Source organism: Spiroplasma endosymbiont of Sarcophaga variegata, assembly GCF_965178695.1.
Classification (GTDB): Bacteria; Bacillota_I; Bacilli_A; order Mycoplasmatales; family Mycoplasmataceae; genus Spiroplasma; species Spiroplasma poulsonii.
The window spans coordinates 230,686-288,356 of record NZ_CBCXVU010000002.1; the positions used below are offsets into that span (position 1 = coordinate 230,686).

A 57,671-nucleotide genomic window follows, 5' to 3' on the forward strand; every position below is an offset into this window, starting at 1 on the left:
ATCTCTAAATTTTTGATCAATTTCATTTAAACGTTTTTGTTTTTTAATTAAGTCTGCTTGTTGTTTTATTTTTTCATAAAATTCTAAAAATTGATCATCTGTTAAGCTATTTATTAATTCTGTAATTATTTTTTTCATCATTTATTTACCTCTATATATTAAAAATATACCTAATTTTAGGTATATTTTATAAATATCAAGAGTTTTCGACAAAATTAAAGTCATAATGCATTAAATAACCATTTTCATTACCATAATATTGGGGAATTGTTCGCACAATGTCAAATCCATGCTTAAGATATAACTTTTGGGCGGCTAAATTATGTTCATTTACTTCTAAAAAAATACTATGAAAAGGAAAATGTGCTAATATATAAGTTAACATTTTAGTACCCCATCCTTGTTGGTGGTGTGTTTTTTTAACGGTAAGTTTAATAATTTCTAAATCATCACCACTATGCATTAAAATAAAAGAGCCCACTAAATTATTATTAATAACCAATTTATAAACAAGATAATTCGGATTATTAATAATTTGAATTAAATTACGATATTTATAATAATGCTGCGGGTAATTTTCTTGCTCTAACAAAAACAATAATAACCCATCAGTATTATTAACTGCTTTAATTTCGAACATTATCCGAAAGCTTTCTTAATATAACGTGGTTCTAAAGCGAAAATATCATCTACCAAGTGAAAATGGTTCTTTAAAAGTTGATAATTTTGGACGGGGTCAATTTCTTGTAAATCACTACGAAATTGATAACCTGGAAATTGTTTACTAATTTCGAGACAAGTTTCATAATCAACAACTTGACTAGGAATAATTTCTTGCCCATTACTAATTACAGCAAAGTAGCGTTGTCCACCGCGCGCATCTAACATTGAAACAACACTGTCAAATCCTGCTTGATATAATAAAGTATTAATAACCGATACTTTAACATCGGGATTAATTATTTTAATGGTTTTAACAATTGTCATTGGAATTCGAAGCCCAGTATAACTCCCTGGTCCTGTTGTTAAATAAAAATGATTAACATCTTTTAACTGAAAGTGATATGTTGCTAATAACTTATTAATCGCTGGTAACGTTTCTTCAGTGTGACGCCGCGCATTATTTTGATGAACATGGCCAAGAACTTGCTCATCTTGTTCTAATATTAAAATTAAAAAATCAGTACTAGTATCAATAAATAGGTTTAACATATTATCCCCCGCTTTCTAATGCAATGCGTAACGCGACATTATTGGTTTTAATGGTGAAAACTCGTTCCTGGTCTTTTTCAATATTAATAGTAATTTTAATTATTTCATACTGGTCAGTTAAATCATTACTAATTAAACTTGGTCATTCAATAATATTAATACTATTTGGGAAATAATCAAAATACATTCCTCATTCTTCAGAATGATCTAACCCTAATAACCGATAACAATCCATATGGTTAATAAGCGTTTGATCTGGGGTGGTATATTGATTCATAATAATAAAAGATGGTGAAGTAACTGGTTCTGTCACTCCTAACGCTGCTAATAAATACTTTGTAAAAGTTGTTTTACCCGCTGCTAATTGTCCTTCTAATAATAAGCATCAATTGGGTTGTAAAAATGGTGCTATTTTAGTAGCTAATTGTTTTGTTGCATTTTCATCGCTAATCATTATTTTCATAATATCCCACTTTCTATAAATAATTATATCTAGGAATTAATTATTGTGCTATACTTTCCAAAAAATATGTAATAATTAAAGTGCAGAAAAAGAGAAAGGTCGTTATAAACTAATGAAAGATATTTTAATTATTGGTGCTGGTCCCGTTGGGTTATATGCTTGAAGCTGTGCTGTAATGTTGGGATTAACTGGTTATATCATTGAAGGAAATGATACCCCGGGGGGTCAACCCTGAGAGTTATATCCTGAAAAACTTTTATATGATATGCCTGGTTTCCCGGAAATTAAAACAAAAACTTTTATTGAAAATCTAATTGTCCAAGGTGAAAAAAATAATAAACAAATAACATATTTTGGAAAAACAAACATTCTAACGGTTGTTGAAGAAAATAATGGATTTACTATTACTTTAACAAATAACAAAGTTCTTAATGTTAAAACAATTCTAATTACTAGTGGCAATGGTGTTTTTACCCCTATTCGGTTAGAACATCTTGATGCAACAAAAGAATACGACAACTTGTGATATGCTGTGAAAGATCTACCTACTTTAACTAATAAAAAGGTTATTGTCCTTGGTGGTGGTGATAGTGCTGTTGACTGAGCAAATCATTTAGTTGAAGATAAGATTACCAACAATGTTACCATCATTCATCGTCGTGACTTATATCGTGCTAAAGAAAGCAATGTTCAAAAATTACAGCAAAATAAGATTACCGAACTCAAACCTTATCATGTTAAAGCAGCACAAATCCAGAATAATGAGATTACAATGTTAACCCTTGAACATGAAAGCAACAAAGAAACGTTAGAAGTACCAGCTGATTATTTTATTGTTCAATATGGAGCCAAAGTAGCACCAACAATGTTACAGCAGTTTTCATTAGAAACAACCCCAATGCGGAAAATTATCATTCAACCAAGTGGGCAAACTAGTCACAGCCATATTTTTGCCGCAGGAAATAGCGCTTATTATGAAGGAAAATACTATAATATGGTCACTGGTTTTGGCGAAGCAATTAATTCGTTATTTAACATTACAAAAATCATTCATGGTAATAAATATCATCCTGGTTATTTAAGTAATATTAAAAAATAATAATTATACTTTATTTAAAAAATGTATATTTTATATACATTTTTTGTTTTATTAAATTCTTTACGTTCCTTTTAATTTATAAATTTCTTTTGGTGGTTCATCCTCACTCATTTTCTTTGTATTTTGGTGTAAGGCTTCTTCACGTTCTCATAATTTTTGATATGGCATTTCTGGTTCGGTTAAGGTAATAAAATCATCTTCATATTTTTTCTGACGAATTTGACGCATTTTATCTTGGCGTTTTGTTCAAATTTTATGCACAATTGGTAAACGTAAGAAAATTCCACGAACTGAGCGCGGTGCTCATAAGATTGAGTTCCCAATAATAACAAACAAGGAAGCAAAGATTAATCCAAAGAACATATTTAATAGTTTTTGTCAGCCCCATATTGGTTGTAACTGATCATTATAAATTTCCATTGGATTATATGTTTTTGTTAAGAATAAATAGTTAACTAAAATAGCAACCACAATTGGCACCAATAAAATCATTCAATTACGAAAAACACCTTTAAAATTACTATTGTATGTTAAAAATAATCAGTTATAAAACCATAAATATAAAAAGCGAAGAAGACTAACAAAACACGTAATAATTAAAATCCCATATAATGCCGCGGAAAGATCATTTACTAAAAAACGGAAAATTAAGGCCGTAAAAAAACACAACACAATATTAATAATTCCAATCACAAAGGTTGGAATTGCCGTTTGTTTATAATTTGCTTTGGCGTACACTAAAACATTGGCTGGTTCAGCTAAAACAATAAAAACCGAACTTAATGCCACTAATAATGAAAATGTTGGCTGATAAAAAATACTTTTAAAAATAGCTATTTCTTGTGCGGTTCAAGCATTTACACCTGTTGCACTATTATTAATTTGTTCAATAATTTGGGGAGCATATAATGTTGTCACAAAATATGGTGATAAAATAAATTGGTTTACAAATAAAAACCCGCCAATCATAAAGGCATACGTTTCAAACTTAAGATAGCTATTTCAATCAATCCGGCCATTTTTTGCCGTTCAAGCAGCAAAAAACTCACGAAATGAATTAATTAAAATCATCATAATACTTCGTACCCCAACGGTAATTGTCATATATAGCGATAAGGTTGATGACACCCGTAATCCTAATAGTAAAGCGGTAATAATAACATCCCCATTAATTAATAAGGTCTCACCAATATTTTTTAATACAACAATATTACTTGATTTTACTAATTGCATATTATCTTTTTGGCGAACAATTCGAATTCAAGGATAATGAAACTTAACAAAGATATAAATTAAACTTCCTTTCATAATGGAATATGCTAAGAAAATTATAAAAACAAAAAGCGGGTCAACTGTTCGTGAGATCAAGTAAAAAATAACTGAATAAGAAATTAAATCACAAATCATCAAAATTAAACGCCGCATATGATTATTTTGATCTGCTTGCATTAAATTTTCATAACAAGCAGATCAAAATAAGGCAATTAAGTTTTTTGATCCAATAATTACAATAATTAACATCATTTTTCATAACGGATAACTAATTGTATGATCATTTCATAAAATGCTAAAATTACCTTCAAATAAATAAATATAAGTACTATACCCAATTGCAATGACCGCTAATAAAATGACCCCAACAATTCCCGAAATCTTATACTGGTGTTTTGCTGTATTGACCATTTCATTAGCTTTAATTCAATCTTTTTGTAATAATGGTTTCATTAAAAAAATAACGGTAATGGCTCCTAACCCACCTTCAACGGTTCCTAAGAATGAAACAATGGCAATACTATTCTTCACAAACCCATTTAACTGTGAACCATAACTCCGAATTAATAAGTACATTAAAGTAAATTGAAAAGCAGTTCCAATTAAAGAAGTAAAAGCGCCAATCAAAATACTAATGATTCCTCTTCTTGTTGACAATTACTTCACCTCTTTCCATTCTTACTCATATTATTATTCTATAATATTTTCTAAAATTTTAATAACCTTTTCATTTAAATATTCTAAAGGTCCAGGTAACTGATGGAACACCAAAGTTGTTGCATATAAACCAATCATATATTTTTTGGTTATTCTTTTAGCACCATATTTAACATCATTTATAATTGGATGCTGTAAATAACTTAATGATGCTCGAATTTGATGTTTCCGTCCCGTTCCTAATGTTACTTCTAATCAAGTTGTATTTAGTGTTCTTGTAAGAACTTTAAAATAGGTAATTGCCTTTTTACTATTCGGTTGCTCTGTTAAACTAAAAATCATCTTCTGCTCTGATTCATCTTTGACAAGATAACCAGTAACAGTAAATTCATCTTCTGTTATGATTCCTTCACATTGTGTTAGATATTTTTTTTCAATATATTCTTTTTGATTAATTTTCTTTAATAATAAATCTAAACTAATTTTATTTTTAGCATATAGCACTAACCCTCGTGTTAACTTATCTAGCCGATGAACATGAGAAATAACAAATGATTGCTCAGTTTGCGGGTGATACGCTCCTTTTTGCATTAAATAACTTTGGACCATTCCATCTAAGGAACTATGAAACGTTGAATGCATTTCTACGCCATGTGGTTTATCAACAACTAAAATGCTTTGATCTTCATAAACAACTGCTACCTTTTCTGACGCAGAATCAGTTTCTGCTATTTGTTGTTTTCGTTCTGTAATGACTAAATTCTTATCAAAAATTAAAATTTGATCACCTAATTGTAACTTATAATTTCGTTCTTTCATAACTTTATTATTTACTTTAATCTTTTTATTCCGAAATAATTTATAAAGGACTGATAATGATGTTGTTTGAAACATTTTTTTCATAAAATTAAAAATCGTTTGATTTACATCATTATTCTTAACTGTTAATGTAATAATTGTTTTTTGTTCCATACTTTCACCCAATATTGTTTTCTAACAATATTATATAATGAAAGTTCAATGATATGACAAGAAAAAAACATCCTAAGTTTTACTTAGAATGTTTAGCACCTTTTTGTTTTTTTGCTTCAACTTTTAAAACATTATCTTTAATCTCTTCAATTTCAGCAACATCAGTAATTTCATTAAACAAATGATATAACATATAATTTTTTTCTTTTTCTTTCGTTGCAAAATGTTGTTCAAAAAAAGCGGCTGTTTCATCAATTATTGTCATTAATTGATAAGCTGTTTTTGTATCAATACTATTTGTTGATAGTGGTCCTTTCACTAAAGTTGGTAATTGCGTTACAAAAGCATAATCCTCCAAGGCTTTTTCTTTTTCCGTATAATAAAAAATTCGAAAGGCACTCACTTTTGCTCCAATTGTTTTAATCGCATTTCGAACAGCAGTCACTTTTGTTGATAACATGTTTTTGATAAAGACTGCAATAATAACAGTAATCGTCCCAATTGGAATAATAATTAATAAGATTATATCTAAATCAACCCCAAATTTTGTGGCAAAGATGGCTTTAATTAAAGTATAACCATTTTGAATTAATAACACTGTTACAAAGAATGAGAAGTTCGTTGCTTTTCATCATTTGTGCGGAACTAAAACTTCGGTTTTTTTATTTAAAACATATCAGAAGAAATATGATACTAAAACCAATAAAACTCCATATGCTAAACTAATTAAAGTTGTTAAAAAGTTAAAAAAACTGAAAATAATTGTTAAATTTGTTAAAAAGTTTAAATACATACGAGGGTTAAAAATAACATAATCATTTGGAAAATTTGTTGATAACCCATAACGTCATTCAAAACTACGACGTTGTGCCAATTTAATAATAATAACAATATAATAACATAACGCAATTAAAGCAATTAGTGCTGTAATAAATAAATATGAATATGCCATATTAATATTTGTTGCTCGTTGATTTCAAGCTACACTTCAATCCGTTACACTATTATTTGTCCCAAAAAAATTAAACGATAATAATGAAAAATCAATTAATGGATATGTAATATTCATTAAATTTTTATAAATGTCTTGGACTTGTGCTGGGTCTTTTTGTCCCGCCGCAATTTGCGCTAAAAGTTGTGAAACATTATTTTCACTATTAATTCGATCACGTTCATTAATAAATAAAACTAAAAATGTAATAATAATTGCAGTAAAAATAATTCAAAAAATCATTGAAACTAAATACTGCCCGCCAACTAAACCAGTTGGTTTTTTATTTTTTGTCATTAACATCACCTTGTTTTCTGTTATTTTAAAAATAAAACTATGAATTACTATAAAGTTGTGTTTGATATTATATTGATATATAAATATTAATTTTTATACTAAAATGATTATAACAAAAAAATAAATAAATACAAATATTTATTTTATAAGGTTGTAAAAAGATGTTGTCTAAATTTTTTACCATTTAATTGATGAATAAGTTCTCATAATGATTTATAATGCTCTTTTATTCGATCATAAAACGAATCTTTAGTTTGGCCAACATAAACTCTAAATTGATTTAGAGTAAAAATTGCATAAATCCCAAAACACTGAAACAACTTATCATCCATTTTTTAAATTCATCAAATTGTTGTAATGTCCAAGTTCTATTAAATTTTATGTATTTAATTATGTCTAATTTTTGTTTGTTTGATAAATTAGATAATTTATCTTCTTTTTTTCCTTTCATAAATTTTATTTAAAAAGATTAATAATTTTGGCAAAGTAAAAAATAGGTCGTATAAATTATTTTGGGGTCTTAAATTAATATCTTAGAAATTGTGGAATAATATACCACTTACTTATTTACATTGTATTACTTTTAATTTTATTGTCAATACATTTTTCTATTTTTTTAAATTTTTCCACGACAAAAATACATTTTTATTAAAATTATTTAATTTCTTAGATAAAACTAATAAAAATATAAATTTTTTTGTAAATAATAATTTACAAAATTATTAACTGAATAATTAAATTTATTTTCTTCTAATGATTTATTACTATTAAATAAATCAATTTTATTTTTTAACCCCATCATACCAGCATTTAATTTATTTCTAATAGTTTTTTCACTATAAATGGCTTTTTTAATCATAGTACCTTTTCAATAATGAGAAATGTCACCTTCAATATGACAACCAACATTATTTCATAATGTTTGATTTTCAATTCCTTCTTTATTATTTTTAATTATGTAAAGTAAAGATGCAAATAGGACAATTTGCCCTTATTAAGTCAATAATATATTTTTTATTAAAAATTGCAACTATTTTTTCAAAAAAAATATTTTTTTAAATTATGTAGTTATTTCAGCATCACAAAAAATGATTTTTGCTAAAAATCTAAAATTAATAATTTAATTACTTAATATTTTGTAAAAATGCCTCTTTGGAGGATAATCAGCCTAAACTCGGTCGTGGTTTTTCATTAATAATTTTCATAACTTTATTAATTTCTTTTTGAGTAATATTGTTGAAATCTGTTCCCTTAAGAAGATATTCTCTAATATCTCTATTCATTCTTTCAATTTTAGGTTTTTGTTTTGGTTTACCAGGGTCACAAAAATAAACATTAGTTCCAGTAATTTTTTCAATTCCTTTTCAGTTTGAAAATTCTTTTCCTCTATCAGTTATAATTCCTTTTATATTTTCTTTATAAAGTTTATTTTTAAAAATACTTTTAATTGCTTTATTAACCTCTTCTGAATTATGGTGGTCTAATTTAAAACAAATCGTATATAAACTTTTTTATTCTGTAAAAGTCAAACAAGCAGATTGATGATCTTTTCCAACAATACAATCCATTTGAAATCAACCAAAAGTTCCTTTTTCATGTTCTGCTTCTTCAATAAATCTAATATTAGTCAATTGACCACGATCATCTTTTCTCTTTTTTGTTTTAAATTTTTTACCTTTAAATGGTAATTTTTTCTTAATTTCATTATCTTCTTCATCAAAAACTCCATGTTCAATATATTTGTAAAGTGTTACATGTGAAAATGGAAACTTTTCATCATATTTTTTTTCATATTCAAAGATAATTAACATCGGTGAATATCGTCTTTTACTTAAAATTTTTCTTATGTGATTTATAACTTTTTTTCTAATTTTAGTATATTTTATAGATTTTTTTCTTTTATTTTTACTTTAATTTTGTCGAAAACTCTTGATATTTATAAAATATACCTAAAATTAGGTATATTTTTAATATATAGAGGTAAATAAATGATGAAAAAAATAATTACAGAATTAATAAATAGCTTAACAGATGATCAATTTTTAGAATTTTATGAAAAAATAAAACAACAAGCAGACTTAATTAAAAAACAAAAACGTTTAAATGAAATTGATCAAAAATTTAGAGATAAAGGCATTATATGTCCTAATTGCAAATCTTTTCATTGTGTTAAAAATGGTCATAATTCCGAAGGAAAACAAAAATATTTATGTAAAAAATGTCGTGCTAGTTTTGATGCATTTCGTCATCATTTTACTTATTGAAGTCATTTAAATTATGAACAGTGAAATTTATTAATTCAAATTTCATTGTTAGGACAATCTAGTAAAATAATTTCTCGTTTTATTAAAACAACCCCAAAAACCGCTTGATATAATCGACAAAAATTAATGCAATCAAAACAATTAGAAAATACACAGTTAAAATTTAAAAAATTAAATGGTCAAATCCAAATGGATGAAACATTTATTAAAGAAATTCATAAAGGCAATTTTAAAGATAAATTTGATAAACGAAAAACTCATCTAGATCCATTTTCAACTGATACCAAATGCTGTATTCAAATGGCAGTTGATAGCAATAATAATATTTTTGTTCAATCCACCAATACCAAAAGATTACAAAAACAATGGATTATTGAAAATATGAATAAGCAACTAATTAAAGAAAAATCAATAATTATTTCTGATATGCAACCACTATATTTATTAGTAGCAAAACAAACAAATTCTACTCTATATTCCACCAAAACTAGTACAAACCCTGATACTAGTTATCAAAAGTTAAATAAGATTAGTAAATTACAATCCAGTCTTAAAGAAGCCTTAATTCATTATCATGGTTTGGGTTTCACTAATATTCAAAATTATTTAAAGCTCTGAAAATGAAAATACCAACACAAAGGTTTAACACCAAACCAACAATCAACGGTATTATATTTTAACGTTTAAAAAATTTAAAGCAAAATCATAATCTTACACAAAATTAGTTTTCAAATTGTCATATTGATGATTTTTTTTATTTCATCAAGAGTTTTCGACAAAATTAAAGTATTTTTATAATCATCATTCGCTTTTTTAGGATCGTATTCTTCTTTAAGTATTTTAGACTCTAATCTAATTGTATTACGACTTTTATTCATTACTTTTCCTATTTTAGAATAATTGGGTGTACCATCTTTCTTTTTAAATTTTTCGGATTCTAAATATTCTTTTAAATCTTGTCTTTCTGGTAACTTAAAATGTTTAAATTTTTTCTTTTCTTTTTTCATAAGACAACCTAGCCCTTTCTATTAAAATAGTTATACAATAAAAATTAATATTTTGTTGACAATCCGTTAAATGATGGTAGGATGGTGATGTAATTTAATACAAGTAGAATTTACTAGCCCTTAATCGCTTGTTTAAAAATTACTAAAATTAGAGACTTGAAAAAGTCTTTTTTTTTAATTTATTTTACTTTTTTATATTTTTTTGTAGAATGGTGATGACAAAAAGAGGTAAAAAAGATGGCAAAAGTAGATAAAAAGTGATGAATAATGGCAAATTTAACAAAAATAAAGCAAAAATTAACAAAATTTGATGAATATTGTAAAGAAAATAAGATAAAACTTGCCACTAAAGAAACCTTATTAATCTTTTGTAATTTAGAAGAAGATGAATATAATGCCTTAAAAGACACTAATTTATTAGCATTTAATGAACTTAAAATGAAAATAAGAATACTAGAAAATAATATAAAATTACATCTCTTAAACGAAACTAGGGGGGGGTGTATCAGTATATGCACAGTATTATGGCCGTGAAAATGAAACTGAAATCAATTATAATCCCCCAGTAATTAACATAACAGATGGGAGAAAGATATAATGGCAATGTTATATGAATATAGTTATCTTAATAAGATAGTAGTTAGTTTATTAAATAATACAGAGTATATAGCAGATGAAATTAATTTAGCAGGTAGTCGTAAAGCGGGTAAAACATATAGTATTGATGAATTAATAGCATTATTAAGTTGTGTTGTATTAGCAAATAAAGATAAAAAAATAGCAATATATGGTTTTAGATTAAATAGTGCTGATACTGCTGAAATGCAACAAGATATTCAAGATGCATTAGATAAAGTTGGATTAATCCTTAATCCTACTAAAAAATGAAAAGGTGGTCATTATCAATATAATGCTCGTTTTAATAAACCAACTTGAACATTTCCTAATGGTAGTTTTATTAAATTACAAGGTGCAAGAAAAAGTAATTCATCACAAGTATTAGGTAAAGGTACAGCAAGAGCAAATAGTGCTGATTTATGTATTATTTGATTAGAAGAAGCAAATGAATTTAGTAAATCAGAAAAAGAAGCAATTATGCAAGCAGTTTGTGATTATAAAAAATTAATATTAATTACAAGTACTAACCCCGATAGTATTTATCAAGATCATATAGATTATTTAAACAAATTATTACCTTTTAATCGTAAAGAATTAGAAAGTAAAGGTGAACAAATATCTAAATTAGTAGTTCCAGTATTAGATCCTAAAACAGGTCAAAAAGCATATGATAAAAAAGTAATTAATCATTATACTAATTATTTAATTAATAAAGATAATTTAAATTATGATGAATTAATGAAATTATATGAATTAAAAGCAGAATGACCTAAAAAATATGAGGTCTGAGGAATTGGAATGCCTGGAGCATTAGATGGATCTATTTTTGCTAATTATTTATTTAGTAAATTATACGATTTTGAACCAGTTAATTTTAAAGCGGGTTTAGATTTAGGTTATGCTGATTCACCTCTTGGACATGCAACACATGCGATTTTAATGGGATTAGATAGAGAATATAAAAAAATGACACCATTAATGGAATATAAACATAGCAATGCTGAAATGATACATAAAGATACAACTAATATTTTATTTGAAATAGTACACTTTTTTATAACTGCTTCTATAAAATGAGATTATTTACAAGATGGTTTAGATGTAAATGTTGACTATGGAAATGGTGGTTTAGTTTCTATTGATACATTAAACAATATTCGGCGACAATATTTCCCTGAGGCTAATTGATTAAGATTTAAACCAGTAGTAAAAGATGTTTGATATAGAACTGATAGAATTGATGCTATAATCATCCTGCTAAATAAGAATTATTTACAAATTAGTCAACGATTAACACCAGAGTTATTTAAGGATATGTTAAAAATGGAATGAAGAAAACCACCTGCAAATAAATCTACTTATAAATTATTTGATGATGGTTTTGATGCTATGACTTATGCTGTTATGGATATAATGGAATATTTTATAAAAACATTAGATAATCCATTTTTAATAAGTAAACAATTCGGAAAGCGAGGTTAAAATTATGGCATTTTGAAATAAAAATAACTATGTAATTGATTTAGATAAAAAGAATTATAAAGAATATATATTATTTAAGTGAGATAGATTTATGAGTGGATTTACTCATTTATGATGGGCATTACTTTATAATACATTTTTTGCATTAGGTTGAACATGAGCAGTTAAAAGTGGTCAATTTGATGGTTTTAGTTGAGATAGTATTATGTCATCAAGTAATATTATTGGTTTAGGATTTGGCCATATTACTTTATTAGGTATTCAAGGTATTTTAATGTGAATTGGTCGTAAACCTAAAATAGATAAAAATATTAAATCACAAGGTAATCATTTAATTAGAAAAAGAAAATTAGGTATTGTATTTATTATTTTAGGTTTAATGCCTTTAATTATTTGATCTATTGGTAGATTAATTATTATGTTTATGTGCAAAGCATATTTAAAAGCAAATGGTAGTTATGAAAGAATTGAAAATAAATTTATTAAAGATTTAGAAATTAAAAAAGTAGATAAAGATACAGCAATAGAAACTGTTTCACAATTTGCAGAGAAAATATTGAAAGGAAAAGATTAATTATGGCAAAAAAACAAATTAAAAGAAATATTGAAAAAATGCGAATGGATAAAAATATTTGTTGAATGATAATTGATGGTAAAGAGTGTTTTAAAAAAGTAAGTAAAAATTGAAATGGTATTGGTGTTCCTGCGTGTGAAGAACATACTAAAATATTTCAAGAGTTAATGAAAGAAACTTATGATTATGGTGTTAATAATCAAAAAAAATATTTAGATCAATATGAAAAAGGTTTTAAAAAAGGTATTGAAGAAACTAGAACTGAAATTAAGAAAAAATATCCACAAGTTTACAAAAATTAAAATGATGGTAAGATGGTGACGATAGTTTTTGAAATTTTCTATAAAAAAATAATGGAGGGATTAAAGTTATGTCAAACTTTAAATATGAATATAAAGAAAATATGACACAAGATGAAATTAATGCTTTATTGGAACAAAAAGAAAAACAAGTACTATCTAGTGTCTTACCAAGTGCATAAACTCGTATAAAATCAGAAACTGAAAAAGAATATTTAGAACAAATTAATAATTATCAGTCAAAAATAAAAGAATATGAGTTATCACAAGTACCACAAGAAAATCGTAAATTAGTAGAAGAACTATTAAATAGTGGTAAAGATATGGAATATATTAAAACTAATTTTAAAGATTTAGTTGAGAAAAAACCAACATTAGATATGAAAAACCTAATGAATGGTGGAATTCAAATTAAAGATGAAAATATGTTTATTGAAGAATTATCACAAAAAATAAAAGAAAATTTACAAGATAATCATAATATTCCTATTAATGAAAGAATTAAAAACTTAGTTCAAAAAGAATATCAGAAAGGAAAATAAAATATGGCATCAATTATAGGATTACATGAGGGATTTGTTATTGGTAATGGTGTAGCAAATTTAACAAAAGAAGGACATTTATTATTATCAGCACAAGAAATGCGAGTTAAAGATATTTTATCAAATCCTGATTATTATACATTTCATCGTTTAACAGCAACAGCACAATCAAGTCCTAATATGGAAAGTGCAGATTATGCAGTTGCAATTTATACAATACCTGAACGATTATTTTATGGTGATTCAGAATGAAACCATGAAAAAGGAAACCCAAAACAAAATCAAAATGCTAAGCGTGGTCGTTTAGTAATTGATCATACTATTGGTTTAAAAACACAATGAAGAAGATTTGATTTATCTCGTTTAAAAGATTATGATCCATCATTACGCGGTGAATTAGTAGCAAAATGAACTGGTTCAATTACAGAAAATATGATGTTTAATTTAGAATTATACTTTTTAAAAGGTGTAGTTGATAATTATATTGCTAGATCTAAATTTAATAAAGATTGTGCTTTTGTTTATGATACAAGTAAAATTAAAACTCAACAAGATGCATTAGATTTAATGTATAAATTAGGACATCGTATGACTGATGAAACACGAAAAATTAATGCATCTCAAATTGGTACAAATACTAGTGATTGAGAAATGATTTGAGAACCACATTCATATTTAGATTTAACACGAGCATATACTCAATTAATTGGTGAAAATATTTCAGCAAATACAATGGTAACAGGTACTTTATTACAAGATAAAGTTTTAGGTTATATGGTTTCTAAATCATTATGACTTGGTCAAAATATTAAACCTTTGCATGGTAAAACATCAGATGGACAATTAGAGGTTAATTTACAAGGAATGAATAGAACTCGTGGTTTTGATTTATCTATTAATAATAAAATAGAAGCATTAGTTATTCATAGAGATAATGCAGCAATGATTACTATTTTTACTGAAAATATTAGTTATGTAGATAATGATACACAAGAACCAGCATTTACTAGTCGTGTATTATTTTCATTACCTGCTTTAACAAGACCAGAATTAGGTTTCTTAATTGTTAAAGAAATGTTTACAGAACAAGAACAAAATGATGCTATTGCTCGCTTATGAGATAATACAAATCCAACTGGTGATTCATGACAAAAATATAATGAATTTACTGGTGAATGAGAAAATGAATTAACTTATCAATTATTAGATTATGATCCAAATTATAAAGATTTTTATAATCCTACATTTAAAACTGCAATGAAAAATACTATTAACAACATTAATAATTTAACAGAAGACCAAACAGCATTAAATATGGATGTAAAGAAAAAATATTACGAATTATTTGGAATTACCCCATCTACTCTTGACAAAGCAGAGATTAAAAAATTATTTGATAAAGTATTAGATAAAAATTTAACTACACCACAGAAACAAAGAATTTTAGCACTTATGCGTTCTATTATGATATTAAATGATGGTAAAAATGATTATCCAATTCAAACAAATTCAGCAGGTATTTATTTACCAGTTAATGAAATTGTAAGTGATAATATTTATTTACATATTAATGCAGGTATTATTGATAATCAAAATATTAATGATAAAAAAATATTAATTAAAGGTAACTCTAAAATTGATATTAGTAAAATTAATAAATTAGATAAACCAGCTATTCACGTTACAGACCCAACAAAAGCAACAACAGAACAGTTAAAACCACAATTTAATTTTGATTACTTTATTGAAAGTAAGGGTGAAGATTGACCAATTAATATTACAAATGATAAAACTGTTGAAGTTCAAATTCAAGGTAAAAATAACGCTACTGGTCAAACAAACCCTATTGATGTAGTAATTAAAAATTCATAGTATATAAAAAATAGGAATTAACCTATTTTTTTATTTTTTATAGTATTTATTGGATGTTTAATTACATTAATACCTTTTTTAAGTTCTTTATAAATATTTATTGTTTTTGGTTTTGATATTATTTTAGTATGTAATTTTTGATAACCAGTTTTTAAATTAGTTGCATATTCTCGCTGTTGATTTAATCAATTTTTATTATCTATAAACTGTTTATTTTTATTTAATTTACTATATTTTAAATTATAAAAATTAGTACTATATTTATTAATTTCTTTATTTAATTGTAATAAATTTTTATTAATACGACTTGCTCTTAATTTAACATCTCCACCACCTTTATTTTGTTGTGTATATATTTGTCAATTAACATATTCTCTTAATTCACTGCGTAATCATACATGTAATCACATATTTCAAAATACTGACCCTGCCCCAGTTCCATTTTTACCAGTTGCTGATTTCATTGCTTGTCATACTTGAATATGTACTTTTGGATAAGTATAAGGTCCATATCATCTTTTTTGTTTATCATTATCTGATTGAATTAAAATAGTTAAATTACCTATTAATTTTTGTTTATTAGTTATTTGAAAAAATCCTTTTTTACATCAACTACTAGATAATATAGTTCAATTACTTTCTGTTGGTGTTAATGATTTTACAATTTCTTTATATTTATTTTTATCTAAAAAACTAATATCTTTAAATAATTGTATTTCTAAACTTTTAGGTAATTTTGCTAATAAATCACTTAATATATTAGGGTTTAAATAATATTGAATTTGTGCTAATTGATGTTCAATATCTTTAATACTTTGCAAAATTGCTTTTATTTTAGAATTCCCATATTTTTCTAATAATTTTATAATTCTTAATGCTATTTTTGGATTTTCTAAAATACTAGTAATTAATGTTAATAACTTTCACATTTTTTGACACTCTCCTTATGGTGATTATATAATGGGTGATGACAAAAAGAGGTGTAAAAATGGATAATAAACAAGAAATAAATTTTAATGAATTAATTAATAAGCCTGAATATTTAAGTTATTTAGAAAAAGGAAAATATAAAATATTGCAAGAACAAAAATATTATATTGATATTCCTTGAATTATTGCTAATAGAAAAGCCGCTCCGTTAACTATTGGACAAGGTTTAATGTTTAATTGTGATAATGATGATACGCAAGATTGAATAGAAGAATGATACGAAAAAAACTATGTTTATTCTAAGTTATATCAAAATGAATTATCAAATAGTTTATATGGTCGTAGTGTAATGTATTTATTAAAAACAGAGACTGACGATTTAACTATTGATGTTGCTCCAATTGGTTCAAATGTTCGTATTGCTAAATATTCAGAAATAGAACAATATGCTGAAATGTGAATATTACCTGCTCAATCTGATTATATGTGATATCAAAGAGTGCAATTCTATCCTAGAAAAGCAAAAATAACTTACTATACAGCAAAAGATTTAAAAATTGGAATTTGACAAACTTATGGAGAATTAGAAAGTAAACTAAAACCAGTTTCAACAATGGAATATGATACTGGAATTGATATATTACCTATTGTTGAATTTATTAATTTACCTAAATTAGTGCATGGTACAAAAACAACAATAGATGCTATCCCTGATTGTTTACCTGTCTTTAATTTAATTAAAGATGTACAAGACAATATTTACTATAAAAGAATTGAAAGAATTATTAATCGTACTCATTTTATAGGACAAAAAGATACTACTCATTCACTTGTTGATAATGGTAAAGGTTCAGAAGAATTAGTAAGTGCTGATGCTATTATTACTAGTACAGTACAAGGTTATGCTAATTTAACTGGTAATAGTGGAATGGGTTTAATTCATGCTCAACAAAATTATACTGAAATAACTATTGATAGTGATTATTCTATGAAAATGATATTTAATGGTGCTGGTTATGAATATGATAATTTTTCAGGAAATAGTTATACAAATAAAACAGAGTCATTAATGAATAATAAATTAGATATTTATACTACTTTACAAAAAAGGTCTTTAAGATTGCCAAAATTATATCGTTTATTTGATTATATATTTAGACATTATGGTAAATGAGATAACTTAAATGATAATAATACAAATAATGATAATATTAGACCTTATACATTAGAATTTATTGATATATCAATGGTTAATGAAATTACACAATCAGAGGTAATTGATCGCCAATTAAATAATAATAGTACAACAAATATTAAAGCAATTAAAGATCAACATAAAATTACAAATAAAAAAGCAAGAATAATGTATTAAGAAAGATTAAAAGAAAGAAAAGAACTGGATAAATTAGAAATGAGTTATTTTGATGATGATAAACAAACAAGAGAAGAAGATATTAAAGGAGATATACAATAATGCAAGTACCAAATATTAATAGTATTTTTAAAAACTTAAATGAAAGAATAATGGATAATAGTGTTCGATCTGATTTAACTAAATTAGATATTGATATTAAAAGTAATTATTACTTTTTTCCATTTATTATTAAAACTGGATTAGTAAATATTACTGATAAAGGTTTTCAACCTAATAATGGAGTACCACAAAACTTTACTCAAATGTCACAAATATTTACTGGTAAAGAGGGAATTATAGCACAATGAAAAAATGCAATTAAAATTAGATCTAGACATATCCCTGATATTTGAAATTATGATTTTTTTCAAAAAGAAAAAGATTGATTTACTTATTCTTTTGATGATTTTAAAAAAAGTTTAACAGATAAAATTAGTTATTTATATATTACTAGTACTGAAAAAACTTATTTATGAAATGCAACAAAACAAGTTTTTATTAATTCAGAAGAACCTGAGAATAATTATCCAATTAATGATATTTGAGAAAAAATTAATAATGAAAATGGTTTTAATGTTTATGTTATGAATTTACAAAAAATTAATAAAGCATTAGATAATTTTGCTATTAAAAGAAAATTTAAAGGTGATGCTTATAAATGTCATATTGTTAATATTAATGATACTGTTGAATTTTCTAAATTAGGTGGTGAAGAATATTTTGGTGAATATAATGCTTGATATCTTGATCGTACAATTACCATTGAAACTACTTATAATTTTCAAAGAGAAGATTTTTTAAGATTTTATTTAGTACCTTTACAATCTGATAAAGAAGATGTTGATGATAATTTATTAATGTTTATATCAAATGCTCAACCTAAATATAATGATTTAAATGAATTAGTATATTGAAATATTACTTTTAGTTATGTTAAAGATTATATTAATACTACGGGACAAACTATTCAACAATTCGTACAATTTTCAGCACCAGGTGAAGGATATGTAATACCTAAAATAATATGAGATGATTTAGGTATTCCCAAAGATTATGAAATTAATGAAAAATTTACTGGTGATAATGGTATTAAAAGTATTCAATTAACTTTATTAGGTAATAACGCTTTTTCAGCACCAGTTATATTTGGTCGACCTATTGAAAATTTAGGGAAATGAAATGAAAAAGTATACCCACAAAGAAGATTATTTATTGATGATTTAAAAATGCCAGTAGCAGATAGTTTAACAAAATCATCTAAACCATTAACTACTTATTTACTAACAAATGGAATTCCTGCTATTAATGGTCAATATGATAATTGATTAAAAAGAAAACAAGGTCAATCTAATCAAGAAATTAAAAAAAATTATGAGGGTTATTTAAATACAGATAGAAAATTAACACAAGCAACTAATCCAAATAATTTAACAGTTAAAGATGTTGCTTTAAATTATAAAGGTAATAAGGTTATTAAAGATTTTGATGTACGAGCAAATGGTTATTTTAAATATAATGTTGATATAGGATATAACACAATTAACCCAAGTAAAAATCGTGGTCAATTAAAAGATATGTTAAATTTATTTAGTGTTATGGTTAATCATATTATTAGTTTACCAATAGATATAACAGAAAGTATTGCATGAACTCAGCGTGATATTCCTATTGTTGGTAAATTTTTAAATGCAATAAGTTTAGGAATTCCAATTTATTGAAAAACAATAGATAAAAATACTAATAACTTATATCCAAATATTAAAACTGGTATTCCTTTATTTATTGGTAAATCAAATTATACATTTTATGATGAAAGTTATTGGCCTATTGTTGAAGATAGTACTCGTCCACAAGCAAAAAATCAAGGTAATATTCCATTAGATGCTTTTAGATATAATACGCAAGATGAGGTAAATGATATAATCGGTGCTAGTGCAAGTAATACAAGTTGAGCATTTACTTTAACTGATAAAATAACAGTATCAATATGATCTAAAAAAACAAAAAAAGAATATGGGAAAAATTATAGAATTAGTGGTGTTATGATACCTCAATCATTTAATGATGAAGATAGCTTTAATTTTGTCGAAAACTCTTGATATTTATAAAATATACCTAAAATTAGGTATATTTTTAATATATAGAGGTAAATAAATGATGAAAAAAATAATTACAGAATTAATAAATAGCTTAACAGATGATCAATTTTTAGAATTTTATGAAAAAATAAAACAACAAGCAGACTTAATTAAAAAACAAAAACGTTTAAATGAAATTGATCAAAAATTTAGAGATAAAGGCATTATATGTCCTAATTGCAAATCTTTTCATTGTGTTAAAAATGGTCATAATTCCGAAGGAAAACAAAAATATTTATGTAAAAAATGTCGTGCTAGTTTTGATGCATTTCGTCATCATTTTACTTATTGAAGTCATTTAAATTATGAACAGTGAAATTTATTAATTCAAATTTCATTGTTAGGACAATCTAGTAAAATAATTTCTCGTTTTATTAAAACAACCCCAAAAACCGCTTGATATAATCGACAAAAATTAATGCAATCAAAACAATTAGAAAATACACAGTTAAAATTTAAAAAATTAAATGGTCAAATCCAAATGGATGAAACATTTATTAAAGAAATTCATAAAGGCAATTTTAAAGATAAATTTGATAAACGAAAAACTCATCTCGATCCATTTTCAACTGATACCAAATGCTGTATTCAAATGGCAGTTGATAGCAATAATAATATTTTTGTTCAATCCACCAATACCAAAAGATTACAAAAACAATGGATTATTGAAAATATGAATAAGCAACTAATTAAAGAAAAATCAATAATTATTTCTGATATGCAACCACTATATTTATTAGTAGCAAAACAAACAAATTCTACTCTATATTCCACCAAAACTAGTACAAACCCTGATACTAGTTATCAAAAGTTAAATAAGATTAGTAAATTACAATCCAGTCTTAAAGAAGCCTTAATTCATTATCATGGTTTGGGTTTCACTAATATTCAAAATTATTTAAAGCTCTGAAAATGAAAATACCAACACAAAGGTTTAACACCAAACCAACAATCAACGGTATTATATTTTAACGTTTAAAAAATTTAAAGCAAAATCATAATCTTACACAAAATTAGTTTTCAAATTGTCATATTGATGATTTTTTTTATTTCATCAAGAGTTTTCGACAAAATTAAAGGAAGATAGTATTTATTTAATTAATGAAGAAACTGTATCATTACCAACTATGGAAACAGGGAAAAATTTATTAACTGATATTACAGGTAGTGGTCGTTATATAATTGATGCAGTTGGTTTTTATAATTTAGGAAAAACAGCATGTAGTATTTATATGTTTTCCGATGATATTGATTTATATGATCCATATTCAATTATGAGTTATTTTGTTAGTTTACAAACAACAAGTTTATATAATAATTCAGTACGAGATTGATTAACTCTTTATTCACTTAGTTATTTAGATCAATACATAGATGATGATATCGTACACGATTGACCTGTTAAATTACCAGACCCACCACCAAGTATTAATTTCTATCCAGTACAAATTATTTTAAATAAAGCAGATAGTAAATTAGAAGCTAATAGTGCTTGGAATGGAAATCCAGCAAGTACACCTGATTATAAAAATTATCCACAAGATATTTTATTATTTGATTTTGGAACATTTGGAGCAACTGAATGAAAACAAGTACAAGATAATTATGATAGTTTTACATTTTTTAATACTGGCCATATCCGTGTATGATCAGATTCACAAGGAACTCCTACAAATCATTTGGATAAAGAATTAGGTAATAGATATGTTGTTAAAGCAAAAGATATTAATGAAAGTGGATACTCTGTTTTTAATAATTTAGAAGAATTAAATTACCCTTTTCAAAAACAAGCGGGTTATTATTTTAGAACACAAATTATTTTTTATAATGAAGGTGTTAAATTAAAAATGAAAGTTAATTATGAATTGTATGTTAAAGGTGGTAATTATCAAATTGGAGGATATTGATAAAGAGGAAAGTTTAATATTTAAACAAATCCAATGGCATATTTTAATTTAAAACAAAAATAGGGTTTTATCCCTATTTTTAATTTAAACAATTATATTACCATTTTCATCTATTTTAGGTAAAGTTGGAGTAGGTGTATCATCATCTCATTTATATAAAGATTTAAATAATTCTTGTTGTTTTGAATCATCTTCTCATCTTTTAATTAATACAGTTCTTCATTGATCTCTTTCTTCAACTAACATTAATCCTGAATTATATCCTTGTTTAATACTATATTGAAGAATATATTTACCATCTTTTTGAATATTTGTAACTGAACTATTTATAAAATTAAATAAACTAATTTTTCATTTATCTTCTTTTGTTGTTCTTCAAATTGTAACATAATATTTATTATCAACTTTTTTAAATGGTTGGTCTTTTGGACACATTTGTTTTCAATTGCCAATATCATTTCGTTCGCACTCACTTACATTATCAACTTTGCAACTTATTACCCCCACAGTACTTGTACCTACAATAACCAAACTACCTAAAATACTTAATAATTTTTTCATTTATACCAACCCTCTTTTTCTTATATTTTATTAACTGGTCACATTATATATATATATATATATATATATATATATATATATATATGCAAGGATAAATTAGATAATAAAAAATAAAAAAGTGCTATAAATAAGCACTTTTGTTGATATTTTGATAAATAATTATTCATAGAGAAGATTACTACAAATATTTTAAAGAAGGATAAGTAATTTATTAAATTAAATAAATTACTTAGATGAATTATATTATTTTTTTATATAAAATCAATAAACAATATTATTTCAACCATTTTTAATTATATTGTTGATTATTTTTATGGTGATGTTAAGATGTTGTCGTAAAAAATAAGAAAGGAAGATAAAATATGAATTATGAAATCTTAGTTGGTATTGGCGTTGGTGCTTGTTTTGTAGGTATTTTATGTTATAAAGGATTGGAACTTTTAATTAAAAAAGTATCTAAAAATAAACTTAAAGAGTCTACAAATAAAGTAGTAGGACAAGAAACATTAGAAGCTATTCATTTAGGTTTAATTCAAACTGCTAATACTTTGGGTCTTGGTAATACTGAATGAGCACAAGTATTAGAAACAAATAAACCTATTAGTGAAGATGAATTTAATCATATTGTTAAACTACAAAGAGCAAAAACACCAATTTCTAAAAAAGATATTAAGTTATCTAATAAAACAATTAAAGTCTAAAAAGACTTTTTTTGTTTATAATGGTGATGCGAAGAAGTGAAATTATGAATAAATTAGAAAGTTTTAAATTAATAACATTAGAAGAATTTAAAAATTGAGAGGGTTTTGATAAATTAGTAGCACAATATGGTAAAAAACTTTATGATGATAATATTTCAAATTATTTAATTGAGGGTATTACAAGAGCAAGTTTACAATTAGATAGTATTTGTGGTTATCGTTTAGAAACGGAGTTTCCATTACTTGATCCAAATAGTGAGATTGATAAAAAACGCATTAATTATGTTAAAATTGCTTGTTGTTTACAAACTCAATATTTAATAAGAACTGGGATTGAATATTCTAGTGGTGGTGAAAATAGTAGTGATGGTGTCGCAAGTTATACATATCTTAGTAATATGAAGATAGAATTTTCACCAGATGTTATTAGTTTATTAGAAAAAGCAAAGTTTTATAAATCACAAACTATAACTAAAATAAATCCTGATAATTATGGTTTTAAAAATGAATATCATACTTGATTTGGTCGCCCTGATATTAATCATAAAGATCGACCAATTATGTTAAGTGAAGCAGATGCTAAGTATGTATGAAAAAATAGTATTTTTAGATCTAATACTTTATCAATTATTCCGTGATCTGATACTGAAAAAAGTGGCATATGACAAATTGAAATATCACAAGAATTATTAGCAAAATATATTGATAATTATATAAATAATGTTTCAATTAAAGTTGATAATAAATCAGTGGTATATAATTCTAATAATGAGTTATCAGTTCCTTTTGATAATAAGACTATTATTAAAAGTGATAATAATGAGATTGCAGTTTCTGATTTAAAACAAGATAAATTAATAAGTGGAACAACTATTAAAACTATTAATGGTAATTCATTATTAGGGAGTGGTGATATTTCAATTAGTGGTGGCAATGATTGAGAATTAATTAATTATCCAGAAGCAAACGAAAAATTAACATTTAAAATTCCAGATTATGATTTAACAAAATATTACTATAAAATATCAATTTCAATAACAGATTATGCATCTGCTAATAATTTTGTAACATATTATTTTGAAACAATATCACAAAAATCAAGATTTACATTTTTAGCAGATAATTCTTATAAAAGAATAACAATTAAGCAAGATGGCTCAATTTCAAATGATACAAATAATATTTCTATTAAATATTTAACAATTAAAAGAAAATTAATTTAAAAAAATAACTAATTAAGGTTATTTTTTGTATTTAATCTTTAATTTTGTCGAAAACTCTTGATATTTATAAAATATACCTAAAATTAGGTATATTTTTAATATATAGAGGTAAATAAATGATGAAAAAAATAATTACAGAATTAATAAATAGCTTAACAGATGATCAATTTTTAGAATTTTATGAAAAAATAAAACAACAAGCAGACTTAATTAAAAAACAAAAACGTTTAAATGAAATTGATCAAAAATTTAGAGATAAAGGCATTATATGTCCTAATTGCAAATCTTTTCATTGTGTTAAAAATGGTCATAATTCCGAAGGAAAACAAAAATATTTATGTAAAAAATGTCGTGCTAGTTTTGATGCATTTCGTCATCATTTTACTTATTGAAGTCATTTAAATTATGAACAGTGAAATTTATTAATTCAAATTTCATTGTTAGGACAATCTAGTAAAATAATTTCTCGTTTTATTAAAACAACCCCAAAAACCGCTTGATATAATCGACAAAAATTAATGCAATCAAAACAATTAGAAAATACACAGTTAAAATTTAAAAAATTAAATGGTCAAATCCAAATGGATGAAACATTTATTAAAGAAATTCATAAAGGCAATTTTAAAGATAAATTTGATAAACGAAAAACTCATCTCGATCCATTTTCAACTGATACCAAATGCTGTATTCAAATGGCAGTTGATAGCAATAATAATATTTTTGTTCAATCCACCAATACCAAAAGATTACAAAAACAATGGATTATTGAAAATATGAATAAGCAACTAATTAAAGAAAAATCAATAATTATTTCTGATATGCAACCACTATATTTATTAGTAGCAAAACAAACAAATTCTACTCTATATTCCACCAAAACTAGTACAAACCCTGATACTAGTTATCAAAAGTTAAATAAGATTAGTAAATTACAATCCAGTCTTAAAGAAGCCTTAATTCATTATCATGGTTTGGGTTTCACTAATATTCAAAATTATTTAAAGCTCTGAAAATGAAAATACCAACACAAAGGTTTAACACCAAACCAACAATCAACGGTATTATATTTTAACGTTTAAAAAATTTAAAGCAAAATCATAATCTTACACAAAATTAGTTTTCAAATTGTCATATTGATGATTTTTTTTATTTCATCAAGAGTTTTCGACAAAATTAAAGTATTTAATCAATTATTTTCAGCATTTTAATAATATAATTAACTCTATAAAGGAGAAAAATATATTATGTATGACAAAAATAGCAAAATTATTGTAAAAATAACAAATATTACTCCCTATGGTGCTTTTTGTAGGTCAGAAAGAGCTGATGGTTTAATTCATATTAGTGAAATTTCAGATTATTATGTAAGAGATATAAGAGACTTTTTTGATATTGATGATGAAATTGAAGTTGAAATTATTGATTTTGATTCAGTTAGAAAACATCTTAAATTAAGTTATAAAAATTGTCACCCTGAATTATTGAGAAATGATAATGATAAAATCAAAGAAACTTCACCTAATTTAGAAAAGTTATTAAATACAAATTATTTTTTAGAAAAAGAAAAATAGTCTTTATATGACTATTTTTTTTCATTTTATTTATTTTCTTTGTTGTGTACTATATAAAAATTGATAAGATGTTCTATTCGTTGTGAGTTGGTATATAATTCAGGTAATTCATTTCAAACTTTTTCTTGTTTTTCATTTAAGTAAACATTTATATTACGAATTAATTTTCTTTTCATAAATATCATTCCTTTAAATAAATAATGTAGTTTGAATATTACTTAATCTTTGTTTTGCTAATTTATAATATTTTTCATTAATTTCTATACCAATTCAACGCCGATTTAATTGTTCACAAGCAATAGCAGTTGTTCCACTCCCTAAAAAACAATCTAATACAGTATCGCCAACTTTACTATGTTTATTAATTTGTAATTTAATTAAATTAATATCTTTAACAGTAGGATGTTTAATAGTTCCTATAAATTGATTATTACTATTACTAATTCTATAAATAGTTTTCATATCTTGATTTCAAACATTACTATAAGAAATTGGTTTATCATAAATATATAAACATAATTCTTTATCTTTACGATATGCATTATTAGTGGGTGCATCATTTGTTTTTTCAATATTTATTAGAATAGATTTTAAATTATATTTATCAATTTCTATTAAATAATCTTTTGTTTGTTGCCAAGATAAATAAATTATAAAATTGGGTTTTTTAATAATTCGCATTCATTCTTTAAAATATGATGGTATATCAAAACTATTAATAAATTCACCTTGTAAAAATTCAAGTTCTCTTTTCCGAATTTGATATTGAATATTAGATGTATTAGGATCATTTAATTTTTTTAAATTATATTCAATATGTTTTTCCTTATTTTCTAATTTTTTAGCAATATCAGGATAAAGGTATGGTGGGTCAGTTAATATTAAATCAATACTTTTATCAGGTATTGTTTTTAATATTTCTAAACTATCACATAAATATAATTCACCTAAATTAGTTTTCATTATTTACCTTCATAATTAGCAATAATAATTGCGTCTCGTAAATGATTACTTATTTTCTCATTATTATAGAATCAACCTTTACCATATTCATAAGTTAATAAATTATCTTCACCATAAATTGCTGTTATTTTAAGATATTTACTTAAATTTTCCATATTTTTAACAACTGATTTAGTGTTTTTTGGTGATACTCAATTAATAAAATATTTGTAAACAGATAATGCTCCTAATAATCTTAATAAATCATCTCTATCTTTACTTGCATTAGCAGATGTATATAAACAATCTTCAATATTAATTTTTTCTTCATAATCAAACAATTTATCATTAATAAATTCATATTGTTCTTTTAAATTTTTATTTATAAATTCTTTTTTATCTATTAATTTATTATTTTTATAAACAACAATAGCAGTAGTACCTGTTCCTGATGGGTCAATACCTATTTTTATCAAGTGGATCATTCCTCATCGTTGTTATTATTAATTGCTGGTACTACATTTGAGATATCTTCTTCTTTAACTACATCGTTTGTGCCCGCTATTTCTGTATAAGATGGGGTAAAATTTATATTATTTGATAATGGTTCATCGCTCATCTGCCCCTTATTTTTGGCGACACTACTATCATTATCAATATAAATCTTTTCATCATTAGTTGTAATAACTGCTTGGTCTGATTTATATGCTTGTTGTAATTCAACCGACATAATACCTCATTTTCGTAATAAACTAGTTAATACCGTTTTAAGTGCCATTTCATCAAAACTAGCAATATAAAATGATTTATTTTTAGCATAAGTTTTAGAATATTTCATAAAATGATTTTCCATTTGTTCTTTGGTCATATATAAAGTTTTTTCAAAACCATTAACCATTTTAAAGTATGCTACATAACCAATAATTGGTAATTTTTCTCTTTCATCTTCATTTTGAATTCAATTAAAACTAGTTCCTTTTAAACGATCATAATTTACTAATTCATTTTCTTTTACATCTGATACTGACATATCTAAATATTGACCACTTCTTTGGGCTAATTGAATATAACCTTTATAACCCATTTGAAATTGGGCTTGATTAACTCATTCTTGTATTTCACGACCATTAATAATTCTTGTTATTTTAGTATTATAAGGAACAACATAAGCATAACCAAATTGTTTTTCCATTGGTAAATTTAATAATGACCCTTGATAACAAGCAGTCATAATTGTTTTTGGATCTGCTTTTTGTAATAATTCATTACTATTTGATATTGCAATTATATTACTTTTAAATCTTGCAATTTCATTTTCATTAGAAAATTTACTTTTTATTCATTCTGTTGTTCTATCTGTTCTTAAAAATTCAACAATATTTGCCATATTATTTTTCTCCTTTATTTATTTTAAAATTAATACCTTTAACCCCAATTAAATTAATATCTTTATTACTATCTCACTGATATTTAATTTCATTTTTAACAATTTGTTCATCAATAGTTAAATAATTTTTAATAAGATTAATAAGTTCTAATTTATCGGCTTTTTGTAAAAAATTATCATTAATACCTAATATTTCAATATCTTTAATTAATAATTTATCTTTACGAAAATTACTAGTAATAATTTTTAATTCTTGCTCTTGTTTTGCTACACTTTTAATTTCTAAAAATTGTTCTTTTTTATGAGTTTCAACAATTTCATTTTGTTTTTGAAATTGAATATTAATGACACTATTTTTTAAAGAATCATGATTATTCTTAATATTATTTTCTAAATTTAAAATATCTTTTCTAATAAAATTTAATTCATCTTTAAAAATTTTTATTAATTCTAATGGTTCTCTAAAAACATAATCAATTTTTGAAACTACTAATTTTAAATCTTTTAGTGATTGTGATTTATATTCTCCATTTATTAATCAAGCTTGTTGTCGATATATAAATTCTGCTAATTCTTGTCCATTTTCATCAATTCATTTTTTAATTGTTAATGCTTTTAAACTTAATTCTTTAAAATCATTTCCTTTTAAATAAAACGGATAAGTAATATTTTTAACTTCATTATTTAACTTTAAATCTGACATAATTAAATTTCCTCCAAATTCTTTTCTGCAATTAAAGTATCAATATATTCATAAGCACTATCTTCTGAATGACATTCTTCAAGTGCTTCATTAAATAAATCTTCGTCGGTATAAATTTTGCCATCTTCATCTTTTCACATATTATTCACATCCTTGTCATTTAATATTTTCATTTTCTAAATCAATAATGGTTGTTTCGCTATAAAATATATTTTTAGCAGCAATTTTTGCTTCTTCTAATGTATAAAAGAATTGAGTATCAAATCCACTATTTTTTGATAATAATAAGTATCTATAATTTTTTTTATTCATAATTTATCACCTCATAATCTGCTTCTTCATCTTCTAAATAGTCATTTATTAAACCTTTAACTTCATCAATTTCATATCATTTCAAATTCAAGTCAAAATCTATTGGCAATGAAATATTTCCAACATATCGCTCTTCATTATCAAATTTAAGATATAAATTTAATTCTCAATTCATATCATAATCACTATCAATTTGTGCATAAATAATATCTTTATTACTAATTTTTAATGCTTTATTATTAATTCATTTTTCATTTAAATAATCACTAATACAATATGACATTTTTTATTCCTCCTAATTCTTTTTACCTAATGCTCAATGTTCATCAGTCATATCTTCAAATAAAACTGGATAACTTTTAAGCATTAATTCTTGTAATTTATTTTCTTGATTGCATTTTGAGCAATAACCTCAATATTTTTGTTTAAGACAAATTTTATTTAACTTTTTCATATAAATCCCCTAAACTATTCCTTTGATTTTTTGGTCAATTTGTAATATTTTTCAACCATCGGAAGCTAAATCTAAAATATCGTTAATTTTATAATGTTGCATATATGAAACAATAACATCTCATCTATCTTCTTTAATTTTGTCGAAAACTCTTGATGAAATAAAAAAAATCATCAATATGACAATTTGAAAACTAATTTTGTATAAGATTATGATTTTGCTTTAAATTTTTTAAACGTTAAAATATAATACCGTTGATTGTTGGTTTGGTGTTAAACCTTTGTGTTGGTATTTTCATTTTCAGAGCTTTAAATAATTTTGAATATTAGTGAAACCCAAACCATGATAATGAATTAAGGCTTCTTTAAGACTGGATTGTAATTTACTAATCTTATTTAACTTTTGATAACTAGTATCAGGGTTTGTACTAGTTTTGGTGGAATATAGAGTAGAATTTGTTTGTTTTGCTACTAATAAATATAGTGGTTGCATATCAGAAATAATTATTGATTTTTCTTTAATTAGTTGCTTATTCATATTTTCAATAATCCATTGTTTTTGTAATCTTTTGGTATTGGTGGATTGAACAAAAATATTATTATTGCTATCAACTGCCATTTGAATACAGCATTTGGTATCAGTTGAAAATGGATCGAGATGAGTTTTTCGTTTATCAAATTTATCTTTAAAATTGCCTTTATGAATTTCTTTAATAAATGTTTCATCCATTTGGATTTGACCATTTAATTTTTTAAATTTTAACTGTGTATTTTCTAATTGTTTTGATTGCATTAATTTTTGTCGATTATATCAAGCGGTTTTTGGGGTTGTTTTAATAAAACGAGAAATTATTTTACTAGATTGTCCTAACAATGAAATTTGAATTAATAAATTTCACTGTTCATAATTTAAATGACTTCAATAAGTAAAATGATGACGAAATGCATCAAAACTAGCACGACATTTTTTACATAAATATTTTTGTTTTCCTTCGGAATTATGACCATTTTTAACACAATGAAAAGATTTGCAATTAGGACATATAATGCCTTTATCTCTAAATTTTTGATCAATTTCATTTAAACGTTTTTGTTTTTTAATTAAGTCTGCTTGTTGTTTTATTTTTTCATAAAATTCTAAAAATTGATCATCTGTTAAGCTATTTATTAATTCTGTAATTATTTTTTTCATCATTTATTTACCTCTATATATTAAAAATATACCTAATTTTAGGTATATTTTATAAATATCAAGAGTTTTCGACAAAATTAAAGTCTATCTTTAAATAAATTTAAGTACATTTTTGCTCATTCTAAACATTGCAAATCATAATGATTTTTATGATGTGAAATAAGACAATTAATAGGTTGACAATTAACTCAATCAAAAGATGTTGTTATTTCATTTCAAGTTTTATTAATATACAAACTTTTATATTTTGTCATTATAATTCCTCCTATTTTTAATTCGCTGGCACTCACTTCCAAGTGAAAGTGCCAAGCGAGAATTAGTTATATAAGTATTTATCTATTTATTTACTACGCCATCCGCTTCACTGGAGGTGAGCGGTGGCGATTAGAATTTACAATTAACTACAAAGTACTACAATGTTCTACATTTTGTAGTTGTTTGTAAATTTGTTACGCCGTGTATATATACCTCTTCATCCGCACCATTTCAGGTCAAAGCGTTCAGTTTTTAAAATAAATTCACTCGCACCTTGAAGAGCCTAATGCTAATCGCAAATTTATTTATAAAGTGATCATCTCTTTGTTTATTGTCGTTCGATGTTGACCTTGCACTTATCACGACTATCGCTTAGTTATAAAAACCAGCGCCGATTTACATTTTTCCTCATACACTATTTCAGTACTTGCCTCGGCCGGCTGTGGAATAAAAACACTTAGTTATTTAAAATAACCGTCCCACACTGCATTAAGTTGTTTTATAAAATTTAAGTTTTAAAAAACCAGTTTCTAAATCAAAAATAATTTTTGAATTTTCTAGTTTTTGATAAAACTGCTTTTGTTTTAAATTTTTAACTTGATTTAATAAATCTTTGTGTTTTTCACAAGTTCATAAAACTTTATTTGATAAAAATTCTTCGGTAATGAATGATATTGCTTTATAGCAATCATTAATATCACATATTTTTTGTTGTTGAATTATAATTACCTCACTTTCAAATTAATTTTTAAAGTTAATTTTTAAATAAAAAAATCAACCCAATAAGGGTCGATTTTTTTGTCCTATTTCATCCTTTATTCTACATTAATCTAATAGTTTTATTTAAAAAATCTAATTTAGCATCGCTTATAAAAGATTTACTATCTTCTAAACACTGTAATAATTCTTCATATTTAGCATTAAAAAAATAATCCACTGCTTTATGATATGTTTCTCTATTTTCCTTATTTTTATTTTGATATGGATATAATTTTTTAAATCTACTTGTAAGATGAAATTTATCTATTGTATAGTGAATTTTATTTTTAGGAAAATATTGATGCATAAAAATTTTAGTATTTTTAATTAAAGGAGCACCATCACCTAAAATCATAATTTCAATATTAGGTATCATATTTAAATGAGTTTCAATTAAAGAAAATAATTTTATAAGAACTGGTTTTAAATCTGCTTCTTTTTTAAGATAATCTGGAATATTATCCATTTCAAAAACACCTAATTTATTTGCGATTACAGGTCTTTTTACAGTATATTTTTCTTCATCATACCCAGTATGTACAGTACATGCTATCGTATGTTTTTTTATCTTTTTTCTTTCCTCGAATTTGGCGAATTTTTTGATAAATTGATAAACCAATTCAAGCAAAAATACCTAATATAATAACAACACTAAAAATTGTCGTTAATCAAACTGGCATAACTTATTCCTCCTAAAAATCTAATTTTCGCGGCACGCTTCGCGTGTTCGCTACGCTCAAAATAAACTATATTGAATAAATTACCGCTAATAAATTACGCGGATAATTTATTCATCTTCTTTTTCATTATTAATTACAATATTATTTACCGTATTAATAACATTATCTTTTCCATACTTAGTTACTAAGGACCGTAAAATAAAATAATGTTTTCTTTCCATTAAAAAATCAACTCCTTTCTGAGTTGATTTGTTGCACTTCATATTACAATTTACATATTATAAAAAAAAGCAAGAGATTTAACAATAAATTTACTTTTTTATTTAAAAAATTCAATTTCTTTTAAGAAAAAAATAACAATACTTTAATTAACTTCTATTAACTTATTATTAATAATTTGATATTTTTTTATAACTTTATAAATTCATCATTGAAGTTTTTTAAGATCGTTTTGATTATACTGCAAAGTATTCTTAAAAACATTGGCCTCCCTTTTAAGTTGACTAAAATTTTTATTATTTGCCCCAAAATTTATTTATAATCAAAAAATATATGCTGGATCTTGATATTTTGAACCAAGTTTAACATTGTCTTAATCAATTATTTTCTTAACTTCTAAATTTTGGGTAAAAATAATATTAACTGGGCTTAAATCCCCGTGAACAACATATTTTCTCTTATATTTTAATTTCTGAAAAGTTTGAATTACTAACAAAATATTTTTTAATTCTAAAATCCCTGTAAAACCAATTTGTTTAAAAGTATAACCGGAAATTAAATCATATGAAATATAATTTTGAAAAATATTTATATTAGGTAAATAATAACTATTATTTGCTAATAATCAATTAATAATGTTTTTTCTTTTCGGACTTAATTTAACAAATTTAAAAACTGTATTATGATTAATAATAATTATTTGGTTAGATAACCCATTATATTTAAAACTTTTCGAAAAATTTGTTAAATTTTGTGACACCCTAAAAATTCCTTCACATTTTTAAATTAAACATTAAAGCCTGTTATTTTTAATGATTCCAAATCTCATGATACTTTTTGTGCGTAATTCGTGGTAGAATCGTTTCTCGGCGCCCAATAAAAGGATAATCAAAATGAATAATTGCTTTGGCAAAAATCGGTGTAATGATTACAAACCAGATAACACTAAAGATTGGAATTCAGAAGAACTGTGTTCCTTTTGCCGCTGGTAAAATCCCCTTGTAAATAAAATCAATTAAACCATCAGTAAAGGATACTCAAATGTGAACACCTAACATCGACATAAATAAGCCATTTAACCCAGCAATTGGCGCATACACAAACACATATAGTAATGGTGATGCTAAGAAAATAAATAAGTTAATGATAATATTATTTCCTGTTAAGATTGTTACTAATACGATAATTGACATTAATAACGCGGTTGGAACGCGGTTTTCTTTCTCACTAGTTAAAACAATAGCAACACTAACCCCTAATGAAGCACCAAATACAATCGCATAATTTGGTGGTAATTTTAATTGAAATAGATCACCAATGTTTTGACTATATAAGAATCAATTATATAACCACGTTTCAATTCCATTAATTTGTGGTAAACGGTTAAATGGTAAGATTGACATTCAGTCAATTAAAGATAATTTACTATTAAGTAATTGTGGTTGTTGTAAATATGTTCATACCGCTTGAATGCTTTCATTATTTCAACTTTGCGTGAAAATATTATATTGTCAACCATAACTATATGAGATCTGACAAAATAACTCTAGAAATTCTTGTTGAGTTAATAATTGTGAATTACTTTGCACAAATAAGTTTGCTGAAATATCTTTAAATCCAAATGGAACTAATAAGATATTTAAAAATTCATAAACAAAAGCAGCCCCTAAAAAATTACGCGCACTTTGACTTCACATTCAGAAATAAAGTTTATTTAAAAACATTGCCATCCCAATCCATAATAATAAGAAGATAACAGCTAACAGCATACTAACAAAAACAACAATGATGCTGACCAAAGGAAAGCCATTCAGTAATCCTAATGATTTAGGCATTCTTAATTCAATACACTTATAATAAATGTATGATGACACAAGACCAACAACAACCCCACCAAAAATTGACGTATTTAAGGTAACAATTCCTAATGTTGAGCCTAAAAATAAAGATAAATTATCCCCCTTATAGAAAAATAAAATGCTATCAACATACAAGATTCCATCTGGTGTAACCTGATATTGAATTAAAGCAAATTGGGTTACCGAAAAGACTAAAAAGCCAGTAACACCAATTGCTACGGCTTTAAGATTATTAGTAATACTAATAACAGTAACAAGACAAAAAATAATTGATAAATTATTAAAAACAGCTCTTCCAATTTTAATGAAGACGTCCCCTATTGTAATTAAGACTTGATTTTTACTGTGTTCATTTAAAGTGGCACCAATCCCATAGATCAAAACAATCAACAACAATGGGATAATTATTAAAGTAATAATTTTAATAAATCGTTCGTATATATCTCTAATTTTAATTTTATTATTACTATAGCCCTTCCCATTTTTTTTGATTTGATATAACTTATCAATCCTTGACATTTCTAATTAATGCCCTTTAATTCAAAGTCTACTTCTGACTCATAAACTGGATTCGACCAGTTACTGCGTCATAAAATGGATACGGGTCAGCATATTGCTGCGTGATATTTAGAGTATACATCACACCGAACTGGATCGTATTGTTTAATAACATTCCAACAACCGATAAAACAACATAATCACCAATGAATTGTGACTTAACTTTACCCATTGTGAACATTGCCCCTGATGAACCAGTATTAAAATCACTCGTACGATAAACCATACTATCAAAGTTGTTTTGTTTATTATCCCCTTTTAACCCTGTTGTAATGCTTGAGTCAATAATTTTAAAATAAGGATATTGTTGAATAAATAATTCTCATGTCGTAGCATAATTTAAGTAGTTAAAAACCAATGGTTTGTCACTATTAGTGACAAATTTCATCCCACGTTTTGCAACTGGAAATGATGCATTTCCAGACATCACACTAATATCTCAATTTAAATATTTCGTTGTGGCTTGTTCTTGATTAAGCGTTGGTGGTAACGTTGATCCTAACGTTGAAGCTGTTATAATGGTAAAAAATGTTTTGTTCATATTTAAATAACTCCTTCTTTATATTCAATTAATATTGTTGATAATTGCTAAATGTTTAATATAAGTTGATACAAAAAATAGCTGCTAACTATTCTATGTAATTAATCATATCATATTTTACTTTGGAAAAAAAGAAAAAACTGCTTTAATTTTGTCGAAAACTCTTGATATTTATAAAATATACCTAAAATTAGGTATATTTTTAATATATAGAGGTAAATAAATGATGAAAAAAATAATTACAGAATTAATAAATAGCTTAACAGATGATCAATTTTTAGAATTTTATGAAAAAATAAAACAACAAGCAGACTTAATTAAAAAACAAAAACGTTTAAATGAAATTGATCAAAAATTTAGAGATAAAGGCATTATATGTCCTAATTGCAAATCTTTTCATTGTGTTAAAAATGGTCATAATTCCGAAGGAAAACAAAAATATTTATGTAAAAAATGTCGTGCTAGTTTTGATGCATTTCGTCATCATTTTACTTATTGAAGTCATTTAAATTATGAACAGTGAAATTTATTAATTCAAATTTCATTGTTAGGACAATCTAGTAAAATAATTTCTCGTTTTATTAAAACAACCCCAAAAACCGCTTGATATAATCGACAAAAATTAATGCAATCAAAACAATTAGAAAATACACAGTTAAAATTTAAAAAATTAAATGGTCAAATCCAAATGGATGAAACATTTATTAAAGAAATTCATAAAGGCAATTTTAAAGATAAATTTGATAAACGAAAAACTCATCTCGATCCATTTTCAACTGATACCAAATGCTGTATTCAAATGGCAGTTGATAGCAATAATAATATTTTTGTTCAATCCACCAATACCAAAAGATTACAAAAACAATGGATTATTGAAAATATGAATAAGCAACTAATTAAAGAAAAATCAATAATTATTTCTGATATGCAACCACTATATTTATTAGTAGCAAAACAAACAAATTCTACTCTATATTCCACCAAAACTAGTACAAACCCTGATACTAGTTATCAAAAGTTAAATAAGATTAGTAAATTACAATCCAGTCTTAAAGAAGCCTTAATTCATTATCATGGTTTGGGTTTCACTAATATTCAAAATTATTTAAAGCTCTGAAAATGAAAATACCAACACAAAGGTTTAACACCAAACCAACAATCAACGGTATTATATTTTAACGTTTAAAAAATTTAAAGCAAAATCATAATCTTACACAAAATTAGTTTTCAAATTGTCATATTGATGATTTTTTTTATTTCATCAAGAGTTTTCGACAAAATTAAAGTATTTAATCAATTATTTTCAGCATTTTAATAATATAATTAACTCTATAAAGGAGAAAAATATATTATGTATGACAAAAATAGCAAAATTATTGTAAAAATAACAAATATTACTCCCTATGGTGCTTTTTGTAGGTCAGAAAGAGCTGATGGTTTAATTCATATTAGTGAAATTTCAGATTATTATGTAAGAGATATAAGAGACTTTTTTGATATTGATGATGAAATTGAAGTTGAAATTATTGATTTTGATTCAGTTAGAAAACATCTTAAATTAAGTTATAAAAATTGTCACCCTGAATTATTGAGAAATGATAATGATAAAATCAAAGAAACTTCACCTAATTTAGAAAAGTTATTAAATACAAATTATTTTTTAGAAAAAGAAAAATAGTCTTTATATGACTATTTTTTTTCATTTTATTTATTTTCTTTGTTGTGTACTATATAAAAATTGATAAGATGTTCTATTCGTTGTGAGTTGGTATATAATTCAGGTAATTCATTTCAAACTTTTTCTTGTTTTTCATTTAAGTAAACATTTATATTACGAATTAATTTTCTTTTCATAAATATCATTCCTTTAAATAAATAATGTAGTTTGAATATTACTTAATCTTTGTTTTGCTAATTTATAATATTTTTCATTAATTTCTATACCAATTCAACGCCGATTTAATTGTTCACAAGCAATAGCAGTTGTTCCACTCCCTAAAAAACAATCTAATACAGTATCGCCAACTTTACTATGTTTATTAATTTGTAATTTAATTAAATTAATATCTTTAACAGTAGGATGTTTAATAGTTCCTATAAATTGATTATTACTATTACTAATTCTATAAATAGTTTTCATATCTTGATTTCAAACATTACTATAAGAAATTGGTTTATCATAAATATATAAACATAATTCTTTATCTTTACGATATGCATTATTAGTGGGTGCATCATTTGTTTTTTCAATATTTATTAGAATAGATTTTAAATTATATTTATCAATTTCTATTAAATAATCTTTTGTTTGTTGCCAAGATAAATAAATTATAAAATTGGGTTTTTTAATAATTCGCATTCATTCTTTAAAATATGATGGTATATCAAAACTATTAATAAATTCACCTTGTAAAAATTCAAGTTCTCTTTTCCGAATTTGATATTGAATATTAGATGTATTAGGATCATTTAATTTTTTTAAATTATATTCAATATGTTTTTCCTTATTTTCTAATTTTTTAGCAATATCAGGATAAAGGTATGGTGGGTCAGTTAATATTAAATCAATACTTTTATCAGGTATTGTTTTTAATATTTCTAAACTATCACATAAATATAATTCACCTAAATTAGTTTTCATTATTTACCTTCATAATTAGCAATAATAATTGCGTCTCGTAAATGATTACTTATTTTCTCATTATTATAGAATCAACCTTTACCATATTCATAAGTTAATAAATTATCTTCACCATAAATTGCTGTTATTTTAAGATATTTACTTAAATTTTCCATATTTTTAACAACTGATTTAGTGTTTTTTGGTGATACTCAATTAATAAAATATTTGTAAACAGATAATGCTCCTAATAATCTTAATAAATCATCTCTATCTTTACTTGCATTAGCAGATGTATATAAACAATCTTCAATATTAATTTTTTCTTCATAATCAAACAATTTATCATTAATAAATTCATATTGTTCTTTTAAATTTTTATTTATAAATTCTTTTTTATCTATTAATTTATTATTTTTATAAACAACAATAGCAGTAGTACCTGTTCCTGATGGGTCAATACCTATTTTTATCAAGTGGATCATTCCTCATCGTTGTTATTATTAATTGCTGGTACTACATTTGAGATATCTTCTTCTTTAACTACATCGTTTGTGCCCGCTATTTCTGTATAAGATGGGGTAAAATTTATATTATTTGATAATGGTTCATCGCTCATCTGCCCCTTATTTTTGGCGACACTACTATCATTATCAATATAAATCTTTTCATCATTAGTTGTAATAACTGCTTGGTCTGATTTATATGCTTGTTGTAATTCAACCGACATAATACCTCATTTTCGTAATAAACTAGTTAATACCGTTTTAAGTGCCATTTCATCAAAACTAGCAATATAAAATGATTTATTTTTAGCATAAGTTTTAGAATATTTCATAAAATGATTTTCCATTTGTTCTTTGGTCATATATAAAGTTTTTTCAAAACCATTAACCATTTTAAAGTATGCTACATAACCAATAATTGGTAATTTTTCTCTTTCATCTTCATTTTGAATTCAATTAAAACTAGTTCCTTTTAAACGATCATAATTTACTAATTCATTTTCTTTTACATCTGATACTGACATATCTAAATATTGACCACTTCTTTGGGCTAATTGAATATAACCTTTATAACCCATTTGAAATTGGGCTTGATTAACTCATTCTTGTATTTCACGACCATTAATAATTCTTGTTATTTTAGTATTATAAGGAACAACATAAGCATAACCAAATTGTTTTTCCATTGGTAAATTTAATAATGACCCTTGATAACAAGCAGTCATAATTGTTTTTGGATCTGCTTTTTGTAATAATTCATTACTATTTGATATTGCAATTATATTACTTTTAAATCTTGCAATTTCATTTTCATTAGAAAATTTACTTTTTATTCATTCTGTTGTTCTATCTGTTCTTAAAAATTCAACAATATTTGCCATATTATTTTTCTCCTTTATTTATTTTAAAATTAATACCTTTAACCCCAATTAAATTAATATCTTTATTACTATCTCACTGATATTTAATTTCATTTTTAACAATTTGTTCATCAATAGTTAAATAATTTTTAATAAGATTAATAAGTTCTAATTTATCGGCTTTTTGTAAAAAATTATCATTAATACCTAATATTTCAATATCTTTAATTAATAATTTATCTTTACGAAAATTACTAGTAATAATTTTTAATTCTTGCTCTTGTTTTGCTACACTTTTAATTTCTAAAAATTGTTCTTTTTTATGAGTTTCAACAATTTCATTTTGTTTTTGAAATTGAATATTAATGACACTATTTTTTAAAGAATCATGATTATTATTAATATTATTTTCTAAATTTAAAATATCTTTTCTAATAAAATTTAATTCATCTTTAAAAATTTTTATTAATTCTAATGGTTCTCTAAAAACATAATCAATTTTTGAAACTACTAATTTTAAATCTTTTAGTGATTGTGATTTATATTCTCCATTTATTAATCAAGCTTGTTGTCGATATATAAATTCTGCTAATTCTTGTCCATTTTCATCAATTCATTTTTTAATTGTTAATGCTTTTAAACTTAATTCTTTAAAATCATTTCCTTTTAAATAAAACGGATAAGTAATATTTTTAACTTCATTATTTAACTTTAAATCTGACATAATTAAATTTCCTCCAAATTCTTTTCTGCAATTAAAGTATCAATATATTCATAAGCACTATCTTCTGAATGACATTCTTCAAGTGCTTCATTAAATAAATCTTCGTCGGTATAAATTTTGCCATCTTCATCTTTTCACATATTATTCACATCCTTGTCATTTAATATTTTCATTTTCTAAATCAATAATGGTTGTTTCGCTATAAAATATATTTTTAGCAGCAATTTTTGCTTCTTCTAATGTATAAAAGAATTGAGTATCAAATCCACTATTTTTTGATAATAATAAGTATCTATAATTTTTTTTATTCATAATTTATCACCTCATAATCTGCTTCTTCATCTTCTAAATAGTCATTTATTAAACCTTTAACTTCATCAATTTCATATCATTTCAAATTCAAGTCAAAATCTATTGGCAATGAAATATTTCCAACATATCGCTCTTCATTATCAAATTTAAGATATAAATTTAATTCTCAATTCATATCATAATCACTATCAATTTGTGCATAAATAATATCTTTATTACTAATTTTTAATGCTTTATTATTAATTCATTTTTCATTTAAATAATCACTAATACAATATGACATTTTTTATTCCTCCTAATTCTTTTTACCTAATGCTCAATGTTCATCAGTCATATCTTCAAATAAAACTGGATAACTTTTAAGCATTAATTCTTGTAATTTATTTTCTTGATTGCATTTTGAGCAATAACCTCAATATTTTTGTTTAAGACAAATTTTATTTAACTTTTTCATATAAATCCCCTAAACTATTCCTTTGATTTTTTGGTCAATTTGTAATATTTTTCAACCATCGGAAGCTAAATCTAAAATATCGTTAATTTTATAATGTTGCATATATGAAACAATAACATCTCATCTATCTTCTTTAATTTTGTCGAAAACTCTTGATGAAATAAAAAAAATCATCAATATGACAATTTGAAAACTAATTTTGTGTAAGATTATGATTTTGCTTTAAATTTTTTAAACGTTAAAATATAATACCGTTGATTGTTGGTTTGGTGTTAAACCTTTGTGTTGGTATTTTCATTTTCAGAGCTTTAAATAATTTTGAATATTAGTGAAACCCAAACCATGATAATGAATTAAGGCTTCTTTAAGACTGGATTGTAATTTACTAATCTTATTTAACTTTTGATAACTAGTATCAGGGTTTGTACTAGTTTTGGTGGAATATAGAGTAGAATTTGTTTGTTTTGCTACTAATAAATATAGTGGTTGCATATCAGAAATAATTATTGATTTTTCTTTAATTAGTTGCTTATTCATATTTTCAATAATCCATTGTTTTTGTAATCTTTTGGTATTGGTGGATTGAACAAAAATATTATTATTGCTATCAACTGCCATTTGAATACAGCATTTGGTATCAGTTGAAAATGGATCGAGATGAGTTTTTCGTTTATCAAATTTATCTTTAAAATTGCCTTTATGAATTTCTTTAATAAATGTTTCATCCATTTGGATTTGACCATTTAATTTTTTAAATTTTAACTGTGTATTTTCTAATTGTTTTGATTGCATTAATTTTTGTCGATTATATCAAGCGGTTTTTGGGGTTGTTTTAATAAAACGAGAAATTATTTTACTAGATTGTCCTAACAATGAAATTTGAATTAATAAATTTCACTGTTCATAATTTAAATGACTTCAATAAGTAAAATGATGACGAAATGCATCAAAACTAGCACGACATTTTTTACATAAATATTTTTGTTTTCCTTCGGAATTATGACCATTTTTAACACAATGAAAAGATTTGCAATTAGGACATATAATGCCTTTATCTCTAAATTTTTGATCAATTTCATTTAAACGTTTTTGTTTTTTAATTAAGTCTGCTTGTTGTTTTATTTTTTCATAAAATTCTAAAAATTGATCATCTGTTAAGCTATTTATTAATTCTGTAATTATTTTTTTCATCATTTATTTACCTCTATATATTAAAAATATACCTAATTTTAGGTATATTTTATAAATATCAAGAGTTTTCGACAAAATTAAAGTCTATCTTTAAATAAATTTAAGTACATTTTTGCTCATTCTAAACATTGCAAATCATAATGATTTTTATGATGTGAAATAAGACAATTAATAGGTTGACAATTAACTCAATCAAAAGATGTTGTTATTTCATTTCAAGTTTTATTAATATACAAACTTTTATATTTTGTCATTATAATTCCTCCTATTTTTAATTCGCTGGCACTCACTTCCAAGTGAAAGTGCCAAGCGAGAATTAGTTATATAAGTATTTATCTATTTATTTACTACGCCATCCGCTTCACTGGAGGTGAGCGGTGGCGATTAGAATTTACAATTAACTACAAAGTACTACAATGTTCTACATTTTGTAGTTGTTTGTAAATTTGTTACGCCGTGTATATATACCTCTTCATCCGCACCATTTCAGGTCAAAGCGTTCAGTTTTTAAAATAAATTCACTCGCACCTTGAAGAGCCTAATGCTAATCGCAAATTTATTTATAAAGTGATCATCTCTTTGTTTATTGTCGTTCGATGTTGACCTTGCACTTATCACGACTATCGCTTAGTTATAAAAACCAGCGCCGATTTACATTTTTCCTCATACACTATTTCAGTACTTGCCTCGGCCGGCTGTGGAATAAAAACACTTAGTTATTTAAAATAACCGTCCCACACTGCATTAAGTTGTTTTATAAAATTTAAGTTTTAAAAAACCAGTTTCTAAATCAAAAATAATTTTTGAATTTTCTAGTTTTTGATAAAACTGCTTTTGTTTTAAATTTTTAACTTGATTTAATAAATCTTTGTGTTTTTCACAAGTTCATAAAACTTTATTTGATAAAAATTCTTCGGTAATGAATGATATTGCTTTATAGCAATCATTAATATCACATATTTTTTGTTGTTGAATTATAATTACCTCACTTTCAAATTAATTTTTAAAGTTAATTTTTAAATAAAAAAATCAACCCAATAAGGGTCGATTTTTTTGTCCTATTTCATCCTTTATTCTACATTAATCTAATAGTTTTATTTAAAAAATCTAATTTAGCATCGCTTATAAAAGATTTACTATCTTCTAAACACTGTAATAATTCTTCATATTTAGCATTAAAAAAATAATCCACTGCTTTATGATATGTTTCTCTATTTTCCTTATTTTTATTTTGATATGGATATAATTTTTTAAATCTACTTGTAAGATGAAATTTATCTATTGTATAGTGAATTTTATTTTTAGGAAAATATTGATGCATAAAAATTTTAGTATTTTTAATTAAAGGAGCACCATCACCTAAAATCATAATTTCAATATTAGGTATCATATTTAAATGAGTTTCAATTAAAGAAAATAATTTTATAAGAACTGGTTTTAAATCTTCTTCTTTTTTAAGATAATCTGGAATATTATCCATTTCAAAAACACCTAATTTATTTGCGATTACAGGTCTTTTTACAGTATATTTTTCTTCATCATACCCAGTATGTACAGTACATGCTATCGTATGTTTTTTTATCTTTTTTCTTTCCTCGAATTTGGCGAATTTTTTGATAAATTGATAAACCAATTCAAGCAAAAATACCTAATATAATAACAACACTAAAAATTGTCGTTAATCAAACTGGCATAACTTATTCCTCCTAAAAATCTAATTTTCGCGGCACGCTTCGCGTGTTCGCTACGCTCAAAATAAACTATATTGAATAAATTACCGCTAATAAATTACGCGGATAATTTATTCATCTTCTTTTTCATTATTAATTACAATATTATTTACCGTATTAATAACATTATCTTTTCCATACTTAGTTACTAAGGACCGTAAAATAAAATAATGTTTTCTTTCCATTAAAAAATCAACTCCTTTCTGAGTTGATTTGTTGCACTTCATATTACAATTTACATATTATAAAAAAAAGCAAGAGATTTAACAATAAATTTACTTTTTTATTTAAAAAATTCAATTTCTTTTAAGAAAAAAATAACAATACTTTAATTAACTTCTATTAACTTATTATTAATAATTTGATATTTTTTTATAACTTTATAAATTCATCATTGAAGTTTTTTAAGATCGTTTTGATTATACTGCAAAGTATTCTTAAAAACATTGGCCTCCCTTTTAAGTTGACTAAAATTTTTATTATTTGCCCCAAAATTTATTTATAATCAAAAAATATATGCTGGATCTTGATATTTTGAACCAAGTTTAACATTGTCTTAATCAATTATTTTCTTAACTTCTAAATTTTGGGTAAAAATAATATTAACTGGGCTTAAATCCCCGTGAACAACATATTTTCTCTTATATTTTAATTTCTGAAAAGTTTGAATTACTAACAAAATATTTTTTAATTCTAAAATCCCTGTAAAACCAATTTGTTTAAAAGTATAACCGGAAATTAAATCATATGAAATATAATTTTGAAAAATATTTATATTAGGTAAATAATAACTATTATTTGCTAATAATCAATTAATAATGTTTTTTCTTTTCGGACTTAATTTAACAAATTTAAAAACTGTATTATGATTAATAATAATTATTTGGTTAGATAACCCATTATATTTAAAACTTTTCGAAAAATTTGTTAAATTTTGTGACACCCTAAAAATTCCTTCACATTTTTAAATTAAACATTAAAGCCTGTTATTTTTAATGATTCCAAATCTCATGATACTTTTTGTGCGTAATTCGTGGTAGAATCGTTTCTCGGCGCCCAATAAAAGGATAATCAAAATGAATAATTGCTTTGGCAAAAATCGGTGTAATGATTACAAACCAGATAACACTAAAGATTGGAATTCAGAAGAACTGTGTTCCTTTTGCCGCTGGTAAAATCCCCTTGTAAATAAAATCAATTAAACCATCAGTAAAGGATACTCAAATGTGAACACCTAACATCGACATAAATAAGCCATTTAACCCAGCAATTGGCGCATACACAAACACATATAGTAATGGTGATGCTAAGAAAATAAATAAGTTAATGATAATATTATTTCCTGTTAAGATTGTTACTAATACGATAATTGACATTAATAACGCGGTTGGAACGCGGTTTTCTTTCTCACTAGTTAAAACAATAGCAACACTAACCCCTAATGAAGCACCAAATACAATCGCATAATTTGGTGGTAATTTTAATTGAAATAGATCACCAATGTTTTGACTATATAAGAATCAATTATATAACCACGTTTCAATTCCATTAATTTGTGGTAAACGGTTAAATGGTAAGATTGACATTCAGTCAATTAAAGATAATTTACTATTAAGTAATTGTGGTTGTTGTAAATATGTTCATACCGCTTGAATGCTTTCATTATTTCAACTTTGCGTGAAAATATTATATTGTCAACCATAACTATATGAGATCTGACAAAATAACTCTAGAAATTCTTGTTGAGTTAATAATTGTGAATTACTTTGCACAAATAAGTTTGCTGAAATATCTTTAAATCCAAATGGAACTAATAAGATATTTAAAAATTCATAAACAAAAGCAGCCCCTAAAAAATTACGCGCACTTTGACTTCACATTCAGAAATAAAGTTTATTTAAAAACATTGCCATCCCAATCCATAATAATAAGAAGATAACAGCTAACAGCATACTAACAAAAACAACAATGATGCTGACCAAAGGAAAGCCATTCAGTAATCCTAATGATTTAGGCATTCTTAATTCAATACACTTATAATAAATGTATGATGACACAAGACCAACAACAACCCCACCAAAAATTGACGTATTTAAGGTAACAATTCCTAATGTTGAGCCTAAAAATAAAGATAAATTATCCCCCTTATAGAAAAATAAAATGCTATCAACATACAAGATTCCATCTGGTGTAACCTGATATTGAATTAAAGCAAATTGGGTTACCGAAAAGACTAAAAAGCCAGTAACACCAATTGCTACGGCTTTAAGATTATTAGTAATACTAATAACAGTAACAAGACAAAAAATAATTGATAAATTATTAAAAACAGCTCTTCCAATTTTAATGAAGACGTCCCCTATTGTAATTAAGACTTGATTTTTACTGTGTTCATTTAAAGTGGCACCAATCCCATAGATCAAAACAATCAACAACAATGGGATAATTATTAAAGTAATAATTTTAATAAATCGTTCGTATATATCTCTAATTTTAATTTTATTATTACTATAGCCCTTCCCATTTTTTTTGATTTGATATAACTTATCAATCCTTGACATTTCTAATTAATGCCCTTTAATTCAAAGTCTACTTCTGACTCATAAACTGGATTCGACCAGTTACTGCGTCATAAAATGGATACGGGTCAGCATATTGCTGCGTGATATTTAGAGTATACATCACACCGAACTGGATCGTATTGTTTAATAACATTCCAACAACCGATAAAACAACATAATCACCAATGAATTGTGACTTAACTTTACCCATTGTGAACATTGCCCCTGATGAACCAGTATTAAAATCACTCGTACGATAAACCATACTATCAAAGTTGTTTTGTTTATTATCCCCTTTTAACCCTGTTGTAATGCTTGAGTCAATAATTTTAAAATAAGGATATTGTTGAATAAATAATTCTCATGTCGTAGCATAATTTAAGTAGTTAAAAACCAATGGTTTGTCACTATTAGTGACAAATTTCATCCCACGTTTTGCAACTGGAAATGATGCATTTCCAGACATCACACTAATATCTCAATTTAAATATTTCGTTGTGGCTTGTTCTTGATTAAGCGTTGGTGGTAACGTTGATCCTAACGTTGAAGCTGTTATAATGGTAAAAAATGTTTTGTTCATATTTAAATAACTCCTTCTTTATATTCAATTAATATTGTTGATAATTGCTAAATGTTTAATATAAGTTGATACAAAAAATAGCTGCTAACTATTCTATGTAATTAATCATATCATATTTTACTTTGGAAAAAAAGAAAAAACTGCTTTAATTTTGTCGAAAACTCTTGATATTTATAAAATATACCTAAAATTAGGTATATTTTTAATATATGGAGGTAAATAAATGATGAAAAAAATAATTACAGAATTAATAAATAGCTTAACAGATGATCAATTTTTAGAATTTTATGAAAAAATAAAACAACAAGCAGACTTAATTAAAAAACAAAAACGTTTAAATGAAATTGATCAAAAATTTAGAGATAAAGGCATTATATGTCCTAATTGCAAATCTTTTCATTGTGTTAAAAATGGTCATAATTCCGAAGGAAAACAAAAATATTTATGTAAAAAATGTCGTGCTAGTTTTGATGCATTTCGTCATCATTTTACTTATTGAAGTCATTTAAATTATGAACAGTGAAATTTATTAATTCAAATTTCATTGTTAGGACAATCTAGTAAAATAATTTCTCGTTTTATTAAAACAACCCCAAAAACCGCTTGATATAATCGACAAAAATTAATGCAATCAAAACAATTAGAAAATACACAGTTAAAATTTAAAAAATTAAATGGTCAAATCCAAATGGATGAAACATTTATTAAAGAAATTCATAAAGGCAATTTTAAAGATAAATTTGATAAACGAAAAACTCATCTCGATCCATTTTCAACTGATACCAAATGCTGTATTCAAATGGCAGTTGATAGCAATAATAATATTTTTGTTCAATCCACCAATACCAAAAGATTACAAAAACAATGGATTATTGAAAATATGAATAAGCAACTAATTAAAGAAAAATCAATAATTATTTCTGATATGCAACCACTATATTTATTAGTAGCAAAACAAACAAATTCTACTCTATATTCCACCAAAACTAGTACAAACCCTGATACTAGTTATCAAAAGTTAAATAAGATTAGTAAATTACAATCCAGTCTTAAAGAAGCCTTAATTCATTATCATGGTTTGGGTTTCACTAATATTCAAAATTATTTAAAGCTCTGAAAATGAAAATACCAACACAAAGGTTTAACACCAAACCAACAATCAACGGTATTATATTTTAACGTTTAAAAAATTTAAAGCAAAATCATAATCTTACACAAAATTAGTTTTCAAATTGTCATATTGATGATTTTTTTTATTTCATCAAGAGTTTTCGACAAAATTAAAGAAAAACTGCTTAAATAAGCAGTTTTTAATTAGCTCTTTAAACAACAAAATCCCTTCATAAAACCTAATCTTACTGTTTATATTCATAAATCTGGTTAATAACCCTTTTCATCATCATTTTTGAAGACTAATTTTTGTAAAAAATTTAATTTTTAGGGGGATTAAGATAATGCGAATAGTTAGCAATTGTCAAATTAACCGGAATGTAATCTGTCATCCCAATAATTAATTTATTTTCTTTACTAAAAATTTTAATAAAAACAACAAAACTATTAACATTTAAATTATGATTCTTAAAAGCTTCACCTGTTTTATTTTTAAAAATTTGATAAGAATAATCATTACTTGTAATATTGATATTAGTTTTATGAAACATTTTCAAAATTACTTCATCAATTGTTTCTCTAAGTTCTCCAATTGTAATAGTTGTATTTTTAGCTGTAATAGAAATTATTTTTTCATCAAGTTCTGTTCATATACTAATGTTTATTTTTTGTTGATTATTAAAAGAACTTGGTTGTAAACGAGTCATTGGTATTTTTGATTTTCGTATCGAAAGAACCATATATGCAAATCATATAGTTGTTAAGACAGTATAAATTGTATCTCCGATTTCCATTGCGCTACTCCTTTTTGCAAAGTTTACTTGCTTATTAATATTATACTTGAAAAGAAAGCAAAATTATTACCCCTTCCTCTTTAACAACTTACTTCCATAAAGATTTAATTAGTGCAAATTATTTGATACTTTCATATGTTCCACTAGATGTTTATTAAAAACACATTGACTTTTTAAACTTTAATTTTTAATGAACTAACAACAAAATTATCCGGATGATCAATTAATTGCCAATGATATTTTTTTCAACTATAACATAGAAAAGGAATCAAACATAATGAAGCAATAAAATCAATCCCACCCATTGCGATAAAATAATAAATTGAATTATTAGTTCAAATACTAATCCCATATCCTAAACATATCATTGGAATTGCAATAAAGATAGCACAAAAACTAGTTGTTATACTTGCCAAAGTTGTTTTATTAATCCCTTGATAAAGGGTAAAACAAATAAAAGTTGTCACACAAAATAAATACGAATAAACACACAAAACTAATCATCATTTATATTTGCTAACATATTGACTTGGAAAAGCAAACATTAACAGCATTTGCCGATTAAAGATTATTACTAATAATAACATTAAACAAAATCAAATAATTAACAAATAACCTTTAATTTTGTCGAAAACTCTTGATATTTATAAAATATACCTAAAATTAGGTATATTTTTAATATATAGAGGTAAATAAATGATGAAAAAAATAATTACAGAATTAATAAATAGCTTAACAGATGATCAATTTTTAGAATTTTATGAAAAAATAAAACAACAAGCAGACTTAATTAAAAAACAAAAACGTTTAAATGAAATTGATCAAAAATTTAGAGATAAAGGCATTATATGTCCTAATTGCAAATCTTTTCATTGTGTTAAAAATGGTCATAATTCCGAAGGAAAACAAAAATATTTATGTAAAAAATGTCGTGCTAGTTTTGATGCATTTCGTCATCATTTTACTTATTGAAGTCATTTAAATTATGAACAGTGAAATTTATTAATTCAAATTTCATTGTTAGGACAATCTAGTAAAATAATTTCTCGTTTTATTAAAACAACCCCAAAAACCGCTTGATATAATCGACAAAAATTAATGCAATCAAAACAATTAGAAAATACACAGTTAAAATTTAAAAAATTAAATGGTCAAATCCAAATGGATGAAACATTTATTAAAGAAATTCATAAAGGCAATTTTAAAGATAAATTTGATAAACGAAAAACTCATCTCGATCCATTTTCAACTGATACCAAATGCTGTATTCAAATGGCAGTTGATAGCAATAATAATATTTTTGTTCAATCCACCAATACCAAAAGATTACAAAAACAATGGATTATTGAAAATATGAATAAGCAACTAATTAAAGAAAAATCAATAATTATTTCTGATATGCAACCACTATATTTATTAGTAGCAAAACAAACAAATTCTACTCTATATTCCACCAAAACTAGTACAAACCCTGATACTAGTTATCAAAAGTTAAATAAGATTAGTAAATTACAATCCAGTCTTAAAGAAGCCTTAATTCATTATCATGGTTTGGGTTTCACTAATATTCAAAATTATTTAAAGCTCTGAAAATGAAAATACCAACACAAAGGTTTAACACCAAACCAACAATCAACGGTATTATATTTTAACGTTTAAAAAATTTAAAGCAAAATCATAATCTTACACAAAATTAGTTTTCAAATTGTCATATTGATGATTTTTTTTATTTCATCAAGAGTTTTCGACAAAATTAAAGATAATAAGTAAAATACCAAATAGTAACAAAACTAACTGCTGTTCCAATAAAGATAAACTCAATAAGCCCTGAAATCAAAGCACTTTGGAAATTTTCTGCTGATGCAGTTACGATATTATTAATTAAAGTATAATAATGTCAAATTAAAACAAAAATTAAAATTAACATTGTAATTGGTACGACAACTCATTCTCATATTTTTAACTTCATTTGTTTTGTTATTCATAATTTAATAGCAACCGCAAACATCATCGCATAAATAAAAATTGTAATTGCCGAAGAAGCTGCTGTTAACGAAGATCCAGTAAAAGGTTCCTGATAAGTTAATGATTGTTCAATCGTACACATAAAACCATATTCTTTTGTTAAGGTAATTCCTTTGATTAAATCTGGAATAATTAACCAAATAAATAAACTAAGAATTGTTAAACTCATATGTAAGAATGATGCTTTTGTTGAAATATTATCACGACTTAATTTTTGAAACCGATTAGGAAGAAATCCTTCGTGCGCTAATGGCTGTAACGATGTTCCGCCATATAAACTATCTTGCATAATTAGGTTAATTTTTAACGTAATTACAAACATAATCATCATAATCGTGCCCCCATAAACAACAAATTTATTATGAAAACTATTTCAAGTTCCCATATTCATATTTTGTACAAAGTGATTAAAAGCAGCAAAGAAAATTATGGCAATAATTAAATGGGATAAAACATTAATAATTAAAACGATAATAACCCCTAACCCAATATTCTTCCGTGCTGAAGCAATATTACGACCAGCAGTTGTAAAAACTTCAAACCCAATAAAAAAATAAAAACAAGAATTAAAGGCCTTAACAAAACCATCTAAATTTAAATGACTATTAGTACTTCAATATTTAAAATTATCATGACCATTGCGAAAAGCTAAATAAAGGCCTGCTAAAATTAAGACACTCGCTGCAATTAATTTTAAACTAGCCGTTAAATCGTTCAAACGTTTATATAATTTCATTCCGCCAAAAATAACAAAGGAAAAAAATAAGTAAATAACAATTCCAATCAGATCCATTCATAAATCACCAAAAGCAACAAAATTAAAAGCATACCACGGAATAACAACATGGTTTTGTTGATCATAACTAGCTACCCATGGCGCACTAAATGTTCCCCGTAATAACATCATAATTTAAAATGTAATTAAAAATGGCAATGTTATATATTGCATAAAAGCAACAAAAATTCCTCAAAACCGGCCAAAACTAGTTCGAACAAAAATATAAATACCACCATTATTATAACTATGGTGAATTCATGCAAACCGCGCACAAATATGGGCACACACGCCAACAATAAGTCCTTCTAAAACAATGATTCATAAAACATAAATTACAATTGCATTGGGAGCATCTAAATTTGATAATGTCGCAAAAGTTCCAACAAAGGTAATGCTAACTACATAGTTACAACCAAGTCAAATAAAATATGATAAACAAAATTTATTGTGACTATCATTTTTCTGAAGCATTCTCCACCTCCTTTATTATTTATAAATATTATAAATAGTTAATAATAAAAAGTAACTATCTTAAACAAATAGTTGCAATAAAATTTTGTATAATTAACTCTTATTAATTTTTAAATTAAATTTAACATCTTAATTAAAAATAATCTGAAGAAATTAGGATTCGTTCAGATCAAAATTTGCAATATACTTTTTGCAAATATTTATAAAAAATAACCAAAATGCTTCTTAATTCTCATTATCGACAAAAATCTTGAATTCGTCGACTTGGTTCTGTTTTAAAAGCTCCAACAACTTTACAAATTAAGTTCTCTTTTCAATTTTCAAGTTCTAATGGCATTTCCAACAAAATTTCTCGAAATGATTGCGTGTTTTTAACACCATTTTTTGTAAAATTAGCACTACCCGATCAAAATGCTAACAGTTCATTTTTGGCATTATATCAAGCGTACAATTTAGTATGTGTTTTTGCTGTCGTACTTTTAATAAGGCCCTCATCGTCTTTAATACTTCCCCGCGGATGTTCACGAATAATGTTTAAACGATTACTATACTTTTGATCAGTAATCACTTGCTTTTCCAAAACTGGATCAAAACCAGCCGCACTATTCCCAACAAAAACATCTAAATTAATATTATCGTCTGCTGTTTGATCTAAGTAGTCTTTAATAACTTCAGTTCCCCCATCGCCAGACAAAATTAATAATCCCTTCGCTACTTTTAACTTTGGATTTTGTTTTTGAATATTAACAATATCATTAAATTGTGATTTTTCTTTAATAACATTTGGCCCAGATTGATAAGTTTCTTTCTTATTAATATCAAAACCAGCACAATTTGCTTGATAGATTTGACTAATTCTTGTTGTATTTACTTGTTGTGTTGCGTTAATCCCACCACAAAAAATATCACGACCAACCCCTTTATAATTAGTAACATCATATAAAACTTCCTTATAAGAAGGTGCCTCTAATAATGCACTATTAGAAAAATTACCACTTCCCGTTAAAGCACGAATCATTTCATTTTTATCATTAAATCAAAAATATTATTTCATATGTGACAATTCTGTCGGATTATCAATAACATTTGCATATTTTGCAACATCATTTTTTAGAAATTGCTGATTATATTTTGCAATTTTTTCATTTTCATCAGGAGCACGACCACTACTTTTATAACTACGAATAATATCAACCGAAAACTTTCCTTTAACATTTTCCATTAAATATTTTTCCACAATTGAAGTTCCAACAAAACCATTAATAAAAACAGCATGCGCTGTATCGGGCGGAGTTGCTGTGATCATCTCTCATAATTTTGTTTTTTTGTTGCAAAATGATCATTACCAATGTTGCTAGTTTTTAACCCAAAAAATAGTCCTAAACTTAATCCCAATACTTCTAATAAACCACCACTAATCGATCCAATCATTTTGCCATTTTTCTTTATATTTTTTTGCATCTTGTTATACTACTTTCTCTTTTAACCTTTACTTTAACTATTAAGAATGTTTGCCTACAGTTTAATCTATTTAAATTATATCTTGTTAATATATTTTTTTATAAGGAATTATGCTTTAATTTTGTCGAAAACTCTTGATGAAATAAAAAAAATCATCAATATGACAATTTGAAAACTAATTTTGTGTAAGATTATGATTTTGCTTTAAATTTTTTAAACGTTAAAATATAATACCGTTGATTGTTGGTTTGGTGTTAAACCTTTGTGTTGGTATTTTCATTTTCAGAGCTTTAAATAATTTTGAATATTAGTGAAACCCAAACCATGATAATGAATTAAGGCTTCTTTAAGACTGGATTGTAATTTACTAATCTTATTTAACTTTTGATAACTAGTATCAGGGTTTGTACTAGTTTTGGTGGAATATAGAGTAGAATTTGTTTGTTTTGCTACTAATAAATATAGTGGTTGCATATCAGAAATAATTATTGATTTTTCTTTAATTAGTTGCTTATTCATATTTTCAATAATCCATTGTTTTTGTAATCTTTTGGTATTGGTGGATTGAACAAAAATATTATTATTGCTATCAACTGCCATTTGAATACAGCATTTGGTATCAGTTGAAAATGGATCGAGATGAGTTTTTCGTTTATCAAATTTATCTTTAAAATTGCCTTTATGAATTTCTTTAATAAATGTTTCATCCATTTGGATTTGACCATTTAATTTTTTAAATTTTAACTGTGTATTTTCTAATTGTTTTGATTGCATTAATTTTTGTCGATTATATCAAGCGGTTTTTGGGGTTGTTTTAATAAAACGAGAAATTATTTTACTAGATTGTCCTAACAATGAAATTTGAATTAATAAATTTCACTGTTCATAATTTAAATGACTTCAATAAGTAAAATGATGACGAAATGCATCAAAACTAGCACGACATTTTTTACATAAATATTTTTGTTTTCCTTCGGAATTATGACCATTTTTAACACAATGAAAAGATTTGCAATTAGGACATATAATGCCTTTATCTCTAAATTTTTGATCAATTTCATTTAAACGTTTTTGTTTTTTAATTAAGTCTGCTTGTTGTTTTATTTTTTCATAAAATTCTAAAAATTGATCATCTGTTAAGCTATTTATTAATTCTGTAATTATTTTTTTCATCATTTATTTACCTCCATATATTAAAAATATACCTAATTTTAGGTATATTTTATAAATATCAAGAGTTTTCGACAAAATTAAAGGAATTATGTAAAATGAAGTGCAACAAATCAACCCCTTTCTGATTTGATTTGTTGCACTTCACTTACACGATGCCTAACTATTCATACTGGAAAAAAAATAGTAATCTAAAACAAAAATTTTATATAACAAATTAAAACAGCGGACTAAAACGGGCATTATGTTAATCATGTTTTTAAAGTGTGTATAACAATTTACCACTTATATTTTTATTATAACGAAAAAATATTTTTCATTAAATAAAAAATACATTTTCTTTTCTTATAAAATATCTTTTAAAATTAATTCCAAAATAAATTATATTTTGCAAATAATTTGATACTTTTCTTAGCCCCTAATTTTATAGGTTATAATAATATATGTGTAAAAATTTACACACTCTACACAAAAAACTTTTGAAAATAAGTTATCAAAGGCAACTGATACAACTTATTGATAAATCAGTCAAGGCTTAACAATAAAAATTACAAATAGGACCGTAACAACTATTCTTAATACAATGTAATTTTTTCTTAACAAAGATTATTCCTTGGCAAAGATTTTGAGTAATGAAAGCATCTTCATCTAATTCATGAAGGTGCTTTTATTTTAATTTTAAAGAATCTGTTTCATAATTAAGTACTAACAATATTATTTCGTGCCAGAATATTTGCTTTCCACAAATTAATTTTTAAAAATTTTGCTAAAACTTTTTTAACAACATTAACATATGGTCCCGAAATAAATATAAAGGCCATTGTCCCAAAACTAAAGTTAGTAAATAAAAAACTTCACTTATCATCATTTAATGGTAAAAAGACTCAGAAAATAAACCCGGGAATAACCATCATCACATCTAACAAAATCCGAGCAACAGGATATTTTAATTTTGTTAGTTTAATAAATGCTTCACAAACATGGTTATAAGGACCATATCAAGTTTTACTATAAATTCAAATTGCTAACCCAACACAATATAATGAAAAACCACCTAAAAATAATCACGCCGCAATACCACCAGAACTCTCTGCTCATTGTTGAATCCCATCCGCTGAAATAATATATTGTCAATTAAAGTGAATTAACATTGGTAATAACCGTGCTAAAATTAAATCGCCAAGAATCATAATTGCAAATTTAACTCAAATTTAACGATCTTTTGTTTTCCGATATGCTTTTACATTTACAATTAACATAAAAATAATTGTAAATAAAATTAAAACTAAATAATACATTGATAACACTAAGGCATAATGAGCAGTTAGAACCGTATCATTTAAGTGACCCGACGCATAATTACCATACATTAAGGCTAACAAAGCAAAAATAGTAAAATCAATTTGACTAGCACCAGTACTAGTTGGCGCATAAATCGCAATCCCTAATGATGTCAAATAAATGCCAACAAAAAACAAAAAACCTTGTAACAAGAAAATATGTCATAATTGTTGTCACTGTCATTTAATTTTACTAAATCATTTTTTCATAGTATCCTCAATAGCTTTCTTTTTTTGTACTTTAATTTTACTAAGCGGATAAAGAAATGCAAGGTTATTTAAAATAAAAATTTAAAAAATGATATTCCCTTATTTTTTTAAATAATAAATGGGTCAGTATCAACAGAAACCTTAACCAATTGTCTCTTCAAAAATAGTTTGAATATTATTTAATAAGTTTCCTTTAATATAAGTTAATTCATTATCTAATAAATGACAACTTGTTTTGACATCATATCATAAGACATGATCATTGATGGTAGTTTTTCGAAAGTTAATTTTGTTAATATTCTCTTTTAATAATTCTAATAGTTTATCACTTTCAAGATGATCAATAATTAAATTGATTGCTTGTTGATTTGAAGTAAATTTATATCCTTCAAAAAAATTAATAAAGTTCATCGCATATTCTTCTTTTCATTTTGGGTTGGTTGAAAAAATGTAATCTTTAAATTCAAATAAATGCATTTTTTGATTAAATGTTCAATAAAAAGTTTTAATTTGTTCGATCACATCGGGAATAATCTCTAATTTTTTTTCATTGACATTAAAAGTCAACGTTAAAAATTGCATAAATAAATTAACAATAATATTTTCCGCTGCTTTTTTAATATCTTTATGGTATTTATTAAGATTCTTTTGAATTAACGGAACATCATAAAATAAATTATAATCAATTAAAAAAGCATATCTGATCCGATTCCGTAAATAATTATCATAAAAAGCTTCATAAACTTTCTTATTAGTAATTGCTGTTTCATAATAATTAATAATTAATCTATCATTAATTGGTAAAGCTAATAAATAATCAATAAAAAACTTATTTAAACCTTGGTATT

General features: G+C 24.8%; 73 protein-coding genes and 4 pseudogenes (2 of these 77 only partly in view). 20 read left to right on the plus strand and 57 right to left on the minus strand.

All coding sequences use genetic code 4. The features are described from left to right. The 4 genes in view from ACOBME_RS02730 to tsaE are tightly spaced (at most 46 nt apart) and all read right to left on the minus strand, a layout consistent with a single transcriptional unit that may run on beyond the window. Nucleotides 1–141, minus strand: partial view of an IS1/IS1595 family N-terminal zinc-binding domain-containing protein gene (locus ACOBME_RS02730; protein ID WP_338963247.1) — the beginning only. The gene continues 822 nt to the left of window position 1, outside the view; the window shows 141 of its 963 coding nt (coding positions 1–141); its start codon is at nt 139–141; the stop codon falls past the left edge of the window. Between the two features lie 46 nt (nt 142–187). Then, the gene (locus tag ACOBME_RS02735) at nt 188–640 is read right to left on the minus strand and encodes a GNAT family N-acetyltransferase (protein WP_338963696.1); all 453 of its coding nucleotides are present in this window, start codon (nt 638–640) and stop codon (nt 188–190) included. Continuing rightward, complete coding sequence (tsaB, locus tag ACOBME_RS02740) at nt 640–1,212, minus strand: tRNA (adenosine(37)-N6)-threonylcarbamoyltransferase complex dimerization subunit type 1 TsaB (protein WP_338963697.1); 573 nt, start codon at nt 1,210–1,212, stop codon at nt 640–642. Before tsaB ends, ACOBME_RS02735 begins: the two co-directional genes overlap by 1 nt. Before the next feature lies 1 nt (nt 1,213). Beyond that, nucleotides 1,214–1,675 (minus strand): tRNA (adenosine(37)-N6)-threonylcarbamoyltransferase complex ATPase subunit type 1 TsaE, encoded by a 462-nt coding sequence (tsaE, locus tag ACOBME_RS02745; RefSeq protein ID WP_338963698.1) that lies wholly within the window; start codon nt 1,673–1,675, stop codon nt 1,214–1,216. A 112-nt stretch (nt 1,676–1,787) separates the two neighbouring features. Between tsaE and ACOBME_RS02750 the strand changes: the two genes are divergently transcribed. Beyond that, nucleotides 1,788–2,774, plus strand: coding sequence for an NAD(P)/FAD-dependent oxidoreductase (locus ACOBME_RS02750; protein WP_419334173.1), 987 nt, complete (start codon nt 1,788–1,790; stop codon nt 2,772–2,774). A gap of 60 nt (nt 2,775–2,834) precedes the next feature. Here the strand turns inward: ACOBME_RS02750 and ACOBME_RS02755 are convergent, their stop codons facing one another. From ACOBME_RS02755 to ACOBME_RS11680, 6 genes and pseudogenes are all read right to left on the minus strand, one after another. Beyond that, nucleotides 2,835–4,703, minus strand: a complete 1,869-nt coding sequence (locus ACOBME_RS02755; protein WP_338963701.1) for a polysaccharide biosynthesis protein — start codon at nt 4,701–4,703, stop codon at nt 2,835–2,837. A gap of 33 nt (nt 4,704–4,736) precedes the next feature. Continuing rightward, the gene (locus ACOBME_RS02760) at nt 4,737–5,675 is read right to left on the minus strand and encodes an RluA family pseudouridine synthase (protein ID WP_338963703.1); all 939 of its coding nucleotides are present in this window, start codon (nt 5,673–5,675) and stop codon (nt 4,737–4,739) included. Nucleotides 5,676–5,754: 79 nt separating this feature from the next. After that, a complete protein-coding gene (locus ACOBME_RS02765) occupies nt 5,755–6,963 on the minus strand; it encodes a hypothetical protein (protein ID WP_338963705.1) in 1,209 nt (402 codons plus the stop codon). A 143-nt stretch (nt 6,964–7,106) separates the two neighbouring features. Then, nucleotides 7,107–7,295: a GIY-YIG nuclease family protein gene (locus tag ACOBME_RS02770; protein WP_419334176.1), complete on the minus strand. Its 189-nt coding sequence runs from the start codon at nt 7,293–7,295 to the stop codon at nt 7,107–7,109. Between the two features lie 344 nt (nt 7,296–7,639). Then, nucleotides 7,640–7,822 (minus strand): hypothetical protein, encoded by a 183-nt coding sequence (locus ACOBME_RS02775; RefSeq protein WP_338963709.1) that lies wholly within the window; start codon nt 7,820–7,822, stop codon nt 7,640–7,642. 265 nt (nt 7,823–8,087) lie between these two features. After that, nucleotides 8,088–8,870 (minus strand): annotated as a pseudogene (locus ACOBME_RS11680) (IS30 family transposase); the annotation flags it as partial. Nucleotides 8,871–8,951: 81 nt separating this feature from the next. On the opposite strand from ACOBME_RS11680, the gene ACOBME_RS02790 reads away from it, so the two are divergent. After that, nucleotides 8,952–9,914 carry an IS1/IS1595 family N-terminal zinc-binding domain-containing protein gene (locus tag ACOBME_RS02790; RefSeq protein ID WP_338963247.1) on the plus strand — a complete coding sequence of 321 codons (963 nt, stop codon included), beginning with the start codon at nt 8,952–8,954 and terminating at the stop codon, nt 9,912–9,914. Nucleotides 9,915–9,967: 53 nt separating this feature from the next. Here the strand turns inward: ACOBME_RS02790 and ACOBME_RS02795 are convergent. Then, nucleotides 9,968–10,234: pseudogene (locus ACOBME_RS02795) on the minus strand (IS30 family transposase); the annotation flags it as partial. A 237-nt stretch (nt 10,235–10,471) separates the two neighbouring features. On the opposite strand from ACOBME_RS02795, the gene ACOBME_RS02800 reads away from it, so the two are divergent. The 6 genes from ACOBME_RS02800 (at nt 10,472) to ACOBME_RS02825 (ending at nt 15,621) form a co-directional block, all read left to right on the plus strand. Next, entirely contained in the window at nt 10,472–10,792 is a 321-nt protein-coding gene (locus ACOBME_RS02800) for a hypothetical protein (protein ID WP_419334183.1), read from the plus strand. A 39-nt stretch (nt 10,793–10,831) separates the two neighbouring features. Further along, nucleotides 10,832–12,334, plus strand: a complete 1,503-nt coding sequence (locus tag ACOBME_RS02805) for a hypothetical protein (RefSeq protein WP_419334185.1) — start codon at nt 10,832–10,834, stop codon at nt 12,332–12,334. A 4-nt stretch (nt 12,335–12,338) separates the two neighbouring features. Beyond that, on the plus strand, nt 12,339–12,908 hold the full coding sequence (locus tag ACOBME_RS02810; RefSeq protein ID WP_338963715.1) for a hypothetical protein: 570 nt from the start codon (nt 12,339–12,341) through the stop codon (nt 12,906–12,908). A 2-nt stretch (nt 12,909–12,910) separates the two neighbouring features. Beyond that, the gene (locus ACOBME_RS02815; RefSeq protein WP_338963717.1) at nt 12,911–13,210 is read left to right on the plus strand and encodes a hypothetical protein; all 300 of its coding nucleotides are present in this window, start codon (nt 12,911–12,913) and stop codon (nt 13,208–13,210) included. A gap of 320 nt (nt 13,211–13,530) precedes the next feature. Continuing rightward, a complete protein-coding gene (locus ACOBME_RS02820) occupies nt 13,531–13,749 on the plus strand; it encodes a hypothetical protein (RefSeq protein ID WP_338963719.1) in 219 nt (72 codons plus the stop codon). Nucleotides 13,750–13,752: 3 nt separating this feature from the next. Next, nucleotides 13,753–15,621, plus strand: a complete 1,869-nt coding sequence (locus tag ACOBME_RS02825; RefSeq protein ID WP_419334187.1) for a hypothetical protein — start codon at nt 13,753–13,755, stop codon at nt 15,619–15,621. A gap of 17 nt (nt 15,622–15,638) precedes the next feature. Here ACOBME_RS02825 and ACOBME_RS02830 read toward each other — a convergent pair whose 3' ends face one another. Continuing rightward, the gene (locus tag ACOBME_RS02830; protein ID WP_338963723.1) at nt 15,639–16,550 is read right to left on the minus strand and encodes a hypothetical protein; all 912 of its coding nucleotides are present in this window, start codon (nt 16,548–16,550) and stop codon (nt 15,639–15,641) included. A gap of 59 nt (nt 16,551–16,609) precedes the next feature. Here ACOBME_RS02830 and ACOBME_RS02835 point away from each other — a divergent pair, with 59 nt between their 5' ends. From ACOBME_RS02835 to ACOBME_RS02850, 4 genes are all read left to right on the plus strand, one after another. Further along, the gene (locus ACOBME_RS02835) at nt 16,610–17,923 is read left to right on the plus strand and encodes a hypothetical protein (RefSeq protein WP_419334189.1); all 1,314 of its coding nucleotides are present in this window, start codon (nt 16,610–16,612) and stop codon (nt 17,921–17,923) included. 101 nt (nt 17,924–18,024) lie between these two features. Continuing rightward, nucleotides 18,025–20,073 carry a hypothetical protein gene (locus ACOBME_RS02840; protein WP_419334191.1) on the plus strand — a complete coding sequence of 683 codons (2,049 nt, stop codon included), beginning with the start codon at nt 18,025–18,027 and terminating at the stop codon, nt 20,071–20,073. Between the two features lie 46 nt (nt 20,074–20,119). Then, entirely contained in the window at nt 20,120–21,082 is a 963-nt protein-coding gene (locus ACOBME_RS02845) for an IS1/IS1595 family N-terminal zinc-binding domain-containing protein (RefSeq protein WP_338963247.1), read from the plus strand. Between the two features lie 148 nt (nt 21,083–21,230). Continuing rightward, nucleotides 21,231–22,013, plus strand: coding sequence for a hypothetical protein (locus ACOBME_RS02850; protein ID WP_419334193.1), 783 nt, complete (start codon nt 21,231–21,233; stop codon nt 22,011–22,013). An 81-nt stretch (nt 22,014–22,094) separates the two neighbouring features. Here the strand turns inward: ACOBME_RS02850 and ACOBME_RS02855 are convergent, their stop codons facing one another. After that, on the minus strand, nt 22,095–22,571 hold the full coding sequence (locus ACOBME_RS02855; protein ID WP_419334195.1) for a lipoprotein: 477 nt from the start codon (nt 22,569–22,571) through the stop codon (nt 22,095–22,097). A 362-nt stretch (nt 22,572–22,933) separates the two neighbouring features. On the opposite strand from ACOBME_RS02855, the gene ACOBME_RS02860 reads away from it, so the two are divergent. The 4 genes from ACOBME_RS02860 (at nt 22,934) to ACOBME_RS02875 (ending at nt 26,066) form a co-directional block, all read left to right on the plus strand. Continuing rightward, nucleotides 22,934–23,272: a hypothetical protein gene (locus ACOBME_RS02860; protein WP_419334197.1), complete on the plus strand. Its 339-nt coding sequence runs from the start codon at nt 22,934–22,936 to the stop codon at nt 23,270–23,272. Between the two features lie 44 nt (nt 23,273–23,316). Beyond that, the gene (locus ACOBME_RS02865) at nt 23,317–24,495 is read left to right on the plus strand and encodes a hypothetical protein (RefSeq protein WP_419334199.1); all 1,179 of its coding nucleotides are present in this window, start codon (nt 23,317–23,319) and stop codon (nt 24,493–24,495) included. A 116-nt stretch (nt 24,496–24,611) separates the two neighbouring features. After that, entirely contained in the window at nt 24,612–25,574 is a 963-nt protein-coding gene (locus ACOBME_RS02870; protein WP_338963247.1) for an IS1/IS1595 family N-terminal zinc-binding domain-containing protein, read from the plus strand. Between the two features lie 165 nt (nt 25,575–25,739). Further along, nucleotides 25,740–26,066 (plus strand): S1 RNA-binding domain-containing protein, encoded by a 327-nt coding sequence (locus ACOBME_RS02875; RefSeq protein ID WP_338963739.1) that lies wholly within the window; start codon nt 25,740–25,742, stop codon nt 26,064–26,066. 189 nt (nt 26,067–26,255) lie between these two features. Here the strand turns inward: ACOBME_RS02875 and ACOBME_RS02880 are convergent, their stop codons facing one another. The 17 genes and pseudogenes from ACOBME_RS02880 to ACOBME_RS02960 form a co-directional block, all read right to left on the minus strand. Further along, complete coding sequence (locus tag ACOBME_RS02880) at nt 26,256–27,029, minus strand: DNA-methyltransferase (RefSeq protein WP_338963741.1); 774 nt, start codon at nt 27,027–27,029, stop codon at nt 26,256–26,258. After that, complete coding sequence (locus ACOBME_RS02885; RefSeq protein ID WP_338963743.1) at nt 27,029–27,493, minus strand: hypothetical protein; 465 nt, start codon at nt 27,491–27,493, stop codon at nt 27,029–27,031. The genes ACOBME_RS02880 and ACOBME_RS02885 overlap by 1 nt, the downstream gene beginning before the upstream one ends. Then, nucleotides 27,478–28,395, minus strand: coding sequence for a recombinase RecT (locus tag ACOBME_RS02890; RefSeq protein WP_338963745.1), 918 nt, complete (start codon nt 28,393–28,395; stop codon nt 27,478–27,480). Before ACOBME_RS02890 ends, ACOBME_RS02885 begins: the two co-directional genes overlap by 16 nt. A gap of 1 nt (nt 28,396) precedes the next feature. Then, the gene (locus tag ACOBME_RS02895) at nt 28,397–29,098 is read right to left on the minus strand and encodes a hypothetical protein (protein ID WP_338963747.1); all 702 of its coding nucleotides are present in this window, start codon (nt 29,096–29,098) and stop codon (nt 28,397–28,399) included. Between the two features lie 2 nt (nt 29,099–29,100). Further along, entirely contained in the window at nt 29,101–29,238 is a 138-nt protein-coding gene (locus ACOBME_RS02900) for a hypothetical protein (RefSeq protein ID WP_338963749.1), read from the minus strand. A gap of 1 nt (nt 29,239) precedes the next feature. Continuing rightward, nucleotides 29,240–29,410 (minus strand): hypothetical protein, encoded by a 171-nt coding sequence (locus ACOBME_RS02905; RefSeq protein WP_338963751.1) that lies wholly within the window; start codon nt 29,408–29,410, stop codon nt 29,240–29,242. Beyond that, nucleotides 29,403–29,693, minus strand: a complete 291-nt coding sequence (locus ACOBME_RS02910) for a hypothetical protein (RefSeq protein ID WP_338963753.1) — start codon at nt 29,691–29,693, stop codon at nt 29,403–29,405. The genes ACOBME_RS02905 and ACOBME_RS02910 overlap by 8 nt, the downstream gene beginning before the upstream one ends. 12 nt (nt 29,694–29,705) lie before the next feature. Then, nucleotides 29,706–29,864: a hypothetical protein gene (locus ACOBME_RS02915; protein ID WP_338963755.1), complete on the minus strand. Its 159-nt coding sequence runs from the start codon at nt 29,862–29,864 to the stop codon at nt 29,706–29,708. A gap of 9 nt (nt 29,865–29,873) precedes the next feature. Further along, a complete protein-coding gene (locus ACOBME_RS02920) occupies nt 29,874–30,038 on the minus strand; it encodes a hypothetical protein (protein ID WP_419334204.1) in 165 nt (54 codons plus the stop codon). Nucleotides 30,039–30,095: 57 nt separating this feature from the next. Then, on the minus strand, nt 30,096–31,058 hold the full coding sequence (locus tag ACOBME_RS02925; RefSeq protein ID WP_338963247.1) for an IS1/IS1595 family N-terminal zinc-binding domain-containing protein: 963 nt from the start codon (nt 31,056–31,058) through the stop codon (nt 30,096–30,098). A 74-nt stretch (nt 31,059–31,132) separates the two neighbouring features. Further along, the gene (locus ACOBME_RS02930; protein WP_338963759.1) at nt 31,133–31,309 is read right to left on the minus strand and encodes a hypothetical protein; all 177 of its coding nucleotides are present in this window, start codon (nt 31,307–31,309) and stop codon (nt 31,133–31,135) included. Nucleotides 31,310–32,130: 821 nt separating this feature from the next. Further along, nucleotides 32,131–32,535, minus strand: a complete 405-nt coding sequence (locus ACOBME_RS02935) for a hypothetical protein (RefSeq protein ID WP_338963760.1) — start codon at nt 32,533–32,535, stop codon at nt 32,131–32,133. Nucleotides 32,536–32,629: 94 nt separating this feature from the next. Continuing rightward, a pseudogene (locus ACOBME_RS02940) lies at nt 32,630–32,749 on the minus strand (hypothetical protein); the annotation flags it as partial. Nucleotides 32,750–32,856: 107 nt separating this feature from the next. Then, the gene (locus ACOBME_RS02945) at nt 32,857–33,012 is read right to left on the minus strand and encodes a hypothetical protein (protein WP_338966611.1); all 156 of its coding nucleotides are present in this window, start codon (nt 33,010–33,012) and stop codon (nt 32,857–32,859) included. 329 nt (nt 33,013–33,341) lie between these two features. Then, a complete protein-coding gene (locus tag ACOBME_RS02950) occupies nt 33,342–33,728 on the minus strand; it encodes a hypothetical protein (RefSeq protein ID WP_338963762.1) in 387 nt (128 codons plus the stop codon). 49 nt (nt 33,729–33,777) lie between these two features. Next, nucleotides 33,778–35,346: a PTS transporter subunit EIIC gene (locus ACOBME_RS02955; protein ID WP_419334207.1), complete on the minus strand. Its 1,569-nt coding sequence runs from the start codon at nt 35,344–35,346 to the stop codon at nt 33,778–33,780. Between the two features lie 28 nt (nt 35,347–35,374). Further along, entirely contained in the window at nt 35,375–35,926 is a 552-nt protein-coding gene (locus tag ACOBME_RS02960; protein WP_338963766.1) for a hypothetical protein, read from the minus strand. Nucleotides 35,927–36,149: 223 nt separating this feature from the next. On the opposite strand from ACOBME_RS02960, the gene ACOBME_RS02965 reads away from it, so the two are divergent. Both ACOBME_RS02965 and ACOBME_RS02970 read left to right on the plus strand, forming a co-directional pair. Further along, nucleotides 36,150–37,112: an IS1/IS1595 family N-terminal zinc-binding domain-containing protein gene (locus tag ACOBME_RS02965; protein WP_338963247.1), complete on the plus strand. Its 963-nt coding sequence runs from the start codon at nt 36,150–36,152 to the stop codon at nt 37,110–37,112. 165 nt (nt 37,113–37,277) lie between these two features. Then, a complete protein-coding gene (locus tag ACOBME_RS02970; protein ID WP_338963739.1) occupies nt 37,278–37,604 on the plus strand; it encodes a S1 RNA-binding domain-containing protein in 327 nt (108 codons plus the stop codon). A gap of 189 nt (nt 37,605–37,793) precedes the next feature. Here the strand turns inward: ACOBME_RS02970 and ACOBME_RS02975 are convergent, their stop codons facing one another. The 17 genes and pseudogenes from ACOBME_RS02975 to ACOBME_RS03055 form a co-directional block, all read right to left on the minus strand. Next, the gene (locus ACOBME_RS02975) at nt 37,794–38,567 is read right to left on the minus strand and encodes a DNA-methyltransferase (RefSeq protein ID WP_338963741.1); all 774 of its coding nucleotides are present in this window, start codon (nt 38,565–38,567) and stop codon (nt 37,794–37,796) included. After that, complete coding sequence (locus ACOBME_RS02980) at nt 38,567–39,031, minus strand: hypothetical protein (RefSeq protein ID WP_338963743.1); 465 nt, start codon at nt 39,029–39,031, stop codon at nt 38,567–38,569. Before ACOBME_RS02980 ends, ACOBME_RS02975 begins: the two co-directional genes overlap by 1 nt. After that, nucleotides 39,016–39,933, minus strand: a complete 918-nt coding sequence (locus ACOBME_RS02985) for a recombinase RecT (protein WP_338963745.1) — start codon at nt 39,931–39,933, stop codon at nt 39,016–39,018. The genes ACOBME_RS02980 and ACOBME_RS02985 overlap by 16 nt, the downstream gene beginning before the upstream one ends. A 1-nt stretch (nt 39,934) precedes the next feature. Beyond that, the gene (locus ACOBME_RS02990) at nt 39,935–40,636 is read right to left on the minus strand and encodes a hypothetical protein (protein ID WP_419334209.1); all 702 of its coding nucleotides are present in this window, start codon (nt 40,634–40,636) and stop codon (nt 39,935–39,937) included. 2 nt (nt 40,637–40,638) lie between these two features. After that, entirely contained in the window at nt 40,639–40,776 is a 138-nt protein-coding gene (locus tag ACOBME_RS02995) for a hypothetical protein (protein WP_338963749.1), read from the minus strand. A gap of 1 nt (nt 40,777) precedes the next feature. After that, complete coding sequence (locus ACOBME_RS03000; protein WP_338963751.1) at nt 40,778–40,948, minus strand: hypothetical protein; 171 nt, start codon at nt 40,946–40,948, stop codon at nt 40,778–40,780. Further along, a complete protein-coding gene (locus ACOBME_RS03005; protein ID WP_338963753.1) occupies nt 40,941–41,231 on the minus strand; it encodes a hypothetical protein in 291 nt (96 codons plus the stop codon). Before ACOBME_RS03005 ends, ACOBME_RS03000 begins: the two co-directional genes overlap by 8 nt. Before the next feature lie 12 nt (nt 41,232–41,243). Next, on the minus strand, nt 41,244–41,402 hold the full coding sequence (locus ACOBME_RS03010) for a hypothetical protein (RefSeq protein ID WP_338963755.1): 159 nt from the start codon (nt 41,400–41,402) through the stop codon (nt 41,244–41,246). Nucleotides 41,403–41,411: 9 nt separating this feature from the next. Next, nucleotides 41,412–41,576, minus strand: a complete 165-nt coding sequence (locus tag ACOBME_RS03015) for a hypothetical protein (RefSeq protein WP_419334204.1) — start codon at nt 41,574–41,576, stop codon at nt 41,412–41,414. 57 nt (nt 41,577–41,633) lie between these two features. Then, nucleotides 41,634–42,596: an IS1/IS1595 family N-terminal zinc-binding domain-containing protein gene (locus tag ACOBME_RS03020; protein WP_338963247.1), complete on the minus strand. Its 963-nt coding sequence runs from the start codon at nt 42,594–42,596 to the stop codon at nt 41,634–41,636. 74 nt (nt 42,597–42,670) lie between these two features. Further along, entirely contained in the window at nt 42,671–42,847 is a 177-nt protein-coding gene (locus ACOBME_RS03025; protein ID WP_338963759.1) for a hypothetical protein, read from the minus strand. 821 nt (nt 42,848–43,668) lie between these two features. Continuing rightward, nucleotides 43,669–44,073 carry a hypothetical protein gene (locus ACOBME_RS03030; RefSeq protein WP_419334211.1) on the minus strand — a complete coding sequence of 135 codons (405 nt, stop codon included), beginning with the start codon at nt 44,071–44,073 and terminating at the stop codon, nt 43,669–43,671. A gap of 94 nt (nt 44,074–44,167) precedes the next feature. Beyond that, nucleotides 44,168–44,287, minus strand: a pseudogene (locus tag ACOBME_RS03035) (hypothetical protein); the annotation flags it as partial. A 107-nt stretch (nt 44,288–44,394) separates the two neighbouring features. Then, nucleotides 44,395–44,550 (minus strand): hypothetical protein, encoded by a 156-nt coding sequence (locus tag ACOBME_RS03040; RefSeq protein WP_338966611.1) that lies wholly within the window; start codon nt 44,548–44,550, stop codon nt 44,395–44,397. A 329-nt stretch (nt 44,551–44,879) separates the two neighbouring features. After that, entirely contained in the window at nt 44,880–45,266 is a 387-nt protein-coding gene (locus tag ACOBME_RS03045) for a hypothetical protein (protein WP_338963762.1), read from the minus strand. A 49-nt stretch (nt 45,267–45,315) separates the two neighbouring features. Further along, entirely contained in the window at nt 45,316–46,884 is a 1,569-nt protein-coding gene (locus tag ACOBME_RS03050; protein WP_419334207.1) for a PTS transporter subunit EIIC, read from the minus strand. 28 nt (nt 46,885–46,912) lie between these two features. After that, a complete protein-coding gene (locus ACOBME_RS03055) occupies nt 46,913–47,464 on the minus strand; it encodes a hypothetical protein (RefSeq protein WP_338963766.1) in 552 nt (183 codons plus the stop codon). 223 nt (nt 47,465–47,687) lie between these two features. Between ACOBME_RS03055 and ACOBME_RS03060 the strand changes: the two genes are divergently transcribed. Next, the gene (locus ACOBME_RS03060; protein WP_338963247.1) at nt 47,688–48,650 is read left to right on the plus strand and encodes an IS1/IS1595 family N-terminal zinc-binding domain-containing protein; all 963 of its coding nucleotides are present in this window, start codon (nt 47,688–47,690) and stop codon (nt 48,648–48,650) included. 244 nt (nt 48,651–48,894) lie between these two features. On the opposite strand, the gene ACOBME_RS03065 is transcribed toward ACOBME_RS03060, so the two are convergent. Continuing rightward, entirely contained in the window at nt 48,895–49,368 is a 474-nt protein-coding gene (locus tag ACOBME_RS03065; protein WP_419334213.1) for a hypothetical protein, read from the minus strand. A gap of 173 nt (nt 49,369–49,541) precedes the next feature. Beyond that, entirely contained in the window at nt 49,542–49,913 is a 372-nt protein-coding gene (locus tag ACOBME_RS03070) for a hypothetical protein (RefSeq protein ID WP_419334215.1), read from the minus strand. Between the two features lie 151 nt (nt 49,914–50,064). Between ACOBME_RS03070 and ACOBME_RS03075 the strand changes: the two genes are divergently transcribed. Then, nucleotides 50,065–51,027, plus strand: a complete 963-nt coding sequence (locus ACOBME_RS03075; protein ID WP_338963247.1) for an IS1/IS1595 family N-terminal zinc-binding domain-containing protein — start codon at nt 50,065–50,067, stop codon at nt 51,025–51,027. Nucleotides 51,028–51,121: 94 nt separating this feature from the next. Here the strand turns inward: ACOBME_RS03075 and ACOBME_RS03080 are convergent, their stop codons facing one another. From ACOBME_RS03080 to ACOBME_RS03115, 8 genes are all read right to left on the minus strand, one after another. Further along, nucleotides 51,122–52,300 (minus strand): amino acid permease, encoded by a 1,179-nt coding sequence (locus ACOBME_RS03080; protein WP_419334217.1) that lies wholly within the window; start codon nt 52,298–52,300, stop codon nt 51,122–51,124. Nucleotides 52,301–52,303: 3 nt separating this feature from the next. Beyond that, complete coding sequence (locus tag ACOBME_RS03085) at nt 52,304–52,642, minus strand: amino acid permease (protein ID WP_419334219.1); 339 nt, start codon at nt 52,640–52,642, stop codon at nt 52,304–52,306. A gap of 235 nt (nt 52,643–52,877) precedes the next feature. Next, on the minus strand, nt 52,878–53,660 hold the full coding sequence (locus ACOBME_RS03090; protein WP_338963787.1) for a restriction endonuclease PLD domain-containing protein: 783 nt from the start codon (nt 53,658–53,660) through the stop codon (nt 52,878–52,880). A 27-nt stretch (nt 53,661–53,687) separates the two neighbouring features. Beyond that, a complete protein-coding gene (locus ACOBME_RS03095; protein ID WP_419334221.1) occupies nt 53,688–53,948 on the minus strand; it encodes a hypothetical protein in 261 nt (86 codons plus the stop codon). A gap of 368 nt (nt 53,949–54,316) precedes the next feature. Beyond that, nucleotides 54,317–55,279: an IS1/IS1595 family N-terminal zinc-binding domain-containing protein gene (locus ACOBME_RS03100; protein WP_338963247.1), complete on the minus strand. Its 963-nt coding sequence runs from the start codon at nt 55,277–55,279 to the stop codon at nt 54,317–54,319. Between the two features lie 692 nt (nt 55,280–55,971). Further along, nucleotides 55,972–56,463: an SPE_1075/MLC_0560 family membrane protein gene (locus tag ACOBME_RS03105; protein WP_338963791.1), complete on the minus strand. Its 492-nt coding sequence runs from the start codon at nt 56,461–56,463 to the stop codon at nt 55,972–55,974. Between the two features lie 21 nt (nt 56,464–56,484). Continuing rightward, complete coding sequence (locus ACOBME_RS03110) at nt 56,485–56,823, minus strand: hypothetical protein (protein ID WP_338963794.1); 339 nt, start codon at nt 56,821–56,823, stop codon at nt 56,485–56,487. A 141-nt stretch (nt 56,824–56,964) separates the two neighbouring features. Next, nucleotides 56,965–57,671, minus strand: the final stretch of a protein-coding gene (locus ACOBME_RS03115) for a hypothetical protein (RefSeq protein ID WP_338963795.1). It continues 781 nt past the right edge of the window; only the last 707 of its 1,488 coding nucleotides appear in the window; its start codon lies off the right edge, out of view; the stop codon is at nt 56,965–56,967.